At 59.7% G+C, this 53,852-nt stretch carries 66 protein-coding genes (2 of these 66 cut by a window edge); 18 read left to right on the top strand and 48 right to left on the bottom strand.

What is annotated here, in order from left to right:
- The 5 genes from IFU31_RS08525 to dxs all read left to right on the top strand — a co-directional run.
- On the top strand, nt 1-1,540 hold the final stretch of the coding sequence (locus IFU31_RS08525; RefSeq protein WP_192102713.1) for an SDR family oxidoreductase. 2,546 nt of this gene lie to the left of the window's left edge; only the last 1,540 of its 4,086 coding nucleotides appear in the window; its start codon lies off the left edge, out of view; it ends in the stop codon at nt 1,538-1,540.
- Nucleotides 1,541-1,548: 8 nt separating this feature from the next.
- Complete coding sequence (locus IFU31_RS08530) at nt 1,549-2,574, top strand: NAD(P)-dependent alcohol dehydrogenase (RefSeq protein ID WP_192102714.1); 1,026 nt, start codon at nt 1,549-1,551, stop codon at nt 2,572-2,574.
- A gap of 79 nt (nt 2,575-2,653) precedes the next feature.
- Nucleotides 2,654-2,896: an exodeoxyribonuclease VII small subunit gene (locus IFU31_RS08535; protein WP_090360636.1), complete on the top strand. Its 243-nt coding sequence runs from the start codon at nt 2,654-2,656 to the stop codon at nt 2,894-2,896.
- Entirely contained in the window at nt 2,893-3,780 is an 888-nt protein-coding gene (ispA, locus tag IFU31_RS08540; protein ID WP_192102715.1) for a (2E,6E)-farnesyl diphosphate synthase, read from the top strand. Before IFU31_RS08535 ends, ispA begins: the two co-directional genes overlap by 4 nt.
- A gap of 70 nt (nt 3,781-3,850) precedes the next feature.
- Nucleotides 3,851-5,749 carry a 1-deoxy-D-xylulose-5-phosphate synthase gene (gene dxs, locus IFU31_RS08545; protein ID WP_192054871.1) on the top strand — a complete coding sequence of 633 codons (1,899 nt, stop codon included), beginning with the start codon at nt 3,851-3,853 and terminating at the stop codon, nt 5,747-5,749.
- A 43-nt stretch (nt 5,750-5,792) separates the two neighbouring features.
- On the opposite strand, the gene ribA is transcribed toward dxs, so the two are convergent.
- The 10 genes from ribA to nrdR all read right to left on the bottom strand — a co-directional run bounded on the left by ribA (nt 5,793) and on the right by nrdR (nt 13,374).
- A complete protein-coding gene (gene ribA, locus IFU31_RS08550; RefSeq protein WP_122475596.1) occupies nt 5,793-6,434 on the bottom strand; it encodes a GTP cyclohydrolase II in 642 nt (213 codons plus the stop codon).
- Between the two features lie 102 nt (nt 6,435-6,536).
- Nucleotides 6,537-7,283, bottom strand: a complete 747-nt coding sequence (locus IFU31_RS08555) for a substrate-binding periplasmic protein (protein ID WP_122475598.1) — start codon at nt 7,281-7,283, stop codon at nt 6,537-6,539.
- 34 nt (nt 7,284-7,317) lie between these two features.
- Nucleotides 7,318-7,827, bottom strand: coding sequence for a phosphatidylglycerophosphatase A family protein (locus IFU31_RS08560; RefSeq protein WP_049860803.1), 510 nt, complete (start codon nt 7,825-7,827; stop codon nt 7,318-7,320).
- Nucleotides 7,824-8,789, bottom strand: coding sequence for a thiamine-phosphate kinase (gene thiL / locus IFU31_RS08565; RefSeq protein WP_122475731.1), 966 nt, complete (start codon nt 8,787-8,789; stop codon nt 7,824-7,826). Before thiL ends, IFU31_RS08560 begins: the two co-directional genes overlap by 4 nt.
- 17 nt (nt 8,790-8,806) lie before the next feature.
- Nucleotides 8,807-9,307, bottom strand: a complete 501-nt coding sequence (gene nusB / locus IFU31_RS08570) for a transcription antitermination factor NusB (protein ID WP_122475600.1) — start codon at nt 9,305-9,307, stop codon at nt 8,807-8,809.
- Nucleotides 9,304-9,780 (bottom strand): 6,7-dimethyl-8-ribityllumazine synthase, encoded by a 477-nt coding sequence (gene ribH / locus IFU31_RS08575; protein WP_122475602.1) that lies wholly within the window; start codon nt 9,778-9,780, stop codon nt 9,304-9,306. The genes nusB and ribH overlap by 4 nt, the downstream gene beginning before the upstream one ends.
- Before the next feature lie 132 nt (nt 9,781-9,912).
- Nucleotides 9,913-11,004 (bottom strand): bifunctional 3,4-dihydroxy-2-butanone-4-phosphate synthase/GTP cyclohydrolase II, encoded by a 1,092-nt coding sequence (gene ribBA, locus IFU31_RS08580; RefSeq protein ID WP_185795431.1) that lies wholly within the window; start codon nt 11,002-11,004, stop codon nt 9,913-9,915.
- A gap of 34 nt (nt 11,005-11,038) precedes the next feature.
- On the bottom strand, nt 11,039-11,701 hold the full coding sequence (locus tag IFU31_RS08585; RefSeq protein ID WP_122475606.1) for a riboflavin synthase: 663 nt from the start codon (nt 11,699-11,701) through the stop codon (nt 11,039-11,041).
- Between the two features lie 45 nt (nt 11,702-11,746).
- Nucleotides 11,747-12,904: a bifunctional diaminohydroxyphosphoribosylaminopyrimidine deaminase/5-amino-6-(5-phosphoribosylamino)uracil reductase RibD gene (gene ribD, locus IFU31_RS08590; protein ID WP_192058411.1), complete on the bottom strand. Its 1,158-nt coding sequence runs from the start codon at nt 12,902-12,904 to the stop codon at nt 11,747-11,749.
- A 5-nt stretch (nt 12,905-12,909) separates the two neighbouring features.
- Nucleotides 12,910-13,374 (bottom strand): transcriptional regulator NrdR, encoded by a 465-nt coding sequence (nrdR, locus tag IFU31_RS08595; RefSeq protein WP_161804299.1) that lies wholly within the window; start codon nt 13,372-13,374, stop codon nt 12,910-12,912.
- 107 nt (nt 13,375-13,481) lie between these two features.
- On the opposite strand from nrdR, the gene IFU31_RS08600 reads away from it, so the two are divergent.
- The gene (locus IFU31_RS08600; RefSeq protein ID WP_185795433.1) at nt 13,482-13,940 is read left to right on the top strand and encodes a YbaY family lipoprotein; all 459 of its coding nucleotides are present in this window, start codon (nt 13,482-13,484) and stop codon (nt 13,938-13,940) included.
- A gap of 100 nt (nt 13,941-14,040) precedes the next feature.
- Nucleotides 14,041-14,913, top strand: a complete 873-nt coding sequence (trxA, locus tag IFU31_RS08605; RefSeq protein WP_192102716.1) for a thioredoxin — start codon at nt 14,041-14,043, stop codon at nt 14,911-14,913.
- A gap of 28 nt (nt 14,914-14,941) precedes the next feature.
- On the opposite strand, the gene IFU31_RS08610 is transcribed toward trxA, so the two are convergent.
- The gene (locus IFU31_RS08610; protein WP_192102717.1) at nt 14,942-15,298 is read right to left on the bottom strand and encodes a hypothetical protein; all 357 of its coding nucleotides are present in this window, start codon (nt 15,296-15,298) and stop codon (nt 14,942-14,944) included.
- A 183-nt stretch (nt 15,299-15,481) separates the two neighbouring features.
- Between IFU31_RS08610 and IFU31_RS08615 the strand changes: the two genes are divergently transcribed.
- The 5 genes from IFU31_RS08615 (at nt 15,482) to IFU31_RS08635 (ending at nt 19,383) form a co-directional block, all read left to right on the top strand.
- Nucleotides 15,482-16,075 carry a DUF2796 domain-containing protein gene (locus IFU31_RS08615; protein ID WP_185795436.1) on the top strand — a complete coding sequence of 198 codons (594 nt, stop codon included), beginning with the start codon at nt 15,482-15,484 and terminating at the stop codon, nt 16,073-16,075.
- 3 nt (nt 16,076-16,078) lie between these two features.
- Nucleotides 16,079-16,798: an ABC transporter ATP-binding protein gene (locus IFU31_RS08620; RefSeq protein WP_192102718.1), complete on the top strand. Its 720-nt coding sequence runs from the start codon at nt 16,079-16,081 to the stop codon at nt 16,796-16,798.
- Nucleotides 16,798-18,063, top strand: coding sequence for an ABC transporter permease (locus IFU31_RS08625; RefSeq protein ID WP_192102719.1), 1,266 nt, complete (start codon nt 16,798-16,800; stop codon nt 18,061-18,063). Before IFU31_RS08620 ends, IFU31_RS08625 begins: the two co-directional genes overlap by 1 nt.
- A gap of 11 nt (nt 18,064-18,074) precedes the next feature.
- Nucleotides 18,075-18,590, top strand: coding sequence for a DUF3299 domain-containing protein (locus IFU31_RS08630; protein ID WP_192102720.1), 516 nt, complete (start codon nt 18,075-18,077; stop codon nt 18,588-18,590).
- A 94-nt stretch (nt 18,591-18,684) separates the two neighbouring features.
- A complete protein-coding gene (locus IFU31_RS08635; protein WP_192102721.1) occupies nt 18,685-19,383 on the top strand; it encodes an OmpW/AlkL family protein in 699 nt (232 codons plus the stop codon).
- Between the two features lie 63 nt (nt 19,384-19,446).
- Here the strand turns inward: IFU31_RS08635 and IFU31_RS08640 are convergent, their stop codons facing one another.
- From IFU31_RS08640 to IFU31_RS08650, 3 genes are all read right to left on the bottom strand, one after another.
- Complete coding sequence (locus IFU31_RS08640) at nt 19,447-20,376, bottom strand: NAD-dependent epimerase/dehydratase family protein (protein ID WP_192102722.1); 930 nt, start codon at nt 20,374-20,376, stop codon at nt 19,447-19,449.
- On the bottom strand, nt 20,369-21,253 hold the full coding sequence (locus IFU31_RS08645) for a sugar nucleotide-binding protein (protein ID WP_122475625.1): 885 nt from the start codon (nt 21,251-21,253) through the stop codon (nt 20,369-20,371). Before IFU31_RS08645 ends, IFU31_RS08640 begins: the two co-directional genes overlap by 8 nt.
- A gap of 161 nt (nt 21,254-21,414) precedes the next feature.
- On the bottom strand, nt 21,415-22,548 hold the full coding sequence (locus tag IFU31_RS08650; protein ID WP_185795439.1) for an acyltransferase family protein: 1,134 nt from the start codon (nt 22,546-22,548) through the stop codon (nt 21,415-21,417).
- Between the two features lie 1,422 nt (nt 22,549-23,970).
- On the opposite strand from IFU31_RS08650, the gene IFU31_RS08655 reads away from it, so the two are divergent.
- The 5 genes from IFU31_RS08655 to IFU31_RS08675 are packed head-to-tail and all read left to right on the top strand — an operon-like array spanning nt 23,971 to nt 29,429.
- Nucleotides 23,971-25,512, top strand: coding sequence for a class I adenylate-forming enzyme family protein (locus IFU31_RS08655; protein ID WP_192102723.1), 1,542 nt, complete (start codon nt 23,971-23,973; stop codon nt 25,510-25,512).
- Between the two features lie 16 nt (nt 25,513-25,528).
- Nucleotides 25,529-26,560, top strand: coding sequence for a class I SAM-dependent methyltransferase (locus IFU31_RS08660; protein ID WP_192102724.1), 1,032 nt, complete (start codon nt 25,529-25,531; stop codon nt 26,558-26,560).
- Nucleotides 26,553-27,734, top strand: coding sequence for a hypothetical protein (locus IFU31_RS08665; protein ID WP_192102725.1), 1,182 nt, complete (start codon nt 26,553-26,555; stop codon nt 27,732-27,734). The genes IFU31_RS08660 and IFU31_RS08665 overlap by 8 nt, the downstream gene beginning before the upstream one ends.
- Nucleotides 27,735-27,768: 34 nt before the next feature.
- Nucleotides 27,769-28,155 (top strand): ectoine synthase, encoded by a 387-nt coding sequence (locus tag IFU31_RS08670; RefSeq protein WP_192102726.1) that lies wholly within the window; start codon nt 27,769-27,771, stop codon nt 28,153-28,155.
- Between the two features lie 47 nt (nt 28,156-28,202).
- Entirely contained in the window at nt 28,203-29,429 is a 1,227-nt protein-coding gene (locus IFU31_RS08675) for an MFS transporter (RefSeq protein ID WP_192102727.1), read from the top strand.
- A 100-nt stretch (nt 29,430-29,529) separates the two neighbouring features.
- Here the strand turns inward: IFU31_RS08675 and IFU31_RS08680 are convergent, their stop codons facing one another.
- Both IFU31_RS08680 and IFU31_RS08685 read right to left on the bottom strand, forming a co-directional pair.
- Nucleotides 29,530-30,048 (bottom strand): single-stranded DNA-binding protein, encoded by a 519-nt coding sequence (locus tag IFU31_RS08680; protein WP_192102728.1) that lies wholly within the window; start codon nt 30,046-30,048, stop codon nt 29,530-29,532.
- A 9-nt stretch (nt 30,049-30,057) separates the two neighbouring features.
- Entirely contained in the window at nt 30,058-31,452 is a 1,395-nt protein-coding gene (locus IFU31_RS08685; RefSeq protein WP_192102729.1) for an MFS transporter, read from the bottom strand.
- 165 nt (nt 31,453-31,617) lie between these two features.
- Here IFU31_RS08685 and uvrA point away from each other — a divergent pair, with 165 nt between their 5' ends.
- Complete coding sequence (gene uvrA / locus IFU31_RS08690; protein WP_122475633.1) at nt 31,618-34,452, top strand: excinuclease ABC subunit UvrA; 2,835 nt, start codon at nt 31,618-31,620, stop codon at nt 34,450-34,452.
- A gap of 211 nt (nt 34,453-34,663) precedes the next feature.
- Here the strand turns inward: uvrA and bfr are convergent, their stop codons facing one another.
- From bfr to fusA, 32 genes are all read right to left on the bottom strand, one after another.
- Nucleotides 34,664-35,128, bottom strand: a complete 465-nt coding sequence (gene bfr / locus IFU31_RS08695; RefSeq protein ID WP_122475635.1) for a bacterioferritin — start codon at nt 35,126-35,128, stop codon at nt 34,664-34,666.
- A gap of 154 nt (nt 35,129-35,282) precedes the next feature.
- The gene (locus IFU31_RS08700; protein WP_192102730.1) at nt 35,283-36,731 is read right to left on the bottom strand and encodes a catalase; all 1,449 of its coding nucleotides are present in this window, start codon (nt 36,729-36,731) and stop codon (nt 35,283-35,285) included.
- Between the two features lie 181 nt (nt 36,732-36,912).
- Complete coding sequence (rplQ, locus tag IFU31_RS08705) at nt 36,913-37,299, bottom strand: 50S ribosomal protein L17 (protein ID WP_122475639.1); 387 nt, start codon at nt 37,297-37,299, stop codon at nt 36,913-36,915.
- Nucleotides 37,300-37,341: 42 nt separating this feature from the next.
- A complete protein-coding gene (locus IFU31_RS08710; protein ID WP_007924176.1) occupies nt 37,342-38,343 on the bottom strand; it encodes a DNA-directed RNA polymerase subunit alpha in 1,002 nt (333 codons plus the stop codon).
- 22 nt (nt 38,344-38,365) lie between these two features.
- Nucleotides 38,366-38,986, bottom strand: coding sequence for a 30S ribosomal protein S4 (gene rpsD, locus IFU31_RS08715; protein WP_043192542.1), 621 nt, complete (start codon nt 38,984-38,986; stop codon nt 38,366-38,368).
- Between the two features lie 18 nt (nt 38,987-39,004).
- The gene (gene rpsK / locus IFU31_RS08720; protein ID WP_002555466.1) at nt 39,005-39,394 is read right to left on the bottom strand and encodes a 30S ribosomal protein S11; all 390 of its coding nucleotides are present in this window, start codon (nt 39,392-39,394) and stop codon (nt 39,005-39,007) included.
- Nucleotides 39,395-39,424: 30 nt separating this feature from the next.
- Nucleotides 39,425-39,781 (bottom strand): 30S ribosomal protein S13, encoded by a 357-nt coding sequence (gene rpsM / locus IFU31_RS08725; RefSeq protein WP_043192541.1) that lies wholly within the window; start codon nt 39,779-39,781, stop codon nt 39,425-39,427.
- A gap of 129 nt (nt 39,782-39,910) precedes the next feature.
- Nucleotides 39,911-40,027: a 50S ribosomal protein L36 gene (gene rpmJ / locus IFU31_RS08730; protein ID WP_002555468.1), complete on the bottom strand. Its 117-nt coding sequence runs from the start codon at nt 40,025-40,027 to the stop codon at nt 39,911-39,913.
- 28 nt (nt 40,028-40,055) lie between these two features.
- Nucleotides 40,056-41,387 (bottom strand): preprotein translocase subunit SecY, encoded by a 1,332-nt coding sequence (gene secY / locus IFU31_RS08735; protein WP_043192540.1) that lies wholly within the window; start codon nt 41,385-41,387, stop codon nt 40,056-40,058.
- Entirely contained in the window at nt 41,388-41,822 is a 435-nt protein-coding gene (gene rplO / locus IFU31_RS08740) for a 50S ribosomal protein L15 (RefSeq protein WP_122475641.1), read from the bottom strand. It abuts the gene before it with no gap.
- A gap of 3 nt (nt 41,823-41,825) precedes the next feature.
- Nucleotides 41,826-42,002, bottom strand: a complete 177-nt coding sequence (rpmD, locus tag IFU31_RS08745) for a 50S ribosomal protein L30 (protein ID WP_003176408.1) — start codon at nt 42,000-42,002, stop codon at nt 41,826-41,828.
- Between the two features lie 2 nt (nt 42,003-42,004).
- Nucleotides 42,005-42,505, bottom strand: coding sequence for a 30S ribosomal protein S5 (rpsE, locus tag IFU31_RS08750; RefSeq protein ID WP_043192537.1), 501 nt, complete (start codon nt 42,503-42,505; stop codon nt 42,005-42,007).
- Between the two features lie 3 nt (nt 42,506-42,508).
- Nucleotides 42,509-42,859, bottom strand: a complete 351-nt coding sequence (rplR, locus tag IFU31_RS08755) for a 50S ribosomal protein L18 (protein ID WP_043192536.1) — start codon at nt 42,857-42,859, stop codon at nt 42,509-42,511.
- A 10-nt stretch (nt 42,860-42,869) separates the two neighbouring features.
- Complete coding sequence (gene rplF / locus IFU31_RS08760) at nt 42,870-43,403, bottom strand: 50S ribosomal protein L6 (RefSeq protein ID WP_122475643.1); 534 nt, start codon at nt 43,401-43,403, stop codon at nt 42,870-42,872.
- A 12-nt stretch (nt 43,404-43,415) separates the two neighbouring features.
- The gene (gene rpsH, locus IFU31_RS08765) at nt 43,416-43,808 is read right to left on the bottom strand and encodes a 30S ribosomal protein S8 (protein ID WP_122475645.1); all 393 of its coding nucleotides are present in this window, start codon (nt 43,806-43,808) and stop codon (nt 43,416-43,418) included.
- Nucleotides 43,809-44,020: 212 nt separating this feature from the next.
- Nucleotides 44,021-44,326, bottom strand: a complete 306-nt coding sequence (gene rpsN, locus IFU31_RS08770) for a 30S ribosomal protein S14 (protein WP_122475647.1) — start codon at nt 44,324-44,326, stop codon at nt 44,021-44,023.
- 13 nt (nt 44,327-44,339) lie between these two features.
- Complete coding sequence (gene rplE, locus IFU31_RS08775) at nt 44,340-44,879, bottom strand: 50S ribosomal protein L5 (protein ID WP_122475649.1); 540 nt, start codon at nt 44,877-44,879, stop codon at nt 44,340-44,342.
- 20 nt (nt 44,880-44,899) lie between these two features.
- A complete protein-coding gene (gene rplX, locus IFU31_RS08780) occupies nt 44,900-45,214 on the bottom strand; it encodes a 50S ribosomal protein L24 (protein WP_049860773.1) in 315 nt (104 codons plus the stop codon).
- Between the two features lie 11 nt (nt 45,215-45,225).
- On the bottom strand, nt 45,226-45,594 hold the full coding sequence (gene rplN / locus IFU31_RS08785) for a 50S ribosomal protein L14 (protein ID WP_003243907.1): 369 nt from the start codon (nt 45,592-45,594) through the stop codon (nt 45,226-45,228).
- Between the two features lie 23 nt (nt 45,595-45,617).
- A complete protein-coding gene (gene rpsQ, locus IFU31_RS08790) occupies nt 45,618-45,884 on the bottom strand; it encodes a 30S ribosomal protein S17 (RefSeq protein ID WP_043192528.1) in 267 nt (88 codons plus the stop codon).
- A gap of 2 nt (nt 45,885-45,886) precedes the next feature.
- Entirely contained in the window at nt 45,887-46,078 is a 192-nt protein-coding gene (gene rpmC, locus IFU31_RS08795) for a 50S ribosomal protein L29 (RefSeq protein ID WP_002555481.1), read from the bottom strand.
- Nucleotides 46,078-46,491, bottom strand: a complete 414-nt coding sequence (gene rplP, locus IFU31_RS08800) for a 50S ribosomal protein L16 (protein WP_122475651.1) — start codon at nt 46,489-46,491, stop codon at nt 46,078-46,080. The genes rpmC and rplP overlap by 1 nt, the downstream gene beginning before the upstream one ends.
- Before the next feature lie 12 nt (nt 46,492-46,503).
- Nucleotides 46,504-47,190 (bottom strand): 30S ribosomal protein S3, encoded by a 687-nt coding sequence (gene rpsC / locus IFU31_RS08805; RefSeq protein ID WP_003176422.1) that lies wholly within the window; start codon nt 47,188-47,190, stop codon nt 46,504-46,506.
- A 13-nt stretch (nt 47,191-47,203) separates the two neighbouring features.
- The gene (gene rplV, locus IFU31_RS08810) at nt 47,204-47,536 is read right to left on the bottom strand and encodes a 50S ribosomal protein L22 (protein WP_003103908.1); all 333 of its coding nucleotides are present in this window, start codon (nt 47,534-47,536) and stop codon (nt 47,204-47,206) included.
- Between the two features lie 11 nt (nt 47,537-47,547).
- Entirely contained in the window at nt 47,548-47,823 is a 276-nt protein-coding gene (rpsS, locus tag IFU31_RS08815; protein ID WP_002555486.1) for a 30S ribosomal protein S19, read from the bottom strand.
- Between the two features lie 16 nt (nt 47,824-47,839).
- Nucleotides 47,840-48,664 (bottom strand): 50S ribosomal protein L2, encoded by an 825-nt coding sequence (gene rplB, locus IFU31_RS08820; protein WP_122475653.1) that lies wholly within the window; start codon nt 48,662-48,664, stop codon nt 47,840-47,842.
- Between the two features lie 14 nt (nt 48,665-48,678).
- Nucleotides 48,679-48,978: a 50S ribosomal protein L23 gene (gene rplW / locus IFU31_RS08825; RefSeq protein ID WP_002555488.1), complete on the bottom strand. Its 300-nt coding sequence runs from the start codon at nt 48,976-48,978 to the stop codon at nt 48,679-48,681.
- A complete protein-coding gene (gene rplD, locus IFU31_RS08830; RefSeq protein WP_043192522.1) occupies nt 48,975-49,577 on the bottom strand; it encodes a 50S ribosomal protein L4 in 603 nt (200 codons plus the stop codon). Before rplD ends, rplW begins: the two co-directional genes overlap by 4 nt.
- A 12-nt stretch (nt 49,578-49,589) precedes the next feature.
- Nucleotides 49,590-50,225, bottom strand: coding sequence for a 50S ribosomal protein L3 (gene rplC, locus IFU31_RS08835; protein WP_043192521.1), 636 nt, complete (start codon nt 50,223-50,225; stop codon nt 49,590-49,592).
- 81 nt (nt 50,226-50,306) lie between these two features.
- Nucleotides 50,307-50,618, bottom strand: a complete 312-nt coding sequence (rpsJ, locus tag IFU31_RS08840) for a 30S ribosomal protein S10 (protein ID WP_003186070.1) — start codon at nt 50,616-50,618, stop codon at nt 50,307-50,309.
- A gap of 141 nt (nt 50,619-50,759) precedes the next feature.
- Nucleotides 50,760-51,953 carry an elongation factor Tu gene (tuf, locus tag IFU31_RS08845; protein WP_122475655.1) on the bottom strand — a complete coding sequence of 398 codons (1,194 nt, stop codon included), beginning with the start codon at nt 51,951-51,953 and terminating at the stop codon, nt 50,760-50,762.
- A gap of 30 nt (nt 51,954-51,983) precedes the next feature.
- On the bottom strand, nt 51,984-53,852 hold the 3' portion of the coding sequence (gene fusA, locus IFU31_RS08850; RefSeq protein ID WP_122475656.1) for an elongation factor G. The gene runs 237 nt beyond the window's last position; the window shows 1,869 of its 2,106 coding nt (coding positions 238-2,106); its start codon lies beyond the right edge, outside the window; its stop codon occupies nt 51,984-51,986.

Raw genomic sequence — 53,852 nt, forward strand, 5'->3', positions numbered from 1 at the left:
GGCCAGCCTGCACCTGCCGTTCTTCGCCGTGCCCAGCGCCTACTATGCCGTGGCCAGCCTGGGTGCCGGTCACAATCAGAAGCGTGAGCCGCTGAGCGACGCGCACTCGAGCCAGGCCGTGCCACTGCCCGAGGATGAGGTTTCGCTGACCGCCACCCAGGCCCAGGTTTCCACGGTGTGGCAGGCCGTGTTGGGCAACGATATCCCCGCATTGCACCCGGACGATGATTTCTTCGACCGCGGCGGTAGCCTGCAACTGAGCGAATTGCTGCTCGAACTCAACCACAGCTTCGACGTGCAGCTTTCCCTGGCCGCGCTGCTCGAAGACACCCGCCTGCAAGGCATGGCACTGGCCGTCGACCGCACTCGGGCCGGGCTGCCCGCCGCAGCGATCCTGCGCGAAGTCGCCGTGGAGGCGGCGCGCTACGCATTCATCCCCGGACCGCAGCGCGGGGAAGACATTCTTCACGCCTATCGGACCAAACCGGGCAAGCGCATCCTGCTGACCGGCGCCACGGGCTTTTTCGGCGCCTTCCTGCTCGCCGCCCTGGCCCGCCAGCCCGAGGTCGAGCAGGTCATTTGCCTGGTGCGCGCCCAGAACCTGAGTGACGCGCGTCGGCGCTGCCTGGGCAACCTGCAGCGTCATGGCCTGGTACCGCCCGGCGTGCCCCTGGACTGGCTCGGCAAGCTGCAGATGGAATGCGCCGACCTGGCGGCCGAGCATTTGGGCCTGTCGCCCGTCGCCTACCAGTGCCTCACGCAGACCGCGGATTGCGTGGTGCATGCCGGGGCCGAGGTCAATTGGGTCAAGCCTTACGCCAACCTGGTGCGGTGCAATGTCGAAGGCACCGCCCAAGTCGTCCAACTGGCCCTCAACGGTTCGATGCCGCTGCTCATGGTCTCGACCCTGGCCGCAGGCGGCAGCGCGCGGACCGGGTACGAGGAAAGCAAGCATGTGGCCGAAGCCTTGGCACTGAACGCTGCACGCGAACATGGCCTGCCGGTCATCATCGCCCGCTGTGGCGACCTGGCCGCGCCGCTCGAAGTCGAGCACAGTACGATCAATGACAACGACTACGTGTGCCTGCTGCTGGGCGCCTGCCTGTTGCTGGGGTGCTGGCCGGCCGACCTGGAAGGGGGCGTCAATCTGACGCCGGTCGACGTTGCCGCACAGATCATGGCAAGCCTGGCCATCCAGGCACCCGCCAGCAAACTGGGTCGGGCCTCGAACCTGTGCCACCCACACGGCGCGCTGTCCTGGCGAACCCTTTGCGGCTGGGTGGCCGACAACCTCGCACCGGGCAGTTTCGCACCGCTGCCCCTGGCGCGCTGGCGGCTGCGCCTGGACAACGACCAGCGTCAGCACCCGATCATTGCCAAGACCCGCCTGATCCTGCCGATGATTCTCGACGACCTGGCCGCCGCAGCGCCGCACAATGATTTCGAGTTTCCCGCCACTTCTCCGATTCGCCTCAGCCCGCAATGGGCCGCCCGACTGACTCGACAACTGCTGCATTACATCGGGCAGGCCTGTCGATGAATGGGCGAATGGTCACCGCCTGGGCGGCAGCACAACGCCAGCGTGAACTGAAGACGCTCAGCTACCACAGCCCACCCCTGAAGCCGATGGAGGTGGAGATCCAGGTCACTCATTGCGGTTTGTGCAGCAGCGATCTGCACCTGATAGATGGGCACTGGGGCGAGGCCAGTGTCTTCCCTCAGGTGTGCGGGCACGAAGTGGTCGGCCGCGTCAGCGCCGTGGGTGACAAAGTAGCCGGGGTGCGCCTGGGACAACGCGTCGGCGTGGGCTGGTACCGCAGCGCCTGCCTGGCCTGTGAATTCTGCCTGCGTGGCGAGGAGCAGCACTGCCCCTGCCTGATCGCTACCTGCACCCACGGAGAGCACGGCGGGCTGGCCGACTACCTGTACTGCGACAGCCGTTTCGTGTTCCCCATCCCCGACGAGCTGAGCAGCGAACACGCCGCGCCCCTGCTGTGCGCCGGCGTGACAGTGCACACGGCGCTCAAGCGCGCCACCTGGCCCGGCATGGCCGTCGGCATCGTCGGCATCGGTGGCCTGGGCCATCTTGCCATCCAGTTCGCAGCCAAGCGCGGCTGCCGGGTCACCGCCCTCTCGAGCAGCCCGCACAAGCAGCGCGATGCCCTGACCCTGGGCGCCAACCGTTTCATCGACCTGAGCAAACCGGTGGAGTGCAATCAGGTCCGCAATGCCCTGGACTACATTCTGGTGACCAGCGCGGTCGCGTGCGACTGGTCAACCATCGTCGACATGCTCCGCCCCTTCGGCGTGCTGTGTTTTGCCGGCATGCCACCGCCGGTGACGTTCGATATCGCGTCCATGATGTACAAGACCCTGAGCATCACCACCGCCAATGTCGGCGGGCGCCAGGACATTCTGGACACGCTGGACTTCGCGGCAGCGCGCCAGGTACTGCCGTGGGTACAGTCGTGGCCGCTGGAAGATGTCAACCACGCCATACTGCAGTTGCGAAAAGGGCGGGTCCACTATCGAGCCGTGATGCACGTCGGCGAAGAGCGGGTCCAGGGCCTGTAGACGCGGCGCTCCATTTGCCCCGCAGCCGCCCGTCTGCTAACGTCGCCCGGTTTCAATCCTTCTCGCCGAGACCGCTGCCATGGCCCGCAAAAAAGCATCCCTGGATTTCGAACAATCCCTGGCCGACCTGCAGACGCTGGTCGAACGCCTGGAGAACGGCGAGCTGTCGCTGGAAGACTCGCTGAGCGCTTTCGAGAACGGCATCCGCCTTACCCGTGACTGCCAGAGCGCGCTGGCCCAGGCCGAGCAGAAAGTGCAGGTCCTGCTGGAAAAGGACGGCGAGCTCACCGAAGAGCCCTTCGATACGGAACAGCCTGAATGATCGCCGCCTACCAGGCTCTCTGCCAACAGCGCGTGGACGGCGCCCTGCAAGACCTGTTCGTGCCGCCCTCAGCCGAGCTGACCCGGTTGTACCAGGCCATGCGCTACAGCGTCATGAACGGCGGCAAGCGGGTTCGTCCGCTGCTCGCCTACGCCGCCTGCGAGGCATTGGGCGCCGATGCCAACCAAGCCAATGGCGCCGCCTGTGCGGTGGAGCTGATCCACGCCTACTCGCTGGTGCACGACGACCTTCCGGCCATGGACGACGACGACCTGCGCCGTGGCCAGCCCACCACACACAAGGCGTTCGACGAAGCCTGCGCGATCCTGGCCGGTGATGGCCTGCAAAGCCTGGCCTTCACCGCGCTGCTCGACCCAACCCTGAGCCCGCAAAGCGATGCCATACGACTGAGCATGGTCCAGGTGCTGGCCCAGGCTGCTGGCCCGGCGGGAATGGTCGGTGGCCAGGCCATCGACCTGGGCTCGGTGGGCCTGCAGTTGAACCAGCAGGCGCTCGAATTCATGCACCGGCACAAGACCGGCGCCCTGATCGAGGCGAGCGTACGCCTCGGCGCGCTGGCCAGCGCGCGGGCACAGCCGTCGCAGCTCGAGTGCCTGCAGACTTATGCGCAAGCGGTTGGGTTGGCTTTCCAGGTGCAGGACGACATCCTCGACGTCGAAAGCGATACCGCCACCCTGGGCAAGCGCCAGGGTGCCGATATCGCCTTGAACAAACCGACCTACCCGGCGCTGCTCGGGCTCGATGCGGCCAAGGCCTATGCGCTGGATCTGCGCGATCAGGCGTTGCATGCATTGCGTCCGTTCGACGCCGCTGCCGAGCCGTTGCGCGAACTGGCGCGCTACATTGTGGCGCGACGCAACTGACGAGCGCGTGCGCACCCGACGCCGCATCAGGTAAACTGATCCATTCCTAGAACTCATAACGATTCGCCTGATGCCCACGACGTTTCAAGAGATCCCCCGCGAACGCCCGGCGACGCCTCTGCTCGACCGTGCTGACACTCCTGCCGGCCTGCGCCGTCTGGGCGAAGCCGAGCTCGAAACACTGGCAGACGAACTGCGCCAGGAGCTGCTCTATACGGTCGGCCAGACCGGCGGGCATTTCGGTGCCGGCCTGGGCGTCATAGAGCTGACCATCGCCCTGCACTACGTTTTCGACACGCCCGACGATCGCCTGGTGTGGGACGTCGGCCACCAGGCCTACCCTCACAAGATCCTCACCGGCCGCCGCGAGCGCATGGCCAGCCTGCGCCAGAAGGACGGCATCGCCGCCTTTCCGCGGCGCAGCGAAAGCGAATACGACACCTTCGGCGTCGGCCACTCCAGCACGTCCATCAGTGCCGCATTGGGCATGGCCATCGGCGCGCGCCTGCAGAACAGCGGGCGCAAGGCCATTGCCGTGATCGGCGATGGCGCGCTGACCGCAGGCATGGCCTTCGAAGCGCTGAACCATGCGCCTGAAGTCAATGCCGACATGCTGGTGATCCTCAACGACAACGACATGTCGATTTCGCGCAACGTCGGTGGGTTGTCCAATTACCTGGCCAAGATTCTCTCCAGCCGTACCTACACCAGCATGCGCGAGGGCAGCAAGAAGGTGCTATCGCGCCTGCCCGGTGCCTGGGAAATCGCCCGCCGCACCGAGGAATACGCCAAGGGCATGCTGGTTCCCGGCACCCTGTTCGAAGAGCTGGGCTGGAACTACATCGGGCCGATCGACGGCCATGACCTGCCAACCCTGGTGGCCACCCTGCGCAACATGCGCGACCTCAAGGGGCCGCAGTTCCTGCACGTCGTCACCAAGAAGGGCAAGGGCTTCGCCCCGGCCGAGGTCGATCCGATCGGCTACCACGCCATCACCAAGCTCGACCCGCTCGACGCTCCGGTCGTGGCTCCAGCCAAGGCCAGCGGGCCGAAGTATTCGGGGGTGTTCGGGCAGTGGCTGTGCGACATGGCGGAAGCCGACCAACGCCTGGTCGGTATCACCCCGGCCATGAAGGAAGGCTCCGACCTGGTCGCCTTCAGCGAACGTTTCCCCGAGCGTTACTTCGACGTCGCCATTGCCGAACAGCATGCGGTGACCCTGGCGGCCGGCATGGCCTGCGAAGGCGCCAAGCCAGTGGTGGCGATCTATTCGACGTTCCTGCAGCGCGGCTACGATCAACTGATCCACGATGTGGCGGTGCAGAACCTCGACGTCCTGTTCGCCATCGACCGCGCCGGCCTGGTCGGCGAGGACGGTCCGACCCATGCCGGCAGCTACGACCTGTCGTACCTGCGCTGCATCCCCGGCATGCTGGTGATGACGCCCAGCGACGAAAACGAGCTGCGCCTGATGCTCAGCACCGGTCACCACTACTCAGGGCCGGCGGCCGTACGCTATCCACGCGGCAATGGCCCGGGCGCAGTGATCGGCGACGGCCTGGACAGCATCGAGATCGGCAAGGGCGTGGTGCGTCGCAAGGGTCGTGGCATCGCCATTCTGGTGTTCGGTGTGCAGCTGACCGAGGCGCTGACAGTCGCGCAAAAGCTCGACGCCACCGTTGCCGACATGCGCTTCGTCAAGCCGCTCGACGAGCAACTGGTCCGTGAGCTGGCCGACAGCCACGATCTGCTGGTTACGCTCGAAGAGAATGCCATCATGGGTGGCGCAGGTTCAGCGGTCAGTGAATTCCTGGCCCGCGAAGGCGTGCTCAAGCCCGTGTTGCACCTCGGCTTGCCGGATGCCTATGTTGAACACGCGAAGCCTGCGCAGATGCTGGCCGAATGTGGCCTGGATGCGGTGGGTATCGAAGCGGCCATTACCCTGCGCCAGCGCCTGCTGCAACGCTGACGTCACTTCGCTGCAGGGCTCACACCGTCAGCCCTGCAGCGCGCTACACCCCTTCACTACCCTTGCGGATCGTGCCGACCACTTCCCCCTGATGCTCGCTGCCCATCATATGGCCAAGCTTGCCGGCCTTGGTGGCCAGGTAGTATTTGTTGTGTGGGTTGTGCCCGGTGTGCAGCGGTACCCGCTCGGCCACGCTGATGCCCATGTCGGTCAACGCCTTGACCTTGCGCGGATTGTTGGTCATCAAGCGCAAGGCCTTGACCCCCAAGTGCTCGAGCATCGGTTCGCACATGCCGTAGTCGCGCTGGTCGGCAGCGAAGCCCAGGCGCTCGTTGGCCTCGACCGTATCGGCACCGCCGTCCTGCAATTCATAGGCACGGATCTTGTTCAGCAAGCCAATACCCCGGCCTTCCTGGCGCAGGTACAGCAAGACGCCGCGCCCTTCCCGGGCAATGGCCTGCAATGCGGCCTCGAGTTGCGAGCCGCAGTCGCAGCGCTGGCTGAACAGCGCGTCCCCGGTCAGACATTCCGAATGCAGGCGCCCCAGTACGGGCGCGCCGTCAGCCACATCGCCCAGGCTGAGCACGACATGCTCGCGGCCCGTGGCCTCATCGAGAAAACCATGCATGGTGAACAAAGCGAAAGGCGTGGGAAGCTGAGAAGCAGCGACAAAAACGACGGGCACCGGGTGCTCCTGATTCTTGATGAACTTGACAAGGGCAGTATTGTAACAGCAGCTCTGCGCACCTGCTCAGTGGATGATCGTCGCGCCTGTGCCGCGGCTCGATCAAGGGGCTGGCAACGCGGGGTCGAACGGATAGGGTTGGCCCCAGCGCTGGTAGATCCCGCGCAGCTGGCCGGTCTTGACCAACTGTTCCATGCGCTGATCGTAGACGGCAAGCAATGCCCGGCCACGCGCACTGTCGCTGAAGCCCAGGTACAGCGGCAACTCGGCCACGTGCACGCGTTTGAAACGCTCGGGCTCGGCGGCCTGGCGCAGGATCACTTCGATTTCGGTCAGGGCGTCGACGTAATAGTCGGCACGATCGTGTTCGAGCATGGACAGGATGCCGGTGCGGCGCTGGACCTCATTGTAGGTTCGCACGTTAGGCAGGTATTTCTGGAATTGGTAGCCGCGTACCCAGGCCAGTCGATAGCCGCCCAGGCTGGCGAAATCGACCTGAGGCTTGTCGGCCAGGCTCAAGGCGAAGATATGATCGGTGTCGTAATGCCAGCGCGGGTACAGGGCATGTGCCTCGTTCTGGTAAGAACCGACCCAGGCATCGGCCTGCCCCTGCTGTACCAGCCCGACCGACCGAATGTAGGGCTCGCTGCGTGTGACCACGGCGATGCCTGCCGGCTGGAAGACCTCGCGCAGCACGTCCCAGGCCAGGCCACTGCCGTCAGCGTTGGTGTAGTCTTCCCAGGCTTCGCTGACCAGATCGATGCGCGCAGGCGGCAGCGATACCTCTGCACTGGCTGCCCAGCACACCAACAGCATCGCCGCTCCCAGCAACCCTCGCCACCCAGCCATCCGTTGCGCCCTCAAAGCCGGCCTGCACGCCGATTCACACGAAGCTCCAGCCCCACACCAGCAGCTGCATGGCCAACCAGGCAAAGACCCCGGCCAGCACATCATCGAACATGATACCCACACCGCCATGCACGTGGCGATCTATCCAGCGAATCGGCCATGGCTTGAGAATGTCGAAGAAGCGGAACACCAGAAACCCCACCAACAGCCAGACCCAACCTTCGGGCACCAGCCACAGGGTGATCCACATGCCGACCATCTCGTCCCAGACGATGCCTTCGTGGTCATGCACGCGCAGGTCGTCGGCGACCTTGCCGCACAGCCAGATGCCGAACAGCATGCTTACGCCCAGCATCAGCCAGTAGCCCCAGTCGGGCAACATCTGCCACAGCGGAATGAACGGCACGGCGACCATCGATCCCCAGGTGCCCGGCGCCTTGGGCAAGGTTCCGGAGCCAAAACCGAAGGCCAGGAAATGCCATGGATTACGCCACACCGAAGGGGGCACGAACTCCGCTGGAACCTGGTTGGGATGGTCTGTCACGGTGTCTCCGCAAAATGTTGGTAGCCCCGAATGGTCGGGGTGATGTCCTGGCCGTGACGGTCGACCAGCGTGACGCCTTCGCCAACACTCGCTTGGCCGATGACGAAAAACACCGCGCCCTGAGCGCGCAGGGTGGTTTCTTCTTCAGGAGGCAGGGTGAAGGCCAGTACATAGTCGTCCCCCCCGCTCAGCGCCGCTGACCAGGCCTGTTCCAGGCCAAGCAGCGACTGCAGGGCATTGGACACCGGCAGTCGCTCGCGTTCCACCCGCAAGGCGACTTTCGACGCCCTGGCAATGTGGCCACAGTCGGCCAACAGGCCGTCGGAGATATCCAGCGCCGCGCTGGCCCTGCCCCGCAAGGCCTGGCCCAGCGCGAATTGCGGCAGCGGTGACCAGTAGTGAGCCAGCAAAGGCCCGGCCACCGCAGGCTCGGCATGTCGCTGGCCAAGCACCAGCGGCAGCGCGCCCGCAGCGTCGCCCAGCCTGCCGCCGACGCACAGCAGATCACCCGGTCGGGCACCGCTACGCGTCAGCGCCAAGCCATGGGGCAGACGGCCGAACACAGTCAGGGTCAGGCTCAACGGGCCACGCGTGGTGTCACCCCCGACCAGGCGCAGGCCGCAGCGCTCGGCCATGGTATCCAGGCCGGTGGCGAACCCTTGCAGCCACTGCGCCGAAAAGCTGGGCAGGGTCAGGGCCAGGGTGAATCCCAGAGGGCTGGCCCCCATGGCAGCCAGGTCGCTGGCCGCGACGGCCAGGGCGCGCTGGCCCAGCAGGAGGGGGTCGGCACCCTGGGGAAAATGCACGCCGGCAACCAGGGTGTCGGTGGAAACCGCCATCTGCTCGCCCGGTGCCAGCGCCAGCAGGGCACAATCGTCGCCGATGCCCAAGGCCACACCATCGCCGGCCCGCGCACAGGACGCGGCGGCGAAATAGTGTCGGATCAGCTCGAATTCGCCCATGGGCTGCATGTCCGCGATCAGCGCTTGTGCGCTGCCACTTCCGGGCCACGCAAGCTCGGCGCCAGCTTGTCGAGCACGCCGTTGACGAACTTGTGGCCGTCGGTGGAACCGAACACCTTGGCCAGCTCGATGCCTTCGTTGATCACCACACGGTAAGGCACGTCGACCCGCTTGAGCAGTTCCCAGGTGGACAAGCGCAGCACGGCCAACTCGACCGGATCGAGCTCGTCGATGGTGATGTCCAGGCACGGCGCCAGGGCGCTGTCGATTTCATCGCGGCTGGCCGGCACACCGTGCAGGATTTCGCGGAAATAGGCGCCGTCGACGTCACCGAAATCGTTGTCGACGCGGAACTGCGCTTCGATCTCGTTCAGCGAATGCTTGGCCATGTGCCATTGGTACAGGGCCTGGGTTGCCAATTGACGCGCCTCGCGGCGCTTGGCGCTGCGTGAAGGCTTGCCGGCGTCCGCAGGCTTGGGATCGCGTGGATTGAAGCGATCGCTTTCGTCGTTGATCACTTGGCCTCCAACTGCGCCAGCAGGCTGACCATTTCCAGGGCAGAAAGCGCAGCTTCCGCACCCTTGTTGCCAGCCTTGGTGCCGGAGCGCTCGATGGCCTGCTCGATGGTGTCCACGGTCAGGACGCCGAAGGCGACCGGCACACCGAACTCCATCGACACCTGGGACAGACCCTTGGTGCATTCGCCGGCAACGTATTCGAAGTGCGGCGTGCCGCCTCGAATCACCGCGCCCAGCGCGATGATCGCGGCGTATTCGCTTTGCTGCGCAACCTTCTGCGCGACCAGCGGGATCTCGAACGCACCCGGGGCGCGAATCAGGGTGATGTCGCTTTCGCTGACGCCGTGGCGAACCAGGGCATCGACGGCGCCGCTCACCAGGCTTTCGACGACGAAGCTGTTGAAGCGGCCAACCACCAGGGCGTAGCGGCCTTTGGGGGCGATGAAGTTACCTTCGATGGTCTTCAGGGTCATTCGGGTCTGTCTCATCTTAAAGAGCCAGGCCGCCTGCAGGCGGCCTCTGCGGATAATGGATCACGAACATCGAGACTGCAGGTCACGGGCAGGCCGATGCATCGGCACCGCCGCCACCCTTGCAGCCTGTCTTTATTCGGAGGGCACGTATTCTACAACTTCCAGATCGAATCCGGATATCGCATTGAACTTCATTGGCGAGCTGAGCAGGCGCATCTTGCGCACGCCCAGGTCGCGCAGGATCTGCGAACCGGCGCCGACGATACTGTAGGTGGTCGGGGTTTTTGCCACGGCCTGCCCGGCACTTTCACGCAGGTGCGCCAGCAGTACGTCGCCGTCCTGCTGGTGGCCGAGCAACAGCACCACACCGCTGCCGGCCTCGGCAACCGCGCTCATCGCCGCGCGCAGGCTCCAGCGGCCCGGTTGCTTGACCATCAACAGGTCGCGCAGCGGGTCCATGTTATGCACCCGCACCAGGGTCGGCTGGTCCGCCACCACTGTGCCCAGGGTCAGCGCCATGTGCACGTCGCCTTCCACCGAATCACGATAGGTCACCAGGTTGAACTGGCCCAGTTCGCTGTCCAGCGGCTGCTCGGCAATCCGCTGAACGGTACGTTCATGGATCATCCGATAGTGGATCAGATCGGCAATGGTGCCGATCTTGATGTCATGCTGGGCCGCGAACACTTCCAGTTCGGCACGGCGCGACATGGTGCCGTCGTCGTTCATCACCTCGCAGATCACCCCGCTGGGCTCGAAGCCGGCCATCCGCGCCAGGTCGCACGCAGCCTCGGTGTGGCCCGCGCGGGCCAGCGTGCCGCCCGCCTGGGCCATCAACGGGAAGATGTGCCCAGGGCTGACGATGTCCTCGGCGCGCGCATCGGCCGCAGCCGCGGCCTGCACCGTGCGGGCGCGGTCGGCGGCGGAGATGCCGGTGGTCACGCCGGTGGCCGCTTCGATGGACACGGTGAACTTGGTACCGAAGCCCGACCCGTTGCGCGGCGCCATCAGCGGCAGCTTGAGCGTCTCGCAGCGCTCGCGGGTCATCGGCATGCAGATCAGGCCACGCGCGTGGCGGGCCATGAAGTTGATGTGCTCGGCCTTGCAGCATTCGGCGGCCATGATCAGGTCGCCTTCGTTTTCGCGGTCTTCGTCATCCATCAGGATGACCATCTTGCCCTGGCGGATATCTTCCACCAGCTCTTCGATCGTGTTGAGCGCCACGCGGCACCCCCTTGTGTTCAGAACAGCGCGCTGTTCAGGATTTCAGGTAGCCATTGGCCGCCAGGAAGCTTTCGCTGATCGCGCCCTGGCTCGGCTCGCTGGCCTTGTCGCCCAGCAGCAGACGCTCCAGGTAGCGCGCCAGCAGATCGACCTCGAGGTTGACCAGGCGACCTGGACGGTAGTCGTCCATGATGGTTTCGCTCAGCGTGTGCGGAATGATCGTCAGTGCGAACTCGGCGCCATCCACGGCGTTCACCGTCAGGCTGGTGCCGTCGACGGTGATCGAACCCTTGTGGGCGATGTACTTGGCCAACTCTTTCGGCGCGCGGATACGGAATTCCACGGCGCGGGCGTTTTCCTGGCGTGAAACCACCTCGCCGACGCCATCGACATGGCCGCTGACCAGGTGCCCACCCAGACGCGTGGTGGGGGTCAGGGCCTTTTCCAGGTTGACCCGGCTGCCGTTCTTGAGCTGGTGGAAAGCGGTGCAGTCCAGGGTTTCGCGGCTGACGTCGGCGACGAAGCCGTTGCCCGGCAGTTCGACGGCCGTGAGGCAGACGCCATTGATGGCAATGCTGTCGCCGAGTTTGACATCGCCCAGGTCGAGCTTGCCGGTGTCAACGTGTACGCGCACGTCACCGCCCTTGGGGGTCAACGCACGGATGCTGCCGATGGATTCGATGATGCCGGTGAACATGAGTCCTCCTCGAGAACAAGGCTGGCGCGAGGCGCAAGCCGGAAATTATACGCGCTTTGCCGGGGCCGTAGCGGGCTGTGGCGCAAGGGTCGGGACGGCGATCACGCGCCAGTCGTCGCCCACCGCCGTCATGTCGATGATCTGCAACTGCGGCGATTCGCTCATGTGCGTCAGTGGCCAGTCGAGCAACGGCCGCGCCGTGGAGCCCATGAACTTGGCGGCAATGAATATCTGATACTCGTCCACCAGGCCTTGGCGGGCGAAGGCCCCTGCCAGGCTCGCTCCAGCTTCCACCAGGACTTCGTTGAGGCCTCGGCGCGCCAACTCGCCGCACAGAGCCGGCAGATCGACTCGCCCATCCCTGCCCGGCAGGCTCAGCAGTTCGTGACCGGCCTGAACGTATTCGGGGTGATCCGTTGCGTCTGCGCAGGTCACGACCAGCGCCGGCCCGGCCTGGAAGAACGGCGCATCCAGCGGCACCCGCAGGCGGCCGTCGATCAGAATGCGCAATGGCACGCGGCGCGTTGCCAGCTCGGTATCCTCGGCATCCAGCCCCAACTCGGAGGCGCGCACGGTCATCCGCGCACCGTCGGCAATCACGCTGTCGGCGCCGGTCAGTACGGCGCTGGATTGCGCCCGCAGGCGCTGCACTGCCGAACGCGCGGCAGGCCCGGTGATCCACTGGCTCTCGCCGCTGGCCATGGCCGTGCGCCCGTCCAAACTCATGGCCAGTTTTACCCGAACGTAGGGCTGGCCGTGTTCCATGCGTTTGAGAAATCCGGGGTTCAGCGCCCGGGCCTCGGCGGCAAGCAGCGGGCACGTAACGGCGATGCCCGCTTGTCGCAGGCGCTCCAGGCCCTGCCCGGCCACCTGCGGATTGGGGTCCTGCATGGCCACCACCACCCGCGCCACGCCGGCTTCGACCAACGCCTCGGCGCATGGCGGCGTACGCCCGTAGTGGCTGCACGGCTCGAGTGTTACATAGGCCGTGGCGCCCCGCGCGCGGGTGCCGGCCTGGCGCAGAGCGTGCACCTCGGCATGGGGGCCGCCGGCCTGGACGTGCCAACCTTCGCCGACCGTTTCACCGTCACGCACGATCACGCAACCCACGCGCGGGTTGGGATGAGTGGAATACACGCCTTTGCGCGCCAACTCCAACGCGCGGGCCATGTGCCGGGTATCACTGGCCGTCGGGTCGGGCATGCTCATCATTCCTTGGCCGGCTCGCGCGCCAGGCGGTCGATTTCCTCGCGAAACTCGTCCAGGTCCTGGAAGCGCCGGTACACCGAAGCAAAACGGATGTAGGCCACTTCATCGAGCTTTTGCAGCTCGGTCATGACCCACTCGCCGACGACCAGCGACTTGACCTCGCGTTCGCCCGTGGCGCGCAACTGATGCTTGATGTGCACCAGCGCCGCCTCGAGGCGCTCGACACTGACAGGGCGTTTTTCCAGCGCTCGCTGCATGCCCGCGCGCAGTTTTTCTTCGTCGAAAGGCTGGCGGCTGCCGTCTTGCTTGATCAGTCGCGGGAGCACCAGTTCGGCGGTTTCGAAGGTGGTGAAACGCTCACCGCAAGCCAGGCACTCACGGCGCCGGCGTACTTGCTCGCCCTCGGCGACCAGTCGTGAGTCGATGACCTTGGTGTCGTTGGCACCGCAGAAGGGACAGTGCATGGTGGCAGGCAACAAAAAAAGGGAGGGCCATGGTAGCGCATCCCACTGGCAAGACAAGCCCGGGGCTTTGCGGTATACAGACGGCTCTACTTTCGTTGGGTTTCGAAATGCCGTCCAAGTCGCTCGTTCTGCTCGCTCTCTTCAGCCTGCTCGCCGCCTGCAGCAGCGATGCGCCCAAGCCCGTGGCCAGCGCTACCCCGCCGCCGACGGCAGCGCCCGTCATCAAGGCGCCCGTGGAACTGGGGCCGTTGCCGGCCTACCAGCGCCAGCTCAGCGGCAACCTGCTCGGCGTACCCGCCGGCGCCGAAGTCGAGATGGCCCTGCTGGTGATCGATTCCCGGGCGCGTCCGCAGAAACTGCTGGCCAGCGCCAAGCAGCGGGGCACCGGCCAACCCCTGCCCTTCCAGCTGCGCTTTGCCGCCGAAGCCTTCCCGGCCGGTTCGCGGGTCGAGCTGCGCGCCCGCGCCAGTCAGTCGGGGCAGTTGATCCTGCACCTGCCTGCCGTGCAGATCAACCAGCCCACCACCCAGCTGCTGGGCAACCTGGAAATGATCAAGGCCCCCTGAAACGCTCGGGCAACGCCCACCACCCGGCCAAACGAGCGGCGGTGGTGGGCCCGATTCGAATCCCTTATAGTCCACCGAACCGCAGATCCGCGAGATTCACATGAGTCAAGAAACCCCGTACATCTTCGACGTGACCACAGCCGATTTCGATCAGGCCGTCATCCAGAACTCCTACATCAAACCCGTGCTGGTGGATTTCTGGGCCGAGTGGTGCGCCCCCTGCAAAGTGCTGATGCCCTTGCTGCAACAGATTGCCGAGGGCTACGCAGGCGAGCTGGTTCTGGCCAAAGTCGACTGCGACGCCGAACCCGACATCGTCGGCCGTTTCGGCATTCGCAGCCTGCCCACCGTGGTGTTGTTCAAGGATGGTCAGCCGGTGGATGGCTTCGCTGGCGCACAACCTGAGTCGGCCATCCGCGCCCTGCTCGAACCGCATGTGCAGATGCCACCGCCGGCGGCGGCCGATCCACTGGAACTGGCACAGGCCCTGTTCAGCGAGAGCCGCTTCGGCGAAGCCGAGCAGACCCTCAAAGGGCTGTTGGCCGAAGACAATGCCAACCCTGGCGCGCTGATCCTGTTCGCTCGCTGCCTGGCCGAACGCGGCGAGCTGGACGAAGCGCAACAGGTGCTCGATGCCGTCGGTGGTGACGAGCACAAGGCTGCGTTGGCCGGAGCCAAGGCGCAACTGACCTTCCTGCGTCAGGCGGCGGCCCTGCCCGATGCAGCCGACCTCAAGGCGCGCCTGGCCCGCGACCCTGGCGACGACGAAGCGGCGTATCAGCTGTGCGTCCAGCAGCTGTCGCGGCAGCATTACGAAGCAGCACTGGACGGACTGCTACAGCTGTTCATGCGCAATCGCAGTTACAGCGAGGGGCTGCCGCACAAGACATTGCTGCAGGTGTTCGAACTGCTCGGCAACGACCACCCGCTGGTGACCAGCTACCGCCGCAAGCTGTTCGCCGCGCTGTACTGACGGACTGCCGGGCACGCCGTGCTATCGGCTAGCCAACCCAGCAATAGACCGGCGCATCCGCGCCGGCTTCTACCTTCACCTGCGGGCAATGGCGCAAGCGCACCAGCATTCGCTTGCCAGCCGCCACGTCACCGACCAGCCCCTGCACCTGATCCAGCAATGCCGGACCGTCGATACGACCTGCCTGCTCCAGCAGATGAAGAACGCTGCGCCAGGCACCATCGTCCTGGGCCTTGGCCTTGCCTGGCGCGGGCGCCGCTGCCGACGTCAGCACGGCCTCGGACGCTGTCGCGAATGGGCCAGCGAGGTGTGCCCAGTCCTCAGCGTCCATGTCTATGGCCAGGTCCACCGGCAGGTTGCCTACGGTGCCTTTGATTCTGATCATGCGGATGCCCTTCCATAACGAGGCCTCGTTGTAGCAGCGCCTCGCGGGTGAAGCAATCCCGGCTTCGACTTCAAGCCCTCTGCACGCATTGCCTGAACCGAACATGAATCTTTACAGACACATGGCAACCCAATGTAAATTTGTTATAACATTGCATTTCCATATCGCTCACGAGATTCCTCAATGCGCCGTCTCATGCTTGCCCTGCCCTTCGCTCTGCTGCCCTTCGTCGCCCATGCCCACGAGGAGGGTCACGAGCATGAGCATGAGCACGAGCACGGCAGCCTCGGCGCCCACGAACACGGCGTGGCACGATTGGACGCCGCCCTGGATGGCCAATCCCTCGAACTGGAACTGCAAAGCCCGGCCATGAACCTGGTGGGCTTCGAGCATGCCGCCAGCAGCGATGCCGACAAGGCCAAGGTCGCCGCGGCACGCAAGACCCTCGAGCAACCCCTGGCCCTGTTCGGCCTGCCCGCCGCAGCCAACTGCAAAGTCGCCGAGCAGAAGCTGGAAAGCCCGTTGTTCGGCGACAAGCCTGCCCACGAGCACGACGCCGCAGAAACCAAGCAAGGTGAAGAGCATCACCACGAGCACAGCGAGATTCATGCGCACTACCACTTCACCTGCGCGTCGCCACAGGCCCTGGAACACCTGGACCTGGCGCGCTTGTTCAGCACCTTCCCCGCCACCCAGAAAATTCAGGTACAACTGATCGGCCCGTCCGGCCAGCAGGGTACGGACCTCACCCCCAAGCAAAGCAGCCTGACATTCTGACCCATGAGCGATGCATTGATCGAGCTGGCCGAACTGGGCTTTGCCTGGCCTGGCCAAGCGATGTTGCTGGACATTCCCGCGTTCCGTCTGGAGCGTGGGGAAACCCTGTTCCTGAAGGGCCCCAGCGGCAGTGGCAAGACCACCCTGCTGGGCCTGCTCGGCGGCGTGCACACGCCGCAGCGTGGCAGCGTTCACTTGCTCGGGCAGAACCTGAGCGAGTTGAGCTTTGCCGCCCGTGACCGGTTTCGCGTCGAACACACGGGCTACATCTTCCAGCAATTCAACCTGCTGCCGTTCCTGTCGGTGCGTGAGAACGTGGAGCTGCCCTGCCGCTTCTCCCGCCGCCGCACCGCTCGCGCCGTGCAGCGCCATGGCAGTGTTGCCCAGGCGGCCACGCAACTGCTGGCACACCTTGGCCTGACCGATCCGGCGCTGCTCCAACGCCGTGCCGACACCCTCTCCATCGGTCAGCAGCAACGCGTGGCGGCTGCGCGCGCGCTGATCGGCCAGCCCGAACTGGTGATCGCCGACGAGCCGACCTCGGCGTTGGACAGCGACGCCCGTGAAGCCTTCATCCAACTGCTGTTCGCCGAATGTCGCGCCGCTGGCTCGAGCCTGCTGTTCGTCAGTCACGATCAAAGCCTGGCGCCTCTGTTCGACCGCCACCTGTCCCTGGCCGAACTCAATCACGCAGCACGCCCTGCCTCACCCGAGGTGTCTTGATGTACCTGCTTCGTCTTGCCCTGGCCAGCCTGGCCAACCGCCGCTTCACCGCGTTCCTGACCGCCTTCGCCATTGCCCTGTCGGTGTGCCTGCTGCTGGCCGTGGAACGTGTGCGCCACGAAGCCCGTGCCAGCTTCGCCAGCACGGTCAGCGGTACCGACCTGATCGTCGGCGCCCGCTCCGGCTCGGTCAACCTGCTGCTTTACTCGGTGTTCCGCATCGGCAACGCCACCAACAACATCCGCTGGGACAGTTTCGAGCATTACGCCAACAACCCGCAGGTCAAGTGGGCCATCCCCATCTCGCTGGGTGACTCGCACCGCGGCTACCGGGTCATGGGCACCAACCAGAGCTATTTCGAACACTATCAGTACGGCCGCCGGCAGTCGCTGCAGGTGGTCCAGGGCCGTGCCTTCCAGACCGACCCGTTCGAGGTGGTGCTTGGCGCGCAGGTCGCCGATGCCCTGCATTACAAGCTGGGCGACAAACTGGTGCTGGCCCACGGCGTGGCGGCAATCAGCCTGGTCAAGCACGACGACAAGCCGTTCACCGTCGTCGGCATCCTCGCCCGCACCGGTACGCCGGTCGATCGCACGCTGCACATCAGCCTGGGCGGCATGGAAGCCATCCATGTCGACTGGAAGAATGGCGTTCCGGCCCGCGGCGCCGGACGCATCAGCGCCGACCAGGCGCGTAACATGGACCTCACACCCAGCGCCATCACCGCGTTCATGGTCGGCCTGAACAGCAAGATCGCCACCTTCGCCTTGCAGCGCGACATCAACGACTTTCGCGGCGAACCGTTGATGGCGATCCTGCCCGGCGTGGCCCTGCAGGAGCTGTGGAGCCTGATGGGCACCGCAGAACAGGCGTTGTTCGTGATCTCCGTATTCGTCGTGCTGACCGGCCTGATCGGCATGCTCACGGCCATCGTCACCAGCCTCAACGAACGCCGTCGCGAGATGGCCATCCTGCGCTCGGTCGGCGCTCGTCCCTGGCACATCGCCGGCCTGCTGATTCTCGAAGCCTTCGCCCTGGCACTGGTCGGAATCCTCGCGGGCATGGCATTGTTGTACCTGGGCATTGCCTGCGCGCAGGGCTACGTGCAGTCCAACTACGGCCTGTATCTGCCGCTGAGCCTGCCCAACGCCTATGAGTGGTCGCTGCTGGGGATCATCCTCGCAGCCGCAGTGGTCATGGGCGCGATCCCGGCCTGGCGCGCCTACCGGCAATCTCTGGCCGACGGCCTGTCGATCCACCTGTGAGGATTTCACCTATGTTGCGCGCGGTAATGGCCCTGTTGCTGCTGACCAGCATGTCGCTGTCCGCAGCCGAGCTCAAGGAAGTCAGCTGGGAGGCGCTTATCCCGCCGGATGCGCCCAAGCTGACCCCGCAGATGACGCCAATGCACGATCTGGCGGACATCGGCACGACCTTGGCCGAAGCAGCGCCTGCCGTCCACCAGCAGGCGCCCGATGCACCCGTGGTCCAGGCACTGGACGGTCAGCAGCTGCGCATCCCCGGCTACATCGTGCCGCTGGAGGTCAACGAGGCCGGTCGGACCACCGAGTTTCTTCTGGTGCCCTATTTCGGCGCCTGCATCCATGTACCGCCGCCGCCGTCCAATCAGATCGTGCACGTCACCAGCGCCGTCGGGGTCAAGGTCGAGGAGCTCTACCAGCCCTACTGGATCGAGGGACCGATGCAGGTCAAGGCCAGCACCAGCGACCTGGCCCAGGCCGGCTACCAGATGGCTGCGGCGAAGATCTATGCCTACGAACTTCCCGACTGAGCCAATGACTTTTCATTGAGCCAGATCAAAAAACCGCAGCGACGCACTGACTACCATTGGGCGAATGTCCTTCGCATTCCCCAATGGAGCCCCCATGAACAAGTCCTTGCTCGGCGCCTCACTGATTGCCCTGGCGCTGGCAACCTCACAGGCCCAGGCCCACCAGGCCGGCGACATGATCATTCGCGCCGGCGCCGCCACCACCGCGCCCAATGAAGACAGCGGCCAGCTCAAGCTGGACGGCGCCAAGGTCGCAGGCACCAAGGCTACCCTCGACAGCGACACGCAGCTGGGCCTGGCCTTCGCCTACATGCTCACCGACCACGTCGGCATCGAGCTGCTGGCGGCCACTCCATTCCAGCACACCGTAGGCGTGCGCGGAATCAGCGCCGCCACCGGTATCGGCGGGCTCGATGGCAAGCTGGCGGACGTCAAGCAACTACCTCCCACCCTGTCATTGCAGTACTACCCATTGGCGCCAACGTCGCGCTTCCAGCCGTACGCCGGCGTCGGCATCAACTACACCCTGTTCTACGACGAAGACCTGAGTGGCGCGCGCAAGCAGCAGGGCTTCGACAACCTGAAGATCCAGGACTCGGTGGGCATTGCCGGGCAATTGGGTTTCGACTACATGTTGGGCGAGCACATGATGCTCAACGCGTCGGTCTGGTACGTCGACATCGACACCAAGGCCAGCGTCGACGGCCCCACAGCGCTGGGCGTCGGCCGCACCAAAGTCGACCTGGAAGTCGATCCGTGGGTGTACATGGTGGGTGTGGGCTACAAGTTTTAGGCAACGACCCTGCCGCCAGCCATGCCCCACCGGTACGGGAACGGCCTGGCGACAGTGGGCGGTCTACAGTGCCAGGAGGCGCCGCAACCCTTCTTCCAGCGGCGTCACCGGGCCCAGTTCGAAGCGTTCCAGCAGCAAGGCGTTGTCGGCGCGCGAGTGACGGATATCGCCCGCACGCGCCGGGCCGTGGCTCACCGCCGGCAAACCGCCCAGCACTGCGCCCAGCCCCGCCAGCAGCTGATTGAGCGACGTCGCCTGGTTCAACCCTACGTTCACCGGCCCCGGTTGCACGGTGGCCTGCTGCAACCCCTGCATCAGCAAGGTCACCAGGTCACCGACATAGAAGAAGTCACGGGTCTGTTCGCCATCGCCGAACAGGCTGATCGGCTGCCCACGCTGGGCGCGCTCGCTGAAAATACTGATGACGCCCGAATACGGCGAGGACGGATCCTGCCTCGGCCCGTAGATATTGAAGAAGCGAAACACCACCGGCTCCAGCCCATGCTCGCGGCGGTAGAAGTCCAGATAGTACTCACTGGCCAGCTTGTCCGATGCATAGGGCGTCAAAGGTGCCTTGGGCGTGTTCTCGCCGACCGCCTCACCTTCGCCATTGTTGCCATACACCGCGGCACTGGAAGCGAACAGCACTCGCTTGACCCCCGCCAGACGCATCGCTTCGCACAGGTTCAAGGTGCCGATGAAGTTGCTCTGGTGAGTCTTCACCGGATCGTCCACGGAAGCCTGCACCGAAGCGACCGCGGCCAGGTGCACCACCGCTTTGCAGCCGCCTACCACCTTTGCCAACAGGCGTGCGTCGGCGACATCGCCTTCGATCAGCTCCAGCCTGGGGTTTTCCATCGGCAGGTTGCTGCGCTTGCCTGTGGACAAGTCGTCGAGCACCCGCACCGAGTGACCTTCGGCCAACAACGCATCGACCAGATGGGAGCCAATGAAACCGGCACCGCCGGTGATCAGAATGGGTGTATCAGCCATGTCGGTAGTATCTGTCCAGAAGGCTCGGCAGCCCCGAACGCCAGGCGCGCGGCTTGATACCGAAGGTGTGCAGGATTTTCTTGCAGGCCAGCACGGCGTGCTGCGGTTCTTCCCCGGCATCGGGCCGCGCGGCGTGGGCCTGCGCGGTGGGCGCATCGATCGCCAGTGCGTGCATCGTCCTGGCTTCGCTGATGATCGCCTGGCCAAGGGCCAAGGCAGTGGTCGCCTCGTTGCCGGCATAGTGGTAGGTGCCCCACAGCGGCGCTTCGCAGTCCAGCTGCTTGAGCACCGAGAGGATCACCCGCGCGGCATCATCCACCGGGGTCGGATTGCCGCGCCGGTCATCGGCCAGCGGCAGCGGTTGCGGCAGCTCGGCGCGCTGCAGGTAGCGCCCCAGCACGCCGTCGGCGCTGTCGTCCAGCAGCCAGCCGAACCGCAACAGCACGTGCCGTGGGCAGGCCGCGCGCACGCTCTGCTCGATGCGCCACAGCGCCTGACCGCGCAGGCCAAGGGGCACCGGCTCATCCTTTTCGCTGTAGGCAGTGGCCCGCGAGCCATCGAACACACGATAGCTGGAAGGCTGCAACAGCACGATCTGGTGCTGCTGGCAGCGTTCGGCCAGGCGCTCTACCGCGATTTCTTGTTGGTCCAGGCGCGCCTGGCTCACTGCATCGGCCTGAAACCAGTCGAAGTAGTACGCCAGATTGATCAGCGCATCGGGGCGGGTTTCATCGAGCAGGTCGGTGAGGCTCGCCCCGTCCCAACCGTTTTCCGGCGGCCGCGGGGCCAGGAAGCCGATGCCCTCTTCCGCTCCGAGGCGAATCAGCGCTTGTCCTAGGGCATTCCCACCGCCCAACAGCATAAGGCGCATTCGCATAGAGTCAGCAGGTCCGTTCAAATTGGCAGTTCAGATTAACCGCAGGCGCGTGGTCGACGACAAAACCTTCGCCCGCACTCGAATCGAACAGCCATTTTGCGTTTTTCTGACGCCGACGTCACGCGCTATCAAAAAGAGGGGTTAGTGACAGCCCCGCAGCCTCAGCCCGGCACAGCCTGCGCAGGCAATCGATGCCCCAGTAAACGACGCCCCAACTTCTGCCCGTTGACCTCGATCAGGTGGTAGGTGATGAAGGAAACCCCGATCACGGCCAGCAATACCAGGCCCACGAGCAGATTGTTGAGCCACGGATAACCGCTGTCCAGATAACGGAAATCTCCGAACACCGGCGCCAGCGGCAAGCCGGTCTTCTTCTCCAACACCATGAACAGCAGGATCAACACACTCAAAATTATCACATGGGTCAGGTAGATCGAGTAAGAAAGTCGCCCCAGCAGCTCGAACACACGCGTCTTCAGCACGTTGGAAACGATCCCGGCATCGAACGCATACAAGGTCACCGTCAGGCAGAACAGAGCGCTCGCCAGCATGGCCTTGTTCGGCTCGTCACTGCTGAGCACCCAGACAATAGATCCGCCCGCCACGACTTCGAGCAGCGAAGCCATTGCGAACCCCGGCTGCACCCGCTGGCGCAACGCCTCGAACACCTTGTAGCACAACGCCCCGGCGAAGAAGCACGCCAGCCCCTTGTAGGCCAGCGCGGTGAACGGCCCTGCCCCGCTGTACAGCATTGCCATGGAGACGATGACGATCCCGGCCCAGACCAGCACCCGACGCGCCGACGTGCACAGCACCACCGCAGCGAAAATCAAATACATGTAGTACTCGATGCTGATGCTCCAGGACGGATAGTTGAACGACATGTTTTCCGTCCACGGCGTCCACGCCTGGATCAACAGCAAGTTGGGCACGATCTGCGAAGGCGCATACATACCGGTGAACGGCTCCTTGTTGAAGTTGACCCCCTGCTGCGCGGCGCCCCACTTCACGAACTCGAAGACGATGAACACGCCCAGCAAACAGACATGCAAGGGCGCCAGACGAAAGGTGCGCAGAATGAAGAACCGCCGCAGGTCCAGATCGTGCCGCGCGCCGTAGGCATGGGTGATCACGAAGCCGCTGAGCACGAAGAAGAAATCCACGAACAAATCGGCACTGCGAAAGAACGCCAGCTCCGTCACGCTGCCGACCACGTGCAGGTGATACAGCACAACGGCCAGCGCGCAGATACCGCGAAGACTGTCGAGCGCGTGAAAGCGTTGACCTGAAGCCATGACGTGATTCCGTTCGAAGGGTGTATCGGCTGCAGGCAGTGCGCTCCAGGTAACGAAGCGTGGGCAACAGGGCCGCGAAGTTGGAAAAATCTTAGTGAAGCGGCGGGGCCAGGGCAAGGTAATACGCGATGCATATATTTATATTTTGCCGCTGTGAAAACAGCTGAAAAACTGGCGTCAAAGCCGCCTGCGAAGGCCTGTTGGAAGCCGCGACCTCGCCTGCTTTTTGGCGAGCAACAAAAAACCTCGGTGCCGGATGGGAGCGGGGCTTTTTCAGTTCTTACGTGCAGTGCAGACCACTTAGAACTGTTAAAGACTCTTGACACTCATCCTGTAAGATTTTCATCCCGAAACCACTGAACGGTATGTTAACAATTCCCACTCACCAAGGCGCCAACTTTAAGAAAGTCGATCATTAACCCTAAAATCTCTCCTGATCTGCGAAATCAAAATATCACCTCCTAGGCTCTGATTAAGACATGAGCACTCAATATTATCGCCGGACTTGTTTCTATTTCTAATATCGCTCAACGAAAATGCTTTTGAGAGCTGGTTCAAATTAAACAGTCGTACCATCTAAACAAACCACTCGGCCCGCAGCGAACAATTAACCGTATCGGCCAGCCCGTTGGCGCGGGCCAAAAATTTCACTTTAAATCTATGAACAGCCATGGACGCCCCCCTGCCTCCCGCACCTTCTCCGCACAGTCAAACTAATAATACAACTGATCAACCTAGCTGTTCAACTAGTTGCGCCGGGAGTACTCAAGGGGGGGCAAGCTCGCTTCTGTACTAGCGGCCAGCTTCACATGAGCCGTGACACACGGTGACAAAGTCGCTAGATACAGTGACTTGATTAGACTTGACATTCGAACTGATTAAATGGAAAGATCTTGGGGCATTGCTAATCCGTTTTCTAGCTACTGCTTCAAGCGAATGCCACACCAATAACAAGATGGAGCTCAACCATGCTCTACTGCCGCATGGGTTATCAGCTATATACCTCAGCGAATCAGAATCCACGACACCATATTTAATCCCACAACTCGCGCACCACCATATTGAGTACTGACACAACCTGCTGATAGGAAGTGGGTAACGCAAAAAATATTTAGTGGAGCTAGGCCAGAAGAATACATCTTGCTTCTTTCAGACATCGACCATTCTTTTTTCAATCGAATAGATAACCTTTCATACGGGAGAAAAGACTGGGCTATCTTCAGAGCAGCGAAGGATTTCAGATGCCTAGCTTGGCTTTTCAACACAAATCCTGCTTAAACATTTTACGGACAAGCAAACTTGGCCGCCGAGCAACAAAGAGATTCTGCAAATAGGCTTTACACATAACAACATGCTTATGCCTCGATGCATTCGCAACAACGGACATAGCGTTAGTCAATTCTGCCTAAAAGGACATTAAGCATGCAGCTATTTCATCAGGTTATCGCTAGTAACGCCTATAAATATTCAGCCAAGCCGGCAATTATTCTGGATGGACAAGCAACTTCATACCAAAAACTACAAAAAAGGGCAGATGAAATAGCGTCGATCTTCCCAATGCTCGGCATCGTCCCAGGCGACCGTGTAGGACTGTACGCACCGATCTCCATTGACCTGATCGCCAGCTATCTTGGACTGCTGCAAGCAGGAGCGATCACTGCTGCGACTCACCACACGCTTAGTCGCATCAAGCTGATTCACCAACTCAAGCATTCTGGCGCTCGGGTACTTATTACCGACTGCACTGAAGATCTGCCTGGCCTAATCGTTGAAGCTGGTCTTGAGCTAGTTTTGCTTACCGTTCCGCTTCGGATGAAAATACCTCGCGTGATTGAACTTGCTGACGCCGTCGCAGGACACTGCGATAAACTAAAAACATTTGCTTCTCTACAGACTGATGATTCAGAACGCCCCACCTCAATATTTTATACTTCGGGCTCAACTTTCAGCCCGAAAGGTGTACTTGTCAACCACCGCATCATGTTGGCAGCCTGCAGTAGGGTCACCGCTTACCTGGGGAACACTCCTGACGACCGTATCCTTAGCTACTCGACCCTGGCATCGGACTACGGCGCCTACAATGTCTTTATGCCGCTGTACGCCGGCGCCACCAGTGTCGTTGAAAGCAGATCTCCTACTAGCGCGGAAGACGTACTCTCGGTAGTCGAACGTGAGGCGGTCACCTCAATGCATGTCTTTCCTCCGGTGCTCTTCCTGCTCGCCAATACAAGACCGAAGTGGCAGGCGCGGGTGCCAAGCTTGCGTTATATCTCTAGCAGCGGGCAGGCCCTTCATAGCCGCCACATCCAGCGAATTCGCCAAGCGCTGCCTCAAGTGCAAATATTTTCCAACTACGGGCTGACTGAGTGTAAACGCGTTAGTTATCTCTCTCCCGAAGAAATTGACCTGCGCCCAACGTCGGTAGGCAAGCCTTTAACCGGCGTAAGTCTATACTTGGTGGACGAGCAGGGCGTAGTTATCGATCAGCCCGGGCAGGTTGGTGAACTACTGGTGACCAGTGACTACCTAATGCTCGAGTACTGGAATATGCCTGAAGCAAATGCCAAAGCCTTTGTCCACAATTCCTTCGGTCATTCACGGCTGTACCGCACTGGTGACCTTTTCAAGAAGGATGCCGAGGGCTATCTCTACTACGTCTCGCGCAAGGACGATGTATTTGCGCGCAATATCTGGAATGTGAATCCTCGGGAGATTGAACAGTGCCTTGCCTCGCACCCTGCAGTCGCCGAGGTACTGGTGGTGCCCGTCGCTGACGAATTGGCCGGGCACGTGCCAAAAGCTTGCATCGTGCTTGATATCAATCATCGACAAACGAACGAGGAGACGCTAATCGACTACTGCAAGGAGCATCTGGACTGGCACATGGTCCCGACCCAGTGCGTATTCTTCGAGGCCCTCCCCAAAACCGATTCTGGCAAGCTTACCGCCAAAGGAATGATCTGATAGTAGGAGATGTGCCATGAAGAAGTCACTTCAGCCAATAGATGAGACCACCCTCGACCGCGACCTTCAACGAAGTACGATGTTCAAGCTCGCAGGACACTTCCACAGTCTAGCTACAGGCGCGAGTCAAGTACCGTTACAGCCTTTGGACAGTCACCTGCGGTCTGAGATCCAAGACCCGGAGGTCCTCGAATACCACGATCGCTTAATCGCAGGTGCTGGACCATTATTCTCCCATTTCTTGGCTAGCGTGCCATACATCCTCGAGGAGCTCGCCAGAGTTGGCGTTGCTATGACCCGTCTGGCTCAGGCCAATAGCAGTGACGCCGACCAAACCTTTAGCCTGTTCGAAGTGGACGCCTTTGATGGTAGCAACGGCCGTGCTCTTACCGGCCATTCGCACGGACTGATCCGTACTTTTACTTCATCTCCGAACTTAGCCAATCAAATAGCCTTTGAGCGGCATGCTGACCCAGCGTTATCGCTGTTCTTTCCGCAATCGGTGTTCAAGGTGACACCCGCTCTACTGCAGACCCCTGATTTTGATCAATTCAGCGAGGGATTCGACTTCATTTATGAGATGGCCGCGTTTCAGTTCTATACCTGTGACCGGGCCGGACAGATCTCCCATATCAAGCAGTTTCTGAAGCCTGGCGGGCTGGTGTTTTTTTTGGAAAAACTCAATCACCCCAATCCAGATGAGTATCTGCGGCGTGAACAGATAAAAGATGAAGAGTTCAAGACCCGATACTTTAGCGAAGAAGAGATCCGCTGGAAACGCCAACAAATGCTTGAGCAAATGCAAAATGGTCAGGTCACATTTGAAGAACTGGTGAGCGCTCTGTCCGCTCGCTTTAAAAGCGTGCACCTTATCTGGAGCAGCAGTAATTTTTGCGAATTCGTTGCCTCGGACGACCCAGAGCAGCTCGCGCAGTTTCTGGATCTGATAGGAGGGGTAGTTCAGCCAGCGAAGTTTTGCTTTGAAGCTGCGCGTCTTGGCTCAGTTGTCTCGTCGCTAAGCGGTGACAAGGAGTTAGCAAATGGTTGATCCTAAACATCAAGCAATGAAACTCAACGAACTGGCTTCGCCCTGTCAACAGGCTGCTCACCATCTTCCTCTGGGGCCAGATCGGGCCACAGTTGCTGAAAAAAATCGCCGGTTGAGCCGTGACACATTCAACGAGTTGTTTGCCGAAGGCAGGCTAGATCTACTATCGCCACTCGCACCGGTTACATCTACCGGCAACTGGCCGACATTAGTGGAAAGCGCGCGGATTGCTGCTCGGGTGTGTCCGTCCACAGGCTGGATGCTAGCTCTAGTGGGCGGTCACGGCTCAATTGCACGACGGATCCCCCCTGCCTGCATAGACCAACTGTACAACGATGGCCCACGGCAGCTCTTTGCCTCAGCCTCCACCAGTATTGATAGCCTAATGGCCTTTGAACCTGAAGGTATACGGGTCGACGGGCGATGGCGCTTCAGTTCAGGTATTGAGGATGCTACTTGGTTGATGATCAATGCCCCCTGCCCTACACATCCGGAAGCTGCTCACACCCCACGTTTTCTGGTGCTAATCGCCACCAGTGAGGTTGAAAAGCTTGAAAGTTGGGACAGCTGTGGTATGGCGGCAACTGGGTCTCACGATGTGCTGACCCGGAGTTTGTTGGTACCCCATGATCGAGTCTTTGCGCTGCATAAGATCTTCGCTCAGAACCCACTTTCGCTGGCGTGTGACTACATCGACAGGGTGCCCCTGGTTCCCTATCTCACCACTTCAATTATTGGCCCGATACTGGGTTGTGCCGAGGGTGCCCTTGCCGCATTTGTGGCTGCGTTCGATGGTTCATTATCGGTAAATGATCCTCGGGTCGCCGAACAGGCAGCCCACTCGGCCGCGCAGCTATTTGGCGCACAGCTTTTGTACGAGTCTTTGATCAAGCGGCTGCATGAGGCGGGTGTCAACGACCAAGTCCTAGACACGCAAGAACTATTGCAGCTCAAGCGCGATCGCGCCTATTTGGCGGCACAATGCGTGCAGGCTGTACATCGCCTAGTGGAAAGGCTCGGGGCCTCATTCGTGGTGGGAGGCAACCTGCTTCAGCGTCACTGGCGTGATATCCAGACTATGGCCGCGCACCGCGATGTGGCCTGGAGTGAAACGATGCAATGCAGCGGCGAAGCCCTCCTGCAGCCCTGCACTAGCAATGCCCCAAAGAACTGATTTTTCCCAATAGACTATCCTAGAGAGGTTTCACATGTTCGTTCGCAACAAATCCGATGTTGAGAAAACACCTTACTTCGTTGAATGGGGCGCAGGGACTAGTCACCGTTTACTCACTGAACGCGATGCCATGGGCTTTACGCTGTGCCACACCGTTGTCCGTGCGGGTACAGAGTCACTTTTGCATTACCGAAACCATTTGGAGGCGTGCTACTGCATCGCGGGAGAAGGTGAAGTCGAAGACATGCAAGGCAATATATTTCCGATCCGGCCTGGTGACGTCTATGCGCTTGATCAACATGATCGGCATTTACTGCGCGGCGGCAAAGAGCAAGATCTAATTCTAGTCAGCGTATTCAACCCGCCATTGCGTGGTGATGAGCGACATAATCTCAATGACAGTTTGGGATCGGCTTACTGATGCTTTTTTGACCGCTATGGAACATTGCTTATTCAAAGGAGCTACCTATGCGCAAGGACTACCTCGCGTTTTTTGTCTCGCTTTTTCTATCGAGGTTGGCGGACCAAATTCTGTTGTTTATTGTACCTCTGGTGGTGTTCCAGAGCACCAATAGCGCTTCTTTGGCAGGGCTGGCGTTTTTTGTCGAATCGCTGCCGCGATTTCTTGCGTTCCCGGTGTGCGGCGCCTTGTGCGATAAGTACACGCCTATCAAGATCTTGCACATGAGTCAGGTCTATCGGGCATTGCTCTGTGTGGTGGCGATGGCGCTCTACGGAATCTTCGGTGGCATCGGCTGGGTTGTGGCCCTGTCGGCGCTGTGCGGGGTGCTGACTACGCAAGGCATCATGGCTCGTGAAGTGCTTATGCCGCATATCTTCCAGCACTACAGCTACACCAAGACCTTATCTTACTCCCAGATTGCCGACCAGACAGGATTGGTGCTCGGACCGCTGGCAGCAGCATTGATGCTTGAGGTGTGGCCTTGGCATTGGGTGGTGGTTTGGATAGCTGGATTGTTCCTGTTGGCCGACCTTAGCATGCTGGCGTGGCAACGTTTTAGCCAAATTACGCTGGACGTGTTCGAGCAGCATCAAGACATCTGGATGCAGCCCTTGAAGATCGCTTTGGGGCATATCCATAACCTTGTGGAACTGAAAAAGATCATCACTCTAGCGGTAGGAGTCAACCTGATTGTTGGTGTCACTTTGGCTACCTCTGCCGCCATGGTCATCGGCCATCACAGCGCCGGAAAGGATGATTATGCAGCATTGCAAGCAGCCGGAGCTGTGACAACAATCGTGATCCTGTTTCTTCTCGCTCGGATTGTGTTGCCTCTGAGGTTCCTTGGTGGGGTCGGATATCTAATGATAGCAACTGGGGCATTTATCAGCGCCCTGAGTCCAAATCTCCTCGGCTATGTACTAGGGTTCCTGTTAATCGTCGGTTTCGACAAAATGTTCAACGTTTACATGCGCACTATCCGGCAGAAAGTAATACCACCTCAGGACTTCGGCAAGACGGTAGGCGTGATCACGCTGCTAAACAACGTATCTCAGCCTCTAGCAGGCTTACTAGTGGCATTATTAGCTTCCCCTTTGGGCATCCAGAACGTGATTTTGTTCTTGGCCGTGTTAGCTTTTTTGATTGGTGCATTTGCTATGTGGTGGTTTGCAAAGGCATTCGGCCCACGCCCAACTTCCTTTCTCAAGGCTAACCGAGAAATTAAAAAATAAAACACGGCCACTTCTATAAATTTTTAGACATAAAAAAACCCCAGGGCCGCAAAACCCGGGGGTTACTGGAAAAATTTAATACTAAGCTCTGAAGTGGCCCCTAGAACGGAATATCATCATCAAAGCTGTCAAAGTCCGGAGCTGGCTGCTGCTGCGCAGGCGGAGCCGAACGCTGCTGCGGCGCCGACTGCTGCGGACGCGGCGCCTGCTGACGCGGAGCCGGTGCCGACTGCTGGTAGTTGTTGCCACCGCCGCCCTGCTGGTCGTTGTTCTGCGGACGGCCGCCCAACAGCTGCATGGTGCCCTGCATGTCGACGATGATCTCGGTGGTGTAACGCTTGATACCGTCCTTTTCCCACTCGCGGGTCTGCAGCTTGCCTTCGATGTACACCTGCGAGCCCTTGCGCAGGTACTCACCGGCGATCTCCGCAACCTTGCCAAACATCGACACACGGTGCCACTCGGTACGCTCGACCTTCTGGCCGCTCTGCTTGTCGGTCCACTGCTCGCTGGTGGCCAGGCTCAGGTTGGTGACCGCATTGCCGTTGGGCAGGAAACGGACCTCAGGATCCTGACCGCAAGTACCCACCAGAATGACTTTGTTAACCCCACGGGCCATAACGTTCTCCTAGGCTTCGCACGCTGTCGGCGCTGGGTTGACCAGGCGCTCGAGGGCGGTGCGATCCAAAATTTCTTTGTCCAATTTGATATAGATGGCGGCCTCTTCTGCCACCACCACCGCATCTGTTACACCGGGCACGGCTTTCAACCGCTCGGCCAATCCCGTCTCGCGCATCGCTTGGGGCGAAAGCGGCAAGCGCAGACTGGTCACGTAGGGTGGCTCGCGCATAGTAACAGCTATGGCCAGCCACAGGGCGCACAGCGCCGCGCATCCGATGAAGACCACACCCAGGCCACCCTGCTGAAACAACCAACCGCCAAGGATGCCACCCATGGCCGACCCCAGGAACTGGCTGGTGGAATACACCCCCATGGCCGTGCCCTTGCCGCCGGCTGGCGAAACCTTGCTGATCAACGAAGGCAGCGACGCCTCCAGCAGGTTGAACGCCGTGAAGAACACCACCGTGCCAATGACCAGCGCCTTCAGGCTGTCGCCGAACGCCCAGAAGAACACCTCCACCAGCATCAAGGTCGCCACCGCGCCCAGCAGAACACGCTTCATCTTGCGCTTCTTTTCGCCGTAGATGATGAACGGAATCATTGCGAAAAAAGATACCACCAGGGCGGTCAGGTACACCCACCAATGCTGTTCCTTGGGCAACCCGGCGCGATCCACCAATGCCAGGGGCAAGGCGACGAAGCTTGCCATCAGGATCGAGTGAAGCACGAAAATGCCGAGATCCAGGCGCAGCAGATCGGGGTGCTTGAGGGTGGCCAGCATCTCGCTGCGGGTCACGCCCGACTCACGATGAAGGGTATGTGCCGTCGCCTTGGGCACCACGAAGGCCACCAGCGCGATGCCAACCAACGCCAGCCCGCCGGTCGCCAGGAACAGGCCATGCAGGCCGAAGGCGCGAGTCAGCAGTGGCCCGACCACCATCGCCACCGCGAACGACACGCCAATGCTCATGCCGATCATGGCCATCGCCTTGGTGCGGTTCTGTTCGCGGGTCAGGTCCGATAGCAGGGCCATGACCGCTGCCGATATCGCCCCGGCGCCCTGCAGAACGCGTCCAGCGATCACACCCCAGATGGAATCGGACTGGGCCGCGACCACGCTGCCGATCGCGAAGATCACCAGGCCGCCGTAGATCACCGGACGACGGCCGATCCGGTCGGAGATGACCCCGAAAGGGATCTGCAGGAATGCCTGGGTCAGGCCATAGGCGCCGATCGCCAGACCGATCAGGGCCGGGGTGGCGCCCGCCAGGTCCATGCCATAGGTCGCCAGCACTGGCAGGACCATGAACATGCCCAGCATGCGGAAAGCGAACACCAGGGCCAACCCGCTGGCTGCGCGGGTTTCACCGCTGCTCATGCGTTCGCTGTGGGGATCGTGCATGGATAAACCTCGTGTGAACCGGTGACGATTCTACCAGTCCCACCCAGTAACGGCACAGACGGCGACGCTATGACGCGCCTTCTTCATCTTTGCGCGCACTCACCGTGCCGTGCCATTGACAAGCCCCGTATACTCACCTGTTTACGCCCGCCGCGCGAGGCCGCCTTGGACAAGATTCTGGTACGTGGGGCTCGAACCCACAATTTGAAAAACATCGACCTGACCCTACCCCGTGACAAACTGATCGTGATCACCGGGCTGTCGGGTTCAGGCAAATCCTCCCTGGCTTTCGACACCCTCTACGCCGAAGGCCAACGCCGCTACGTCGAATCGCTGTCGGCCTATGCCCGGCAATTCCTGTCGATGATGGAAAAGCCCGACGTCGACACCATCGAAGGTCTGTCGCCGGCCATTTCCATCGAGCAGAAGTCGACATCGCACAATCCGCGCTCCACCGTCGGCACCATTACCGAGATCTACGACTACCTGCGCCTGCTGTACGCCCGCGTGGGCACGCCGCGCTGCCCGGATCACGACATCCCGCTGGAGGCCCAGACCGTCAGCCAGATGGTCGACCTCGTTCTGGCGCAGCCCGAAGGCGCCCGCCTCATGCTGCTGGCCCCGGTCATCCGCGAACGCAAAGGCGAGCACCTGGCCATTTTCGAAGAGCTGCGCGCCCAGGGTTTCGTCCGTGCGCGCATCAACGGCAAGCTCTACGAAATGGACGAGCTGCCCAAGCTCGACAAGCAGAAGAAGCACACCATCGAAGTGGTGGTGGACCGCTTCAAGGTCCGTGCCGACCTGCAACAGCGTCTGGCCGAATCGTTCGAGACGGCGTTGAAGCTGGCCGATGGCATCGCCCTGGTGGCGTCGATGGACGACGAGCCGTTCGAAGAGATCATCTTCTCCGCACGCTTTGCCTGCCCGATCTGCGGCCACGCGATCAGCGAACTGGAACCCAAGCTGTTCTCCTTCAACAACCCGGCCGGCGCCTGCCCGACCTGCGATGGCCTGGGCGTGAAACAGTTTTTCGACAACAAGCGCTTGGTGAATGGCGAACTGACCCTGGCCGAGGGCGCGATCCGCGGCTGGGACAGGCGTAACGTCTACTATTTCCAGATGCTCGGCTCGCTCGCCAGCCATTATCAGTTCAGCCTCGACGTGCCGTTCAACGAGCTGCCGGCCGACCAGCAGAAAGTCATCCTCACCGGCAGCGGCACTCACAACGTCGATTTCCGCTACCTGAATGACCGGGGCGATATCGTCAAACGTTCGCACCCGTTCGAAGGCATCGTGCCCAACCTCGAACGCCGCTACCGCGAAACCGAATCGGCCAGCGTCCGTGAAGAACTCGCCAAGTTCCTCAGCACCCAGCCCTGCCCGGACTGCCGCGGCACGCGTCTGCGCCGCGAGGCTCGGCATGTATGGGTAGGCGAGAAAACCCTGCCCGCCGTCACCGGCCTGCCGATCGGCGACGCCACCGAGTACTTCGGCACGCTCGCCCTGACCGGACGCAAGGGCGAAATTGCCGACAAGATCCTCAAGGAAATCCGCGAGCGCCTGCAGTTTCTGGTCAACGTCGGCCTGGACTACCTGACCCTGGACCGCAGTGCCGACACGCTGTCCGGCGGCGAAGCCCAGCGCATCCGTCTGGCCAGCCAGATCGGTGCGGGCCTGGTCGGCGTGATGTACATCCTCGACGAGCCCTCCATCGGCTTGCACCAGCGGGACAATGATCGCCTGTTGGGCACCCTCAAGCACCTGCGCGACATCGGCAATACCGTCATCGTCGTCGAGCATGACGAAGACGCCATCCGCCTCGCCGACTACGTTGTGGACATCGGCCCCGGCGCCGGCGTGCATGGCGGCCATATCGTCGCCCAGGGCACCGCGCAGGAGGTCATGGACCATCCCGACTCGCTGACCGGCAAGTACCTGTCCGGCCGCGTGAAGATCGCCGTGCCAGCCAAGCGTACGCCGCGCAACAAAAAGCTGGCCCTGACGCTCAAGGGCGCCCGCGGCAACAATCTGCGCAATGTCGATCTGGAGATCCCGATCGGCTTGCTGACTTGCGTCACCGGCGTTTCCGGCTCGGGCAAGTCGACCCTGATCAACAACACCCTGTTCCCCCTCAGCGCCACCGCTCTCAATGGTGCAACCACGCTGGAAGCCTCGGCGCATGACAGCATCAATGGCTTGCAGCACCTGGACAAAGTGGTCGACATCGACCAGAGCCCGATCGGACGCACGCCGCGCTCGAACCCTGCCACCTACACCGGATTGTTCACCCCAATCCGCGAACTGTTCGCTGGGGTGCCGGAATCGCGCTCACGCGGTTATGGCCCGGGCCGGTTCTCGTTCAACGTCAAGGGCGGTCGCTGCGAGGCCTGCCAGGGTGACGGCTTGATCAAGGTTGAGATGCACTTCCTGCCCGACATCTATGTGCCCTGCGATGTCTGCAAGAGCAAGCGCTACAACCGCGAAACCCTGGAGATCAAGTACAAGGGCAAGAACATCCACGAGACCCTCGAGATGACCATCGAGGAGGCGCGCGAGTTCTTCGATGCGGTACCGGCACTGGCGCGCAAGCTGCAGACGCTCATGGATGTCGGCCTGTCCTACATCAAGCTGGGGCAGTCGGCGACCACCTTGTCCGGCGGTGAAGCACAGCGGGTCAAACTGTCCCGCGAGCTGTCCAAGCGCGACACCGGCAAGACGCTCTACATCCTCGACGAACCCACCACTGGCCTGCACTTCGCCGATATCCAGCAGCTGCTCGACGTGCTGCATCGCCTGCGGGACCATGGCAACACCGTGGTGGTGATCGAGCACAACCTCGATGTCATCAAGACTGCAGACTGGCTGGTCGACCTGGGCCCGGAGGGCGGCTCCAAAGGCGGCCAGATCATCGCCGTCGGCACCCCGGAGCAGGTTGCGGACATGAAGCAGTCCTACACCGGTCACTACCTCAAACCGTTGCTCGAACGCGACAAAGCCTGAAACCAAAAAGCCCCGCACAAGCGGGGCTTTTTAGTTTCAGACAAAACGCCATCCCTGTAGCAGCGGCGCAAGCCGCGTCAACATTCACCGCAGCAACCGTGAATCACCCGCGCCCCTGTAGCAGCGGCGCAAGCCGCGTCGGCGGCCAGCACCATAACCCTGCAGAATCACCGCGTATCCTGCCTGGCCTTGAACCACTGCTACGATGAGATCAGAACTGCGACTGCAGGTAATTCTCCAAGCCAATGGACTTGATCAAACCCTGCTGCTTCTCCAGCCAGTACGTATGATCTTCCTCGGTATCCGCCAACTGCACCCGCAGTATGTCGCGAGTCACGAAGTCGCTGTGTCGTTCGCACAACTCGATACCCTTGCACAAGGCCGCACGCACCTTGTATTCCAGACGCAGATCGGCAGCGATCATGCTCGGGACATCCGTACCGACTTCAAGGTCGTCCGGACGCATGCGCGGCGTGCCTTCGAGCATCAGGATGCGACGCATCAAGGCGTCGGCATGACCTGCTTCTTCTTCCATCTCATGATTGATGCGCTCGAAGAGCTTGGCGAAGCCCCAGTCCTCGTACATCCGCGAGTGGATGAAATACTGATCACGGGCAGCCAGCTCGCCTGTAAGCAAAGTATTGAGGTAATCGATTACGTCCGGGTGGCCTTGCATCGCCGTATATCTCCTAGCAGAAAGGCATAGTTTGAACCAAGGTCGCGGATACGTCACGGCCCGCGGTGCAGAAATACGCTAAAAAGCAGAGAAAATGTGACGAAATAAAGCGAAAAACCGCCCAGATGAGGGCGGTTCTTCTTATCACTTAGGTTCAGCCCAGTTGGATGCCCAATGCCTTGGCGATCCCATTACCGTAGGCTTCGTCCGCACGGTAGAAGTGCTGCAACTGACGCTCCACCACATCTGCGCTGACACCCATCATCGCACCAGCGATGTTGTCGATGAGCAGAGTCTGCTGCTCAGCATTCATCAAACGAAAAAGAGCGCCGGCCTGGCTGTAGTAATCGGCGTCCACGCGATGATCGAAGCGATCCGCGTCACCGTGCAGAGCCAGGGCGGGCTCGCGATACTGAGGCGCCTGCTTGGGTGCATCGGTGTAGCTGTTGGGCTCGTAGTTAGGCGCGGCACCGCCATTGCTGCCAAAGGCCATCGAACCGTCGCGTTGGTACGAGTGAACCGGGCTGCGGGGTGCGTTCACCGGCAACTGCTGATGATTGGTCCCGACGCGATAGCGGTGGGCATCGGCATAGGCGAACACACGGCCTTGCAGCATGCGGTCGGGCGACAGCCCTACGCCGGGCACCATGTTGCTCGGGCCAAACGTCGCTTGCTCTACTTCGGCAAAATAGTTCAGCGGATTACGATTCAGCTCCAACATACCTACTTCGATCAACGGAAACTCCTTCTGCGACCAGGTCTTGGTCACGTCGAACGGGTTTTCGTGGTGACGGTTCGCCTGATCCTCACTCATGATCTGCATGCATACCCGCCACTTGGGGAAATCCCCACGCTCGATTGCATCGAACAGGTCGCGCTGTGCGTAATCCGGGTCGGTGCCGGCGATACGCGCCGCGTCGGCTGGAGCAAGGTTCTTGATGCCCTGAGCTGTCTTGTAGTGCCACTTGACCCAGTGACGCTCACCCTTGGCATTGATCAAGCTATAGGTGTGGCTACCGAAGCCGTGCATGTGACGATAGCCGTCTGGAATGCCGCGGTCCGAGAACAGAATGGTCACCTGGTGCAACGCCTCGGGCGAATGGGACCAGAAGTCCCACATCATCTGCGCGCTCTTGAGGTTGCTTTGAGGCAAACGCTTCTGGGTGTGGATGAAATCGGGAAACTTCATCGGGTCGCGAATGAAGAACACAGGCGTGTTGTTGCCAACGATGTCCCAGTTGCCTTCCTCGGTGTAGAACTTGAGGGCGAAACCACGCGGATCGCGCTCGGTATCGGCTGAGCCGCGCTCGCCACCCACTGTGGAAAATCGCAGGAAGGTTTCGGTCTGCTTGCCTACGGTACTGAACAGCTTGGCACTGGAGTATTCCGAGATGTCACGGGTTACCGTAAAGGTGCCGTATGCGCCTGAGCCCTTTGCATGAACACGACGCTCGGGAATATTCTCGCGGTTGAAATGCGCAAGCTTCTCGATCAGATGGAAATCGTCCAGCAGCAAGGGACCACGCGGCCCCGCAGAACGGGAATTCTGATTGTCGGCGACCGGCGCGCCGCTAGCGGTGGTGAGGATCTTGCTCTGGCTCATGGACGATGTTCCTTGGTAAGGCTTGCTGTGTAGGCGCCGACTTCAGCGGCTTGGAGCAAGTATCCAAAAAACATCCTCATTCGACTAATGGGCAAATCTTCTTTGCCTGATAGATTTTGACTAATCAGCAGGCATAAAAAAACCGGACCTAAGCCCGGTTTTTCAGAACAGACTGTTCGTCTTATTCAGCAGCTTCAACCGAGCCACCAACAGGACGATCAACCAGCTCGACGTACGCCATAGGTGCGTTATCGCCAGTACGGAAGCCGCACTTGAGGATACGCAGGTAACCGCCCTGACGGGTGGCATAGCGCTTGCCCAGATCGTTGAACAGCTTACCAACCATTTCTTTCGAACGAGTACGGTCGAAAGCAAGACGGCGGTTTGCAACGCTGTCTACCTTGGCCAGGGTGATCAGCGGCTCGGCAACGCGGCGCAGTTCCTTGGCTTTTGGCAGGGTAGTCTTGATCAGCTCGTGCTCGAACAGCGACACCGCCATGTTCTGAAACATGGCCTTGCGGTGCGAGCTGGTACGGCTCAGGTGACGTCCACTTTTACGATGACGCATGGTTCATTCCTTACCAAACACAACGTTCGGTGATTACGACGATCAGGCAGTCGCCTTGTCGTCCTTCTTAAGACTTGCAGGCGGCCAGTTGTCGAGGCGCATGCCGAGGGACAGACCGCGGGAGGCCAGAACGTCCTTGATTTCAGTCAAGGATTTCTTGCCCAGGTTCGGAGTCTTCAACAGTTCTACTTCGGTACGCTGAATCAGGTCGCCGATGTAGTAAATGTTTTCCGCCTTAAGGCAGTTAGCCGAACGTACAGTCAGTTCCAGATCGTCAACCGGGCGAAGCAGGATCGGATCGATCTCGTCTTCCTGCTCGATTACCACAGGCTCACTGTCACCTTTGAGATCGACGAACGCAGCCAACTGCTGTTGCAGAATGGTTGCAGCGCGACGGATGGCCTCTTCAGGATCCAGGGTACCGTTGGTTTCCAGATCAATAACCAGCTTGTCCAGGTTAGTGCGCTGCTCGACACGGGCGTTTTCCACCACGTATGCGATACGGCGTACCGGGCTGAACGAAGAGTCGAGCTGCAAGCGACCAATGCTGCGGCTTTCGTCTTCATCGCTTTGACGCGAGTCGGCCGGTTCATAACCACGACCACGAGCTACGACGAGCTTCATGTTCAGGGCGCCGTTAGACGCCAGGTTAGCGATTACGTGATCGGGATTAACGATCTCGACATCATGATCCAGCTGAATATCGGCAGCGGTAACCACCCCCGAACCCTTTTTCGACAAGGTCAGCGTAACTTCGTCACGACCGTGCAGCTTGATAGCCAGGCCTTTCAGGTTCAACAGGATTTCAATGACGTCTTCCTGTACACCTTCGATGGCGCTGTACTCATGGAGTACACCGTCAATCTCGGCCTCGACTACTGCGCAGCCGGGCATTGAGGACAACAGGATGCGTCGCAGCGCGTTGCCCAGGGTATGGCCGAAACCACGCTCGAGAGGCTCGAGGGTGATTTTGGCGCGGGTTGGACTGACGACCTGCACATCAATATGGCGGGGCGTCAGGAACTCATTTACCGAAATCTGCATGGATGCACCTATTTTCTAGCCCTTACTTGGAGTAGAGCTCGACAATCAGGCTTTCGTTGATGTCGGCGGACAGATCACTGCGAGCAGGAACGTTCTTGAAAACGCCCGACTTCTTCTCAGTGTCTACTTCTACCCATTCTACGCGGCCACGTTGGGCACACAGATCGAGAGCTTGGACAATGCGAAGCTGGTTTTTAGCTTTCTCGCGAATCGCGACCACGTCACCAGCACGAACCTGGTAGGACGGAACGTTAACGGTCTTGCCGTTTACGCTGACCGACTTGTGCGATACCAACTGACGGGATTCGGCACGAGTCGAGCCGAAGCCCATACGGTATACGACGTTGTCCAGACGGCATTCGAGCAGTTGCAGCAGGTTCTCGCCGGTTGCGCCTTTCTTGCCGGCAGCTTCCTTGTAGTAACCGCTGAACTGACGCTCGAGAACGCCATAGATACGACGGACTTTCTGCTTTTCACGCAGCTGGGTGCCGTAGTCGGACTGGCGGCCACGGCGCTGACCGTGGATACCTGGGGCTGCTTCGATATTGCACTTCGATTCCAGGGCGCGAACGCCGCTTTTCAGGAACAGGTCAGTGCCTTCACGACGAGCCAGTTTGCATTTTGGACCAATGTAACGAGCCATTATCTATCGTCTCCTGAATTACACGCGGCGCTTCTTCGGCGGACGGCACCCGTTATGCGGGATTGGCGTCACGTCGGTGATGCTGGCGATCTTATAGCCACAGCCGTTCAATGCACGGACAGCGGACTCACGACCTGGACCTGGACCCTTGACGTTGACGTCGAGGTTCTTCAGGCCATATTCCAGCGCAGCTTGACCAGCACGCTCTGCAGCCACCTGGGCAGCGAACGGGGTGGACTTGCGTGAACCGCGGAAACCCGAACCGCCGGAGGTGGCCCAGGACAGGGCGTTACCTTGACGATCGGTAATGGTCACGATGGTGTTGTTGAAAGACGCGTGGATGTGGGCGATGCCATCAACCACTGTCTTTTTGACTTTCTTACGAGGACGAGCAGCAGGTTTTGCCATGACTAGATTCCTGTCGATTCGCTGGTGCGATTACTTGCGGATCGGCTTACGCGGACCTTTACGGGTACGCGCGTTGGTCTTGGTACGCTGACCGCGTACTGGCAGACCACGACGATGACGAAGACCGCGATAGCAGCCCAGATCCATCAAGCGCTTGATTTTCATGTTGATTTCGCGGCGCAGATCACCTTCGGTGGTGAACTTCGCCACTTCGCCACGCAGCTGTTCAATCTGCTCGTCGCTCAGATCCTTGATCCGTGCGGCTGGGTTGACCCCAGTGTCTGCACAGATTTTCTGTGCAGTAGTGCGACCAACACCATAGATGTAGGTCAGCGAGATAACAGTGTGCTTGTTATCTGGAATGTTAACGCCTGCAATACGGGCCATTCAGTGGGACTCCAATTGACAGCTACCTACGCCCCGGAAGCCAAGAAATAGGGCGCGAGATAATATCGCTGTAATAACAAATAATCAACCCGGCAGCGCACTAGCTGCCGGGCTTGTAGCACATCACAGTCAGCCTTGGCGCTGTTTGTGACGCGGCTCTGCGCTGCAAATGACTCGAACGACGCCTTCGCGACGAATGATTTTGCAGTTACGGCACAGCTTTTTCACCGATGCACGAACTTTCATTGCCAACTCCTCGAACCTTAAGGGACTGTCAGCGCAGCAGACCGCTGCCACCGTAGCCTTTCAGGTTGGCTTTCTTCATCAGGGATTCGTACTGGTGCGAAACGAGGTGCGATTGTACTTGGGACATAAAGTCCATCACAACCACTACCACAATCAGCAACGAGGTCCCGCCAAGGTAGAACGGAACGTTTGCAGCCACCACCAGGAACTGTGGAAGCAAGCAGACGCACATCATGTACAGGGCACCGAACATGGTCAAACGGGTCAGAACGCCATCAATGTAGCGCGCCGACTGCTCGCCTGGACGAATACCCGGAATAAAGGCACCGGACTTCTTCAGGTTTTCCGCCACGTCTTTCGGATTGAACATCAACGCCGTATAGAAGAAGCAGAAGAAAATGATCCCTGCACTAAACAGCAGAATGTTCAACGGCTGACCAGGAGCGATCGACTGCGAGACGTCCTGCAACCAGCCCATACCTTCGGACTGACCGAACCAGGAGCCCAGCGAAGCCGGGAACAGCAAGATGCTGCTCGCGAAAATGGCAGGAATCACACCGGCCATGTTCACTTTCAGCGGCAAGTGGCTCGTCTGCGCAGCGAAAACCTTGCGGCCTTGCTGACGCTTGGCATAGTGAACGGCTATTCGCCGCTGACCACGCTCGATGAACACCACGAAACCGATAATCGCCACTGCCAGCAGACCGATCGCAACCAGCGCGAAGATGTTGATATCGCCCTGACGCGCAGACTCGAAAGACTGCCCGATCGCTCTCGGAAGACCAGCAACGATACCCGCGAAGATCAACATCGAGATACCGTTACCCACACCACGCTCAGTGATCTGCTCACCCAGCCACATCATGAACATCGCGCCCGCCACGAAAGTGGAGACCGCCACGAAGTAGAAGCTGAAGCTTGCAGTGAACGCCACACCCTGATTGGCCAAGCCGATCGACATGCCGATCGCCTGTACCAGGGCCAGGATGACGGTGCCATAGCGGGTGTACTGGCTGATCTTGCGACGGCCAGCTTCCCCTTCCTTCTTCAACTGCTCCAGTTGCGGGCTCACGGCGGTCATCAGCTGCATGATGATCGATGCCGAAATGTACGGCATGATCCCCAGTGCAAAGATGCTCATCCGTTCCAGCGCGCCACCGGAAAACATGTTGAACAAGCTAAGAATGGTCCCCTCATTCTGTCGAAACAGGTCTGCGAGTCGGTCCGGGTTGATACCTGGAACCGGGATGTGTGCGCCAATTCTGTAGACGATGATCGCCAGGAACAGAAAACGCAGACGAGCCCAGAGTTCAGACATACCGCCCTTGCCTAGCGCTGAGAGAGCACCTTGCTTAGCCATTTATTCCTCGAACTTGCCGCCAGCTGCTTCGATAGCCGCACGCGCACCTTTGGTGGCGGCGATTCCCTTGATGGTCACAGCGCGAGTCACTTCGCCCGACAGCATGATTTTCACACGCTGTACGTTCTGGTTGATCACGTTGGCATCCTTCAGGGACTGCACGGAGACGATGTCGCCTTCCACTCGGGCCAGCTCGGACAGACGCACTTCTGCGCGGTCCATGGCTTTCAGGGAAACGAAACCGAACTTCGGCAAGCGACGGTGCAGCGGCTGTTGACCGCCTTCGAAGCCTGGAGCGATGGTGCCACCGGAGCGGGAGGTCTGACCTTTGTGGCCACGGCCACCGGTCTTGCCCAAACCACTACCGATACCACGACCCGGGCGATGCTTTTCGCGACGCGAACCGGGAGCTGGACTCAGATCATTGAGTTTCATCGATTAACCCTCTACGCGAAGCATGTAGTAGGCCTTGTTGATCATCCCGCGATTCTCGGGAGTATCCTGGACTTCTACAGTGTGACCGATGCGACGCAGACCCAGACCCTTAACGCACAATTTGTGGTTAGGGATACGGCCGGTCATGCTTTTGATCAGCGTAACTTTTACAGTAGCCATGATCAGATGATCTCCTCAACGTTCAGACCGCGCTTGGCGGCGATGGACGACGGGGACTGCATGGCCTTCAGACCCTTGAACGTAGCGTGAACCACGTTGACGGGGTTGGTCGAGCCGTAGCACTTGGCCAGAACGTTCTGGACACCAGCCACTTCGAGAACGGCACGCATTGCGCCGCCAGCGATGATACCGGTACCTTCCGAAGCAGGCTGCATGTACACCTTCGAAGCGCCGTGAGCGGACTTCATGGCGTACTGCAAGGTGGTCCCGTTCAGGTCCACTTGAATCATGTTGCGACGAGCTGCTTCCATAGCTTTCTGGATGGCAGCAGGCACTTCACGAGACTTGCCACGGCCGAAGCCAACACGGCCCTTGCCATCACCTACCACGGTCAACGCGGTGAAAGTGAAGATACGGCCGCCTTTGACGGTCTTGGCAACGCGGTTAACTTGAACCAGCTTCTCGATGTAGCCTTCGTCGCGCTTTTGGTCGTTATTTGACATAACTTAGAACTCCAGCCCAGCTTCACGAGCGCCATCGGCCAGCGCTTTGACGCGACCGTGGTACTTGAAGCCAGAGCGGTCGAAAGCCACCTGCGAGACGCCAGCGGCCTTAGCACGCGAAGCGACCAGCTGGCCAACCTTAGTGGCCGCGTCAATGTTGCCAGTGGCACCATCACGCAATTCTTTGTCCAAAGTCGAGGCACTTGCCAAGACCTTGCTGCCGTCGGCCGAGATGACCTGGGCATAGATGTGCTGCGAAGAGCGGAACACGCAGAGACGCACGACTTCGAGTTCGTGCATTTTCAGGCGTGCCTTGCGAGCGCGACGCAGTCGAGTAACTTTTTTGTCGGTCATTTGCTATGCCCTACTTCTTCTTGGCTTCTTTACGGCGGACGACTTCGTCTGCGTAACGTACACCTTTGCCTTTGTAAGGCTCTGGCGGACGGAAATCGCGGATTTCAGCGGCCACTTGACCCACCAGCTGCTTGTCGATGCCCTTGATCAGGATATCGGTCTGGCTAGGAGTCTCAGCGGTGATGCCTTGCGGCAACTCGTAATCCACCGGATGAGAGAAGCCCAGCGACAGGTTCAGCACTGTGCCTTTTGCTTGTGCTTTATAGCCAACACCGACCAGCTGGAGCTTGCGCTCGAAGCCTTGGCTTACGCCCTGGACCATGTTGTTGACCAAAGCGCGAGTGGTACCGGCCATTGCACGGGTCTGCTGATCGCCGTTCTTGGCAGCGAAACGCAGTTCGCCAGCCTCTTCAACGACTTCAACCGACGAGTGAACGTTCAGTTCCAGAGTGCCCTTGGCACCCTTCACCGAAAGCTGTTGGCCGGCGAATTTTACTTCGACACCAGCTGGCAGCTTAACGGGGTTCTTAGCGACGCGAGACATGCTTATCCCCCCTTAGAACACTGTGCAGAGTACTTCGCCGCCGACACCGGCAGCGCGCGCAGCACGATCCGTCATCACACCTTTATTGGTGGAGACGATGGATACGCCGAGACCGCCACGAACTTTCGGCAGGTCATCAACGGATTTGTACTGACGCAGGCCTGGACGACTTACGCGCTTGACTTCCTCGATGACCGGACGGCCTTCGAAGTATTTCAGCTCGATGGAAAGCGACGGTTTTGCTTCGCTGCTTACCTGAAAACCCGCGATGTAACCTTCGTCCTTCAGAACTTTGGCCACAGCTACCTTCAACGTGGAAGATGGCATGCTTACGACGGGCTTTTCAGCCATCTGGGCATTACGGATTCGAGTTAGCATGTCCGCTAACGGGTCCTGCATACTCATGGGCTAGACGCTCCTGATACAAAAATAATTAGCCTTGCGGCTACAACGTCGCCGAGCGTTTGATCCGGTCCAAAAACCCGGGCTCAGGCGAGCCGGCAATTCTAGACGTACGGCAGAAATGAATCAAGCCCCATGAGGGGCTTGATTCAGTCGCCGTGACACCGGCGGTCGGTTGATTGCTCAATCGAGCGCAGGCATCTCGTCTGTCCGACTTACCAGCTGGCCTTGACCAGACCTGGTACGTCACCGCGCATGGCGGCCTGGCGCAGCATGTTACGGCCGAGGCCGAACTTGCGGTACACGCCATGCGGACGACCAGTCAGGCGGCAGCGGTTACGCATGCGAGCAGCGCTCGCATCACGTGGCTGCTTCTGCAGGGCTACCGAAGCATTCCAGCGCTCTTCTTCACTTGCGTTCAGATTGACGATGATTGCTTTGAGCTCAGCACGCTTCTTGGCGTATTTAGCTACCGTCAGCTGACGCTTCAGCTCACGGTTCTTCATGCTCTTCTTGGCCATTTTCCTACTCCAATCAGTTGCGGAACGGGAAGTTGAAGGCACGCAGCAAGGCGCGACCTTCTTCATCCGAACGAGCAGTGGTGGTCAGGGTAATGTCCAGACCGCGCAGAGCATCGATCTTGTCGTAATCGATTTCCGGGAAAATGATCTGCTCTTTCACGCCCATGCTGTAGTTGCCACGACCGTCGAAGGACTTGGCATTCAGGCCGCGGAAGTCGCGTACCCGAGGCAGGGAGATCGCCAGCAGGCGGTCCAGGAATTCGTACATCTTGTCGCGACGCAAGGTCACCTTGACACCGATCGGCCAACCCTCACGGACTTTGAAGCCCGCGATGGATTTGCGTGCGAAGGTCACAACGGCTTTCTGGCCGCAGATCTTCTCGATGTCGGCTACAGCGTGCTCGATGACTTTCTTGTCGCCGATCGCTTCGCCCAGACCCATGTTCAGGGTGATCTTGGTAACGCGCGGAACTTCCATCACGTTCGCAAGCTTGAGTTCTTCCTTAAGCTTGGGAGCGATTTCCTTCCGGTAAATCTCTTTCAGTCGTGCCATGGTCTTCTACCTAGCAGTGTTCAAGCATCAACCGCTTTTTGGGTCGACTTGAAGACACGAATTTTTTTGCCTTCTTCTACTTTGAAACCAACGCGGTCAGCCTTGTTGGTTTCGCCATTGAAGATGGCGACGTTGGAAGCGTGCAGAGGCGCTTCTTTCTCGACGATACCGCCTTGTACGCCCGACATCGGGTTAGGCTTGGTATGACGCTTCACCAGGTTGACCCCACCAACGACCAGACGGTCGTCAGCGAGAACCTTGAGCACCTTACCGCGCTTGCCTTTGTCTTTGCCGGCGATCACGATGATCTCGTCGTCACGACGAATCTTTTGCATGTCGGATCTCCTTACAGCACTTCTGGGGCGAGCGAGACGATCTTCATGAACTTCTCGGAACGAAGCTCACGGGTCACTGGCCCAAAGATACGGGTGCCGATTGGCTCTTGCTTGTTGTTCAACAGAACAGCAGCGTTGCCATCGAAGCGGATGATGGAGCCGTCAGCACGACGAACGCCGTGACGAGTGCGGACTACAACAGCAGTCATCACTTGACCTTTCTTCACCTTGCCACGAGGAATTGCTTCCTTCACGGTCACCTTGATGATGTCGCCGATGCCAGCGTACCGGCGGTGCGAGCCGCCCAGTACCTTGATGCACATGACGCGACGAGCGCCGCTGTTATCGGCCACATCGAGCATGGATTGAGTCTGAATCATAGAATTTCTCCGACCCCTAGCCCTTAGACTTCAACAGCGCGTTCGAGAACGTCAACCAGTGCCCAGGACTTGGTCTTGGCCAGCGGACGGGTTTCACGAATAGTGACCTTGTCGCCGATCTTGCACTGATTGGTTTCGTCGTGAGCGTGCAGCTTAGTCGAACGCTTAACGTATTTACCGTAGATCGGGTGCTTTACGCGACGCTCGATCAATACGGTGATGGTTTTGTCCATCTTGTCGCTGACCACACGGCCAGTCAGCGTACGGACGGTTTTTTCGGCTTCAGCCATGATCACTTACCTGCCTGCTGGTTGAGCACAGTTTTCACGCGAGCGATGTCGCGCTTCACTTGCGAGAGCAGGTGAGACTGCCCCAACTGGCCAGTTGCTTTCTGCATGCGCAGATTGAACTGGTCGCGCAGCAAGCCGAGCAGTTGCTCGTTCAGTTGCTGTGCTGATTTTTCACGAAGTTCATTCGCTTTCATCACATCACCGTCCGCTTAACAAAGGAGGTGGCGAGAGGCAGCTTTGCAGCCGCCAAGGCGAAAGCCTCACGCGCCAGCTCTTCGGAAACACCCTCGATTTCATACAGGACTTTGCCTGGCTGAATCTGGGCAACCCAATATTCCACGTTACCCTTACCTTTACCCATACGAACTTCGAGGGGCTTTTTGGAGATAGGCTTGTCCGGGAATACACGGATCCAGATCTTGCCGCCACGTTTAACGTGACGGGTCAGGGCACGACGCGCTGACTCGATCTGACGAGCGGTGAGACGACCACGAGCTACAGACTTCAGCGCATACTCGCCGAAGCTGACTTTGCTACCGCGCTGAGCCAGACCACGGTTGTGGCCAGTCATCTGCTTGCGGAACTTCGTACGCTTAGGTTGCAACATTTGGCGTACCCCTTACTTAGCAGCTTTTTTACGAGGCGCAGGTGCTTGTGGTTTCAGTTCTTCTTGGCGACCACCAATTACTTCGCCTTTGAAAATCCAAACCTTCACACCGATCACACCGTAAGTGGTGTGAGCTTCGTAGTTGGCATAGTCGATGTCGGCACGCAGGGTGTGCAAGGGCACACGACCTTCGCGATACCATTCAGTACGTGCGATTTCAGCACCGCCGAGACGACCGCTCACTTGGATCTTGATGCCTTTGGCACCAATGCGCATGGCGTTCTGTACGGCGCGCTTCATGGCGCGACGGAACATCACACGACGCTCCAGCTGCTGAGCTACGCTCTGCGCAACCAGCATACCGTCGAGCTCCGGCTTGCGGATCTCTTCGATATTGATGTGCACAGGCACACCCATTTGCTTGGTCAGGTCCTGGCGCAGTTTCTCAACATCTTCACCTTTCTTCCCGATAACGATACCAGGACGAGCGGTGTGGATGGTGATACGTGCAGTTTGGGCCGGACGATGGATATCGATACGGCTTACGGACGCGCTTTTTAGTTTGTCTTGGAGATACTCACGCACCTTCAGATCTGCGAACAAGTAGTCCGCATAAGTCCGACCGTCTGCGTACCAGACGGAGGTGTGCTCCTTGACGATTCCCAGGCGAATGCCAATGGGATGTACTTTCTGACCCATCTGATCGACTCCGTTACTTGTCAGCAACCTTGACAGTGATATGGCAAGACCGCTTGACGATGCGATCAGCCCGGCCTTTGGCACGAGGCATGATGCGCTTCAGCGAACGCCCTTCGTTGACGAAAACGGTGCTGACCTTCAGGTCATCAACGTCTGCGCCTTCGTTGTGCTCGGCGTTGGCTACGGCCGACTCCAGCACTTTCTTCATGATTTCCGCGGCTTTTTTACTACTAAAAGCCAGCAGGTTGAGCGCTTCGCCCACCTTCTTCCCGCGGATCTGGTCGGCGACCAAGCGGGCTTTCTGGGCGGAGATTCGAGCGCCCGACAACTTAGCGGCTACTTCCATTTCCTCACCCCTTAACGCTTGGCTTTCTTGTCAGCCACGTGCCCACGATATGTGCGGGTACCGGCGAACTCGCCCAGTTTGTGGCCGACCATGTCTTCGTTCACGAGAACTGGGACGTGTTGGCGACCGTTGTGTACTGCGATGGTCAGACCGACCATTTGTGGCAGGATCATCGAACGACGCGACCAGGTCTTAACTGGTTTGCGATCGTTCTTTTCCGCCGCCACTTCGATCTTCTTCAGTAGGTGAAGATCAATAAAAGGACCTTTTTTCAGAGAACGTGGCACTGTCGTATCCCTCTATTTACTTGCGACGACGGACGATCATTTTGTCGGTACGCTTATTACCACGAGTCTTCGCGCCCTTAGTCGGGAAGCCCCATGGCGATACCGGATGACGACCACCGGAGGTACGACCTTCACCACCACCATGTGGGTGGTCAACCGGGTTCATGGCAACACCACGAACGGTTGGGCGAACGCCACGCCAGCGTTTGGCACCGGCTTTACCCAGCGAACGCAGGCTGTGCTCGGAGTTCGAGACTTCGCCCAGCGTTGCGCGGCACTCGGACAGCACTTTGCGCATTTCGCCCGAACGCAGGCGCAGGGTCACGTAGACACCTTCACGAGCGATCAGCTGAGCCGAAGCACCAGCGGAGCGAGCGATCTGAGCACCTTTGCCAGGCTTCAATTCGATGCCGTGGATGGTGCTACCGACCGGGATGTTGCGCAGCTGCAGCGAGTTGCCTGGCTTGATCGGTGCCAGAGCACCTGCAATCAGCTGGTCGCCAGCGCTCACGCCTTTCGGTGCGAGGATGTAGCGACGCTCGCCGTCTGCGTACAGAACCAGAGCAATGTGAGCAGTACGGTTAGGATCGTATTCAATGCGCTCGACGGTGGCAGTGATGCCATCCTTGTCGTTGCGACGGAAGTCGATCATGCGGTAATGCTGCTTGTGACCACCACCGATGTGACGGGTGGTAATGCGGCCATTGTTGTTACGACCACCAGTCTTCGATTTTTTCTCGAGCAGCGGTGCGTGAGGAGCGCCTTTATGCAGCTCCTGGTTGACCACCTTGACCACGAAACGGCGGCCAGGGGAAGTCGGTTTGCATTTAACGATTGCCATGATGCACCCCTTCCTTACTCAGCACTGCTGCTGAAATCGAGATCTTGGCCTGGCTGAAGGGAGATAACTGCCTTCTTCCAGTCATTACGCTTGCCCAGACCGCGAGCAGTGCGCTTGCTTTTACCCAGTACGTTCAGGGTAGTAACACGCTCTACTTTCACGCTGAACAGGCTTTCGACGGCCTTCTTGATTTCCAGCTTGGTTGCGTCGGTAGCAACCTTGAAAACGAACTGACCTTTCTTGTCTGCCAGAACCGTAGCCTTCTCGGAAACGTGCGGGCCAAGCAGAACTTTAAATACGCGTTCCTGGTTCATCCCAGCAGCTCCTCGAATTTCTTCACGGCCGACACGGTGATCAACACCTTGTCGTATGCGATCAGACTAACTGGGTCGGAACCTTGGACGTCACGTACATCGACGTGCGGCAGGTTGCGAGCAGCCAGGTACAGGTTCTCGTCGACGGAGTCCGATACGATCAGAACGTCAGTAAGGCCCATGCCATTCAGCTTGCCCAGCAGGTCTTTGGTTTTCGGTGCTTCGACAGCGAAGTCCTGAACCACGACCAGACGGTCGGTACGCACCAGCTCAGCAAGGATGGAGCGCAGTGCTGCGCGATACATCTTCTTGTTCAGCTTCTGGGTGTGATCCTGAGGACGAGCTGCGAAAGTGGTACCACCGCCACGCCAGATAGGGCTACGGATAGTACCGGCACGAGCACGGCCGGTACCCTTCTGACGCCAAGGGCGCTTACCGCCACCACGAACGTCGGAACGGGTCTTTTGCTGCTTGCTGCCCTGACGACCGCCAGCCATGTAGGCCACGACTGCCTGGTGCACCAGCGTCTCGTTGAACTCGCCGCCGAAGGTCAGTTCGGAAACTTCGATCGCCTGAGCGTCATTTACATTTAATTGCATTTTCGCTTCCCCTTAACCGCGAGCCTTGGCTGCCGGACGCACAACCAGGTTGCCGCCGGTTGCGCCAGGAACAGCACCCTTGACGAGCAGCAGATTGCGTTCAGCGTCGACGCGCACAACTTCCAGGGACTGCACGGTCACGCGCTCAGCGCCCATATGACCGGACATTTTTTTGCCCTTGAATACACGGCCAGGAGTCTGGCACTGGCCGATGGAGCCAGGGACGCGGTGGGAAACGGAGTTACCGTGCGTGTTGTCTTGACCGCGGAAGTTCCAACGCTTGATGGTACCGGCAAAGCCTTTACCTTTGGACTGACCGGTAACATCTACCAGTTGGCCCGCTGCGAAGAGTTCAGCATTGATCAAGTCGCCAGCCTGGTATTCGCCTTCTGCAAGGCGGAATTCCCAGACGCCACGACCGGCAGCAACGTTCGCCTTGGCGAAGTGACCTGCTTGAGCAGCAGTCACACGCGAAGCACGACGCTCGCCGACAGTGACTTGCACTGCACGATAGCCATCAGTTTCTTCAGTTTTAAACTGGGTGACGCGATTCGGCTCGATCTCAATGACCGTGACCGGAATGGAGACACCTTCTTCGGTGAAAATACGGGTCATACCGCATTTACGACCGACTACACCAATAGTCATGTTGTAAACCTCATGAGTGTACGGGGCTTTCACCCGCTATGGCCGCCCATTTCAGAGCGTTACACGACTAAGACCCAAGTCTTAGCCGAGGCTGATCTGCACTTCCACACCTGCCGCAAGATCAAGCTTCATCAGCGCGTCAACGGTTTTGTCCGTTGGCTGGACGATGTCCAGAACACGCTTATGAGTACGGATCTCGTACTGGTCGCGCGCGTCTTTGTTGACGTGCGGGGAAACCAGAACGGTGAACCGCTCTTTACGGGTAGGAAGTGGAATTGGACCACGCACCTGAGCACCAGTACGTTTCGCGGTTTCCACGATTTCCTGGGTGGATTGGTCGATCAGGCGATGGTCAAAAGCCTTCAACCTGATACGGATTTGCTGATTTTGCATTGGATTTCAGACTCCGGCTGCTGTTCCCACCGGGCGCAATGCACCCGTTAAAAGGAGGCGCAATTCTATAGACGCGCCCATCGAGTGTCAACCCAATAAAAAAGCCCCCGCTAAGCGGGGGCCTTTTCAAACGATCAACGATTACTCGATGATTTTGGCTACGACGCCAGCGCCGACGGTACGACCGCCTTCACGGATAGCGAAACGCAGGCCGTCTTCCATTGCGATGGTCTTGATCAGGGTGACAACCATTTTGATGTTGTCGCCTGGCATTACCATTTCAACGCCTTCCGGCAGTTCGCAGTTACCGGTCACGTCAGTGGTCCGGAAGTAGAACTGTGGACGGTAGCCTTTGAAGAACGGAGTGTGACGACCGCCTTCTTCCTTGCTCAGCACGTAGACTTCAGCTTCGAACTTGGTGTGCGGCTTGACCGAACCCGGCTTGACCAGAACCTGGCCACGCTCGACGTCGTCACGCTTGGTGCCGCGCAGCAGCACGCCGCAGTTCTCGCCAGCACGACCTTCGTCCAGCAGCTTGCGGAACATTTCAACGCCGGTGCAGGTGGTGACGGTGGTGTCACGCAGACCTACGATTTCCAGCGAATCCTGAACCTTGACGATGCCGCGCTCGATACGACCGGTAACAACGGTACCGCGACCGGAGATCGAGAACACGTCTTCGATTGGCATCAGGAATGGCTTGTCGATGACACGGACTGGATCTGGGATGTAGCTGTCCAGAGTCTCAACCAGTTTACGAACGGAGCTGGTGCCCATTTCGTTGTCGTCTTTGCCTTCCAGCGCCATACGAGCCGAACCGATGATGATCGGAGTGTCGTCGCCTGGGAAGTCGTAGGTCGACAGCAGGTCACGAACTTCCATCTCTACCAGTTCCAGCAGCTCGGCGTCGTCTACCAGGTCGGCCTTGTTCAGGTAAACCACGATGTACGGAACGCCAACCTGGCGGGACAGCAGGATGTGCTCACGGGTTTGTGGCATCGGACCATCAGCGGCCGAGCAAACCAGAATCGCGCCGTCCATCTGGGCAGCACCGGTGATCATGTTCTTCACATAGTCAGCGTGACCTGGGCAGTCAACGTGAGCGTAGTGACGGATCAGCGAGTTGTATTCAACGTGCGCGGTGTTGATGGTGATACCACGAGCTTTTTCTTCTGGAGCGCTGTCGATCTTGTCGAAGTCGACGATTGCGGAACCGAAAACTTCGGAGCAAACGCGAGTCAGAGCAGCAGTCAGAGTGGTTTTACCGTGGTCAACGTGACCAATGGTGCCAACGTTGACGTGCGGTAGGGAACGATCAAATTTTTCTTTAGCCACGACAATTAACTCCTTGCCTAAAGGACTGAATCAGCCTTGTTTTTTGGATACAGTTTCAGCGATGTGCGCCGGAGCTGTGTTGTATTTTTTGAATTCCATAGAGTAGCTTGCGCGACCCTGGGACATGGAGCGAACGTCGGTCGCATAACCGAACATCTCACCCAACGGAACCTCGGCGCGAATCACTTTGCCGGAAACCGTATCTTCCATACCCAAGATCATGCCGCGACGACGGTTAAGGTCGCCCATGACATCACCCATGTAGTCTTCAGGTGTAACAACTTCTACCGCCATGATCGGCTCAAGCAACTCACCACCGCCCTTCTGGGCCAGTTGCTTGGTTGCCATGGAGGCAGCGACCTTGAACGCCATCTCGTTGGAGTCGACGTCGTGGTAGGAACCGTCGAAAACGGTCGCTTTCAGGCCGATCAGCGGATAGCCGGCAACAACACCGTTCTTCATCTGCTCTTCGATACCCTTCTGAATCGCCGGGATGTATTCCTTGGGAACCACACCACCGACGACTTCGTTCACGAATTGCAGACCTTCCTGACCTTCGTCAGCAGGGGCAAAACGGATCCAGCAGTGACCAAACTGACCACGACCGCCGGACTGACGAACGAACTTGCCTTCGATTTCACAGTTCTTCGTGATGCGCTCACGATAGGAAACCTGAGGCTTACCGATGTTGGCTTCGACGTTGAACTCACGGCGCATCCGGTCAACCAGGATGTCCAGGTGCAGCTCGCCCATGCCGGAGATGATCGTCTGACCAGTCTCTTCATCGGTTTTAACGCGGAAAGATGGATCTTCCTGAGCAAGCTTGCCCAGAGCGATACCCATTTTTTCCTGGTCATCCTTGGTCTTGGGCTCTACGGCAACCGAAATAACCGGCTCCGGGAAGTCCATGCGAACGAGGATGATCGGCTTGTCACCGTTGCACAAGGTTTCACCAGTGGTGACGTCCTTCATGCCGATCAAGGCCGCGATGTCGCCAGCGCGTACTTCCTTGATCTCTTCGCGGGCGTTGGCGTGCATCTGCACCATACGACCCACGCGCTCTTTCTTGCCCTTGACCGAGTTGATCACGCCGTCGCCGGAGTTCAACACGCCCGAGTAAACACGGACGAAGGTCAGGGTACCCACGAATGGGTCAGTGGCAATTTTGAATGCCAGAGCGGAAAACGGTTCTGCGTCGTCTGCATGACGCTCCAGCTCGATGGTCTCGTCATCCGGGTCAGTACCCTTGATGGCAGGAATATCGACCGGAGCCGGCAGGTAGTCGATCACAGCATCGAGAACCAGGGGAACGCCCTTGTTCTTGAACGAGGAACCGCAAACAGCCAAGACGATCTCGCCAGCGATGGTACGCTGACGCAGAGCAGCCTTGATTTCGTCGTTGGTGAGTTCTTCACCTTCGAGGTACTTGTTCATCAGCTCTTCGTTGGCTTCAGCCGCAGCTTCGACCATGTTGTTGCGCCATTCGTCAGCCAGCTCCTGCAGCTCGGCAGGGATAGGCTTGCGAACAGGAACCATGCCTTTGTCAGCATCGTTCCAGTACACAGCTTCCATGGCCAACAGATCGATCTGGCCCTGGAAATTGTCTTCGGAACCGATAGCCAGCTGGATAGGCACAGGAGTGTGACCCAAACGCTGCTTGATCTGACCGATCACGCGCAGGAAGTTCGCGCCAGCACGGTCCATCTTGTTTACGTAAACAAGACGAGGAACGCCGTACTTGTTGGCTTGACGCCATACGGTTTCCGACTGAGGCTCTACACCCGAGGTACCACAGAACACAACGACAGCGCCGTCGAGTACGCGCAGGGAACGCTCAACTTCAATGGTGAAGTCTACGTGGCCCGGGGTATCAATGACGTTGAAGCGATGCTCGTCCTT

The sequence above is a fragment of the Pseudomonas sp. CFBP 13602 genome (assembly GCF_014842725.1).
GTDB classification, from domain to species: Bacteria; Pseudomonadota; Gammaproteobacteria; order Pseudomonadales; family Pseudomonadaceae; genus Aquipseudomonas; species Aquipseudomonas baltica.

What these genes read in the sequence shown, in the direction of transcription:
- IFU31_RS08530 (WP_192102714.1), top strand. Translation starts at nt 1,549, where the DNA reads ATGGTCACCGCCTGGGCGGCAGCACAACGCCAGCGTGAACTGAAGACG.
- IFU31_RS08535 (WP_090360636.1), top strand. Translation starts at nt 2,654, where the DNA reads ATGGCCCGCAAAAAAGCATCCCTGGATTTCGAACAATCCCTGGCCGAC.
- ispA (WP_192102715.1), top strand. Translation starts at nt 2,893, where the DNA reads ATGATCGCCGCCTACCAGGCTCTCTGCCAACAGCGCGTGGACGGCGCC.
- dxs (WP_192054871.1), top strand. Translation starts at nt 3,851, where the DNA reads ATGCCCACGACGTTTCAAGAGATCCCCCGCGAACGCCCGGCGACGCCT.
- IFU31_RS08555 (WP_122475598.1), bottom strand. Translation starts at nt 7,283, where the DNA reads ATGGCTGGGTGGCGAGGGTTGCTGGGAGCGGCGATGCTGTTGGTGTGC.
- thiL (WP_122475731.1), bottom strand. Translation starts at nt 8,789, where the DNA reads ATGGGCGAATTCGAGCTGATCCGACACTATTTCGCCGCCGCGTCCTGT.
- ribH (WP_122475602.1), bottom strand. Translation starts at nt 9,780, where the DNA reads ATGACCCTGAAGACCATCGAAGGTAACTTCATCGCCCCCAAAGGCCGC.
- IFU31_RS08585 (WP_122475606.1), bottom strand. Translation starts at nt 11,701, where the DNA reads ATGTTCACCGGCATCATCGAATCCATCGGCAGCATCCGTGCGTTGACC.
- ribD (WP_192058411.1), bottom strand. Translation starts at nt 12,904, where the DNA reads ATGCCCGACCCGACGGCCAGTGATACCCGGCACATGGCCCGCGCGTTG.
- nrdR (WP_161804299.1), bottom strand. Translation starts at nt 13,374, where the DNA reads ATGCACTGTCCCTTCTGCGGTGCCAACGACACCAAGGTCATCGACTCA.
- IFU31_RS08600 (WP_185795433.1), top strand. Translation starts at nt 13,482, where the DNA reads ATGCCGTCCAAGTCGCTCGTTCTGCTCGCTCTCTTCAGCCTGCTCGCC.
- trxA (WP_192102716.1), top strand. Translation starts at nt 14,041, where the DNA reads ATGAGTCAAGAAACCCCGTACATCTTCGACGTGACCACAGCCGATTTC.
- IFU31_RS08610 (WP_192102717.1), bottom strand. Translation starts at nt 15,298, where the DNA reads ATGATCAGAATCAAAGGCACCGTAGGCAACCTGCCGGTGGACCTGGCC.
- IFU31_RS08615 (WP_185795436.1), top strand. Translation starts at nt 15,482, where the DNA reads ATGCGCCGTCTCATGCTTGCCCTGCCCTTCGCTCTGCTGCCCTTCGTC.
- IFU31_RS08620 (WP_192102718.1), top strand. Translation starts at nt 16,079, where the DNA reads ATGAGCGATGCATTGATCGAGCTGGCCGAACTGGGCTTTGCCTGGCCT.
- IFU31_RS08625 (WP_192102719.1), top strand. Translation starts at nt 16,798, where the DNA reads ATGTACCTGCTTCGTCTTGCCCTGGCCAGCCTGGCCAACCGCCGCTTC.
- IFU31_RS08630 (WP_192102720.1), top strand. Translation starts at nt 18,075, where the DNA reads ATGTTGCGCGCGGTAATGGCCCTGTTGCTGCTGACCAGCATGTCGCTG.
- IFU31_RS08635 (WP_192102721.1), top strand. Translation starts at nt 18,685, where the DNA reads ATGAACAAGTCCTTGCTCGGCGCCTCACTGATTGCCCTGGCGCTGGCA.
- IFU31_RS08640 (WP_192102722.1), bottom strand. Translation starts at nt 20,376, where the DNA reads ATGGCTGATACACCCATTCTGATCACCGGCGGTGCCGGTTTCATTGGC.
- IFU31_RS08645 (WP_122475625.1), bottom strand. Translation starts at nt 21,253, where the DNA reads ATGCGAATGCGCCTTATGCTGTTGGGCGGTGGGAATGCCCTAGGACAA.
- IFU31_RS08650 (WP_185795439.1), bottom strand. Translation starts at nt 22,548, where the DNA reads ATGGCTTCAGGTCAACGCTTTCACGCGCTCGACAGTCTTCGCGGTATC.
- IFU31_RS08655 (WP_192102723.1), top strand. Translation starts at nt 23,971, where the DNA reads ATGCAGCTATTTCATCAGGTTATCGCTAGTAACGCCTATAAATATTCA.
- IFU31_RS08660 (WP_192102724.1), top strand. Translation starts at nt 25,529, where the DNA reads ATGAAGAAGTCACTTCAGCCAATAGATGAGACCACCCTCGACCGCGAC.
- IFU31_RS08665 (WP_192102725.1), top strand. Translation starts at nt 26,553, where the DNA reads ATGGTTGATCCTAAACATCAAGCAATGAAACTCAACGAACTGGCTTCG.
- IFU31_RS08670 (WP_192102726.1), top strand. Translation starts at nt 27,769, where the DNA reads ATGTTCGTTCGCAACAAATCCGATGTTGAGAAAACACCTTACTTCGTT.
- IFU31_RS08675 (WP_192102727.1), top strand. Translation starts at nt 28,203, where the DNA reads ATGCGCAAGGACTACCTCGCGTTTTTTGTCTCGCTTTTTCTATCGAGG.
- IFU31_RS08680 (WP_192102728.1), bottom strand. Translation starts at nt 30,048, where the DNA reads ATGGCCCGTGGGGTTAACAAAGTCATTCTGGTGGGTACTTGCGGTCAG.
- IFU31_RS08685 (WP_192102729.1), bottom strand. Translation starts at nt 31,452, where the DNA reads ATGCACGATCCCCACAGCGAACGCATGAGCAGCGGTGAAACCCGCGCA.
- bfr (WP_122475635.1), bottom strand. Translation starts at nt 35,128, where the DNA reads ATGCAAGGCCACCCGGACGTAATCGATTACCTCAATACTTTGCTTACA.
- IFU31_RS08700 (WP_192102730.1), bottom strand. Translation starts at nt 36,731, where the DNA reads ATGAGCCAGAGCAAGATCCTCACCACCGCTAGCGGCGCGCCGGTCGCC.
- rplQ (WP_122475639.1), bottom strand. Translation starts at nt 37,299, where the DNA reads ATGCGTCATCGTAAAAGTGGACGTCACCTGAGCCGTACCAGCTCGCAC.
- IFU31_RS08710 (WP_007924176.1), bottom strand. Translation starts at nt 38,343, where the DNA reads ATGCAGATTTCGGTAAATGAGTTCCTGACGCCCCGCCATATTGATGTG.
- rpsD (WP_043192542.1), bottom strand. Translation starts at nt 38,986, where the DNA reads ATGGCTCGTTACATTGGTCCAAAATGCAAACTGGCTCGTCGTGAAGGC.
- rpsK (WP_002555466.1), bottom strand. Translation starts at nt 39,394, where the DNA reads ATGGCAAAACCTGCTGCTCGTCCTCGTAAGAAAGTCAAAAAGACAGTG.
- rpsM (WP_043192541.1), bottom strand. Translation starts at nt 39,781, where the DNA reads ATGGCCCGTATTGCAGGCGTTAACATTCCAGATAACAAGCACACTGTT.
- rpmJ (WP_002555468.1), bottom strand. Translation starts at nt 40,027, where the DNA reads ATGAAAGTTCGTGCATCGGTGAAAAAGCTGTGCCGTAACTGCAAAATC.
- secY (WP_043192540.1), bottom strand. Translation starts at nt 41,387, where the DNA reads ATGGCTAAGCAAGGTGCTCTCTCAGCGCTAGGCAAGGGCGGTATGTCT.
- rplO (WP_122475641.1), bottom strand. Translation starts at nt 41,822, where the DNA reads ATGAAACTCAATGATCTGAGTCCAGCTCCCGGTTCGCGTCGCGAAAAG.
- rpmD (WP_003176408.1), bottom strand. Translation starts at nt 42,002, where the DNA reads ATGGCTACTGTAAAAGTTACGCTGATCAAAAGCATGACCGGCCGTATC.
- rpsE (WP_043192537.1), bottom strand. Translation starts at nt 42,505, where the DNA reads ATGTCAAATAACGACCAAAAGCGCGACGAAGGCTACATCGAGAAGCTG.
- rplR (WP_043192536.1), bottom strand. Translation starts at nt 42,859, where the DNA reads ATGACCGACAAAAAAGTTACTCGACTGCGTCGCGCTCGCAAGGCACGC.
- rplF (WP_122475643.1), bottom strand. Translation starts at nt 43,403, where the DNA reads ATGTCTCGCGTCGCTAAGAACCCCGTTAAGCTGCCAGCTGGTGTCGAA.
- rpsH (WP_122475645.1), bottom strand. Translation starts at nt 43,808, where the DNA reads ATGAGTATGCAGGACCCGTTAGCGGACATGCTAACTCGAATCCGTAAT.
- rpsN (WP_122475647.1), bottom strand. Translation starts at nt 44,326, where the DNA reads ATGGCCAAGAAGAGCATGAAGAACCGTGAGCTGAAGCGTCAGCTGACG.
- rplE (WP_122475649.1), bottom strand. Translation starts at nt 44,879, where the DNA reads ATGGCACGACTGAAAGAGATTTACCGGAAGGAAATCGCTCCCAAGCTT.
- rplX (WP_049860773.1), bottom strand. Translation starts at nt 45,214, where the DNA reads ATGCAAAAGATTCGTCGTGACGACGAGATCATCGTGATCGCCGGCAAA.
- rplN (WP_003243907.1), bottom strand. Translation starts at nt 45,594, where the DNA reads ATGATTCAGACTCAATCCATGCTCGATGTGGCCGATAACAGCGGCGCT.
- rpsQ (WP_043192528.1), bottom strand. Translation starts at nt 45,884, where the DNA reads ATGGCTGAAGCCGAAAAAACCGTCCGTACGCTGACTGGCCGTGTGGTC.
- rpmC (WP_002555481.1), bottom strand. Translation starts at nt 46,078, where the DNA reads ATGAAAGCGAATGAACTTCGTGAAAAATCAGCACAGCAACTGAACGAG.
- rplP (WP_122475651.1), bottom strand. Translation starts at nt 46,491, where the DNA reads ATGTTGCAACCTAAGCGTACGAAGTTCCGCAAGCAGATGACTGGCCAC.
- rpsC (WP_003176422.1), bottom strand. Translation starts at nt 47,190, where the DNA reads ATGGGTCAGAAAGTACATCCCATTGGCATTCGCCTGGGAATCGTCAAG.
- rplV (WP_003103908.1), bottom strand. Translation starts at nt 47,536, where the DNA reads ATGGAAGTAGCCGCTAAGTTGTCGGGCGCTCGAATCTCCGCCCAGAAA.
- rplB (WP_122475653.1), bottom strand. Translation starts at nt 48,664, where the DNA reads ATGGCAATCGTTAAATGCAAACCGACTTCCCCTGGCCGCCGTTTCGTG.
- rplW (WP_002555488.1), bottom strand. Translation starts at nt 48,978, where the DNA reads ATGAACCAGGAACGCGTATTTAAAGTTCTGCTTGGCCCGCACGTTTCC.
- rplD (WP_043192522.1), bottom strand. Translation starts at nt 49,577, where the DNA reads ATGCAATTAAATGTAAATGACGCTCAGGCGATCGAAGTTTCCGAACTG.
- rplC (WP_043192521.1), bottom strand. Translation starts at nt 50,225, where the DNA reads ATGACTATTGGTGTAGTCGGTCGTAAATGCGGTATGACCCGTATTTTC.
- rpsJ (WP_003186070.1), bottom strand. Translation starts at nt 50,618, where the DNA reads ATGCAAAATCAGCAAATCCGTATCAGGTTGAAGGCTTTTGACCATCGC.